The sequence below is a fragment of the Nocardia sp. bgisy134 genome, from assembly GCF_057708325.1.
Genome location: NZ_JBYIRW010000004.1, coordinates 342160 through 396497 on the forward strand (window position 1 = coordinate 342160; position 54338 = coordinate 396497).

Below are 54338 nucleotides of genomic sequence, written 5' to 3' on the forward strand. Positions count from 1 at the left end.
CGACCAAACGCCTGACCCAGTCCGAAATCTCCTTGTCGGAGTCGGACAGCGCCACCCCTGTGGTCAGTAGTAGTTCTCCGCCGCTGAGAAACGCGGCGGGGTCGTCGAGTTCGGATACGTGGGCCCAGCTCAATTCCCGGTCGGCATGTTCGGCCCCCGCCCGAAGCGTGATGCGCAAGGTCGGGTCGGCGACAAGTTGACGGACGGTCAGCGGCACCCATCAAGTGTGCCACTTTGGCCCATCGGAAGTACGAAGTGTCCAATGTGGCCACTGGCAGCAGACTCGACGGCCAGCGACACTTGCCCTAGCTCTGGCCCTGTCCAGATCCGAGCGGGACCGGCCCGCTCGGCACATGACAAGCAAACCCCAATCCACGAGGACGAATCCGTGACCGACTTGACCTACCGGCTGGCGCAGAAACGGCAGCTCGTCACCGAGCTGCCCGGCCCACGCTCACTCGAATGGGCTCGGCGGCGCCGCGCCGCGGTGGCGGCAGGCGTCGGCTCATCGGTCCCCGTGTACGCGGTCGATGCCGACGGCGGCGTGATCGTCGACGTGGACGGAAACTCGTTGATCGATCTGGGCTCCGGCATCGCGGTCACCAGTGTCGGCGCGTCGCATCCCTCCGTCGCCGCGGCTGTCGCCGAGCAAGCAGCGCACTTCACGCACACCTGCTTCATGGTCACACCGTACGAGGGGTACGTCCGAGTCGCAGAAGCGCTCGCCGAACTGACGCCCGGCGACCATGAAAAGCGTTCCGTGCTCTTCAATTCCGGTGCCGAGGCCGTGGAGAACGCCGTCAAGATCGCACGCCTGGCGACGGGACGCTCCGCGATCGTGACCTTCGACCACGCCTATCACGGGCGTACGAACCTGACGATGGCCCTGACCGCGAAGACCATGCCCTACAAGGCGCACTTCGGCCCGTTCGCGCCGGAGGTCTACCGAATGCCCGCGTCCTACCCTTATCGAGACGCGCACGGTCTGACCGGCCCGCAAGCCGCGCAGCAGGTGATCGACCAGATCGAGAAACAGCTCGGCGCCGACGCGGTCGCGGCAATCATCTACGAACCCATTCAAGGCGAGGGCGGGTTCATCGTGCCTGCGGACGGATTTCTGCCGACCCTGGTGTCCTGGGCCAAGAACAACGGGATCGTGTTCATCGCCGACGAGGTGCAGACCGGCTTCGCGCGCACCGGCGAATGGTTTGCCAGCACGCACGAAGACATCGTTCCGGATCTGATCACGATGGCCAAAGGCATCGCAGGTGGCATGCCGCTGGCCGCGGTGACCGGCCGGGCGGACCTGCTCGACTCGGTCCATCCCGGAGGGCTCGGCGGAACCTACGGCGGCAATCCGGTCGCGTGCGCGGCAGCACTGGCCACGATCGAGACGATGTCGCGCCTGGGCCTTCCCGCACGTGCCCGGGAGATCGAAGCCTTGGTCAAGCCGCGTCTGCGCAAGCTCGCGGACGAGATCGACATCATCGGTGAGGTTCGTGGCCGAGGAGCGATGCTCGCGATCGAGCTGGTCCACCCCGGCACCGACACTCCGGACCCCGTGACCACGAAAGCTGTCGCCGCGCAAGCATTGTCGGAGGGTGTCATCGCTCTCACCTGCGGAACGTACGGCAATGTGATCCGGTTGCTCCCCCCGTTGGTGATCAGCGACGACCTCCTCGACGAAGCGCTCGGCGTACTCGAGACCGCTCTCCGCTCAGCCGCCGCGGCGCGCTGAATACATCCAGAGATCAATCACGAGGACATGACCATGATCGAAACCAAAACGCTGCTCGCCCACCTACCGACATCCGTCTGGATCGGCAACAAGGAGACCGCGGCGGCAGCGGGCGGCACATTCGCGGTGTACAACCCGGCCACCGGTGAGGTGCTGCTCGAGGTCGCCGACGCAGGCGCCGACGATGCTGCGGCCGCTTTGACCGCCGCAGCCGCCGCCCAGCAGGAATGGGCCGCGACTCCCGCACGGGAGCGGGCGCAGATTCTGCACCGGGCATGGCAGATCGTGATCGATCGCCGTGACGAGTTCGCCCTCCTCATGACGCTGGAGATGGGCAAACCGCTCGCCGAGAGCCAGGGCGAGGTGAACTATGGCGCCGAGTTCTTGCGATGGTTCTCCGAAGAGGCCGTTCGCATCAACGGGCGCTACAGCGAATCACCGTCGGGCAACGGGCGCATCCTGGTGACCAAGGAGCCGGTCGGACCGACACTCGCCATCACGCCCTGGAACTTCCCGCTGGCGATGGGCACTCGCAAGATCGCGCCCGCGCTCGCGGCAGGCTGCACGATGATCGTCAAACCGGCAGCGGAGACCCCGCTCACCATGCTTCTGCTTGCCGAGGTGTTCCGCGACGCCGGGCTCCCCGACGGCGTGCTGTCGGTGCTGCCGTCGACGCATGCGGCGGAGGTGACCGCTCCCCTGCTCACCGACGCGCGGCTACGGAAGCTGACATTCACCGGGTCGACCGAAGTAGGCAAGATCCTGTTGCGGCAGGCCGCGACTCGAGTGCTGCGGACATCGATGGAACTCGGTGGCAACGCGCCGTTCGTGGTGTTCGACGATGCCGATGTCGACGCCGCGGTCGACGGAGCGATGGCAGCGAAGATGCGCAACATCGGTGAGGCATGCACCGCCGCCAACCGCATCTACGTCGACAACGCCGTGCATGACGAATTCTGCGCAAAGCTCACCGCCAGAATGAAAGCACTGCGGATCGGACCTGGCGATGTCGAAGGCACCCAAGTGGGTCCGCTGATCACCGACAAGCAACGCAAGCGTGTCGCCGCACTCGTGTCCGACGCGGTCGACAAGGGCGCTGTCGTCGCCACCGGCGGAGACAGCTATGGCGACACCGGATACTTCTACCACCCAACGGTTTTGACCGGCGTCTCCCCGGACGCGCGCATCCTCAGGGAGGAGATCTTCGGTCCTGTCGCGGCCATTGTCGGTTTCGACGGCGAAGCGGCCGGAGTGGCCGCCGCCAACGACACCGAATACGGCCTCGCCGCCTACATCTACACCAACGGTCTCGACGGCGCCCTGCGGGTTACGCGTGCCCTGCAGGCCGGGATGGTCGGCGTCAATCGCGGCATCATCTCCGATGTGGCAGCGCCATTCGGCGGAGTCAAGGAGTCGGGACTGGGGCGCGAAAGCGGTAGCGAAGGTATCGATGAATACCTCGAAACCAAGTACATCGCCTTTCCCTGACTGTTCCGGCCACCAAGGCAACGGATTGAGACGCACACCCGCTGGCATGACCGGAGGGCTGGGAACTACGGGGCGATCTGCTGACGAGGACGCAGTCCGCCGAGAACTCGATCTTGCATATACGTATACATCTACGTATAGTCATGGTTGTTGGGTAACAACGGATTCCAAGGAGCAAGCAACCATGTCCATCACCCTCACCGACCAGGACAAGCTCACCCTGCAGACCGCCGCGTACGGTGCCGTGTCGCTGATGTCGGCCGCCGCTGCTGCCGGTGGCTCGCCCCACAAGGCCGCCACCGACGGCAGCATCGCCCTGTCCTCGGCGACCGGCCTGGTCGGGCACGTGCTCGCCAAGCCGAAGGGCATGAAGCTGAATGGCAAGTCCGTCGCCGGACTCGCCGACCAGGTGCTGCCTGCGCTGACCGCCGCGGTGGGCCTGCTCGAGAAGCAGGATCGGGCGGAGGCCGAAAACTTCCGCAGCACTGTCCTCGTCGCCATCGAAGCAACCGGCCAGCGCCACAAGGGCGAGCCCAGTCCCACCATGGCCGACATGGCTCGCAAGATCACCGCGGCCCTCGACGCCGCTTGATCGGGACCGAGAACCGGCATCGGACCGGTGATCTGGGGCGATGCGTGTCGAGAGGCCGGGCAGAGCTCGTATTGGCTCGAACGCCACCTGACCGCCATCGAAGCGGGAGCGAATCCGCAAACCCCCACCCCACGGCATCGGCCCCGACGATCTTGTTGTCGGGGCCGATCAGCACGGGTGTCCGGAGGGGGTCACCATGTTCGATCGGGCCTCAGCGTGGGCACGCGGCGAGCAGCGCGGCACCGAGTGTTTGCTGCATCGTGGCGTTGAGCCGGTCGTTCGGGATGTCGGTGTCTGCGCCGGTCCAGGTCATCGCGGCAACCCGGCTGCCGTCGTAGCTGGCGATCAGATAGGACTTCGAGCCGATACCGTTACCGCGGTTGCCCCATAGCCGCTCGGGGTTGCCGCAGGGGTCGGTCCCCATCATGAAGGCGCCGAGCCCGTAATACCCGGACACCCCTGGGGTTCTCATCTGTGTGAGCAGTTCGGCGGAGATGAGTTCGCCACCGAACAGCGCGTGGCCGAAGCGACCGAGATCTGTTGCGGTGGAAACCATATAACCGGCGGGCCCGAACCATGACGGACTCTGTTCCGCCGCCGCAAGCCGTTCATGTCCAACGCCGGTGCCACCGTCGTCGTCGAGACAGGTGCGGCCACCGGATCTGCCGAGCCGCAGCCGACCAGCACCGCCGAAACCGATGCCAGCAACCCGATTCGTCGTACCACCGCGCTCATCGACGCTCCCCCCTCGCTAGACATCCACACCATAACCGTTCGGCGGCGCGGGTGTTCGAATCCACCTTTCGGATCGGGAGAGAGCGGCCTCGAACGGATGGGACGGCGCGCAACTGGTCTCCGGCGTGTTCGTGCGTGAATGTTGCTGGCCTACAGCGGCATCGGGCGTCGACACTGCTGGTGGACATGACCGGGAGCGTTCGCTGTCGGCGTGCCGATCACGTCGGGAGCAATTCTCGTGCAATGTACGGTGAGGTATGGAAATACGTTCGGACCGCGGGGAGTCCGATCAGCCCGGGGCATCGATAACCAGGTTTCGCCGTCCACTCGCGATCGTGGCCGGCATCGTGGTGGCGATGCTCGTCGCGGGCTTGCTGCCGAGCTGGTGGTGCGGTCGCGACGCCGATAGCTGGTTCCGTGGGGATCCGGCACGGGTGCGTGGGCTCGCCGAGGAGTTGGTGGCTTCGAAGTCGAGGATGATCGACGACGAGCCACGGGCTCGGCAGGGGTGATCGACGGCATGTGGGGGCTGCTCGCGCACCAAATGACCGCGCTGGGACTGGCGCAAGTGTGTCTGGCGCACCCCGAATGGCGGGAACGCTACGCCCCTGTCGTGACCCGCGCGGCAACCAAGAGTCTGTTGCCCGAGATGCGCTCGGTATTCACCGATGCCTGGCACGGGGAGGACGGAGCAATCCATCTCGACAGTGCGAACGGCCACGCCTATCTCTCCTATCCCGCCCTCGCGCTCGGGATGGCGCGCCTCATCGATCCGGCGTTTCCGGCCGACCTCGCGACGCGACATGACGCGCTGATCGCCTCCTACGAGCGGAGATTGCTCGCCTCACCGACCGGGCTGCTGGACACCTTTCCCGGCGAGGCCTACCCCACCGACGTGGCAGCCGTCGCCGCCGCGATCGCGGTCCACGGCCGCGCGACCGGCATCGACCACACAGCGGTCCTCTCGCACTGGGCGCAGCAGGTGCGCGCGGTACAAATCGATCGGGACACCGGGCTGGTCATCCAGCGCATGGGTGTGAACGGGCGTGCGCACGACGCCCCCCGCGCCTCGGGGACCGGACTGGCGGCTTACTTCGTGGGCTTCGCGGACCGCGCGCTCGCCGAGGAGTTGGCGACCGGGTTGTTCGGCCAAGAGCGAAGTTTCCTCGGCTTCAGTGCGATTCACGAGTACGGCGACGGCTATCACGGCGCGGGCGATATGGACAGCGGTCCCCTGATACTCGGGAAGTCGGTCGCGGCCACCGGTTTCGCGCTCGCCCCGGCCCGTTCCTTCGGTCACCACGACGTGTTCACCCGCCTGTATCGCACCGCAAACCTCGTCGGTTTGCCACTGCGGAGCGGGACCCGCTTGCGTTTCGCCACCGGCGGGGTGATCGGCAACTCCCTGCTACTCGCATTCCTCACCTCCGGACCGGAGCTGGCGCGATGAGACTTCCCGGTACCTCGTGGTTGCTCGCGGGCCTGCGGCTGATCCGTATGCCTCTGATCTTGGTCGTGTTGTATCTCGCCCTGCATCCGGTGATGACGGCGTTGTCGCAGCGACAGGGGTTCGGTTCGCCCGACGGCACCGGCCTGGACTACCTGGCCGTCAGCGTCGCGCTCCTGACGCTGCGCATGGCGCTACTGGTCGTCGTACCGGCTGTCCTCACCTACCGCGTTGTGGCGTACGCGGTTACGCACATCCTGCGCCGAACCGATTCGAAACCCCGCCCGACGACGTGGCTGGATCGAACGTCCGCGAGGCAGGCGAGGCGCCTCGCGTCAGGACCTGAGCGCCCAAAGATTCTGCACACGGGTTGTGACTCGACCGAGGGCTCGAGCGACCTGTAGCTTCACGAATGACATTGTGGCGAAACGGTTTTGGGTCGAGATTGATTGTTTTCACCCGCCGCGCCTGTCGGTGCCGGGCATGAAGCAGGTCGTGGAGATGTGCGATGCCGGTCGGACTGGTTACGGCTACGGCTGGGCTGGTCGTGATGGGGTGGTCGCGAAGTGCAGCCAGGTGTCGTACAGCCACTGCTGGTAGGTGGCGGGGTCCCAGCCGAGGGTGCGCGTGAGCAGGATGTAGGTTTCGGCTTGCCCGAGCGGGCCCGCGGTGGCGATGATCCAGTCCAGGTCGGCGTCGGGGTGCAGCATGCCGTCGGCGTGCATACGGCGCCAGATTCCGGCGATGTTGTCCTGGGTGGCGGTTCGTCCGGCCTGTGCGGCCTGTGCGATCAGCGGTTCGCTGGCCTCGGCTTGGACGGCGACCGCGATGAGCGCGGCGACGCGTTCCATGAGCGCGCGTGCGCCCTGTGCGTAGGTGGCGATCCGTTCGTGCAGGGTGGGGGCGGTCGCGGCGCGCAGGTGCCAGTCGCGGTGGGCCAGATCGACGTCTTGGGTGTCGCCGACGATCGCGACGTCGATAGCGCGCTTGAGCAGTTCGGCTTTGGACCCGAAACGCAGATACACCGTGCGTGACCCCACTTTCGCGGCGTTGGCGACCGCCGCGAGAGAAGTCGCGGCGTAGCCGTCGGCGATGAACAGCCGGGTCGCCGCGTCGATGATCTTCTGTTCGGTCTCGGCCTTGCGCGCGTCCCATAGCGGCGATGTCTTCTTGCTCGCCGGACCCTTGACACTCTCGCCCATTTACCGCATCCTTACTGCATTACTACAGTAATGCTGCACCATTACATTACTTCTGCAAAGGATAGCAGCGATGATTCCCACACTCGCTGGGGTGCATCACCTCAAACTTCCCGTCTCCGATCTGACGCGTTCCATCGACTGGTACCGCACCCGGCTGGGCTACGTCGTCGGCATCGAATTCCACGAGCAGGGCATCCTGATGGGCGTGGCGCTACACCATTCGGCAGGCGGTCCGATGCTCGGTCTTCGGCGCGACCCGGAAAAGGCCGCGGCGGCAGCGGGATTCGACTACTTCTCCATCGGCGTGCCGGACAAGACGGCGCTGGAAGCACTCGCGGCGAACCTGACAGGTCTCGGCGAATCCCACGCCGGGGTGCATTTCGCCACGATCGGCTGGATCCTGCCCGAGCTGCGCGACCCCGACGGGCACGAAATCCGCTTCTACACTGTCGAATCCCACACCGAACTCGGTGACCATCCCCTGGTCGTCACCGACGCCCGCGAAACCAATCAATAGCGATCCTGTACCCGCCGTTCACGCTTCATCGGCCGAAACTCGGCCGATGAAGCCATGATCTCGCCAACTCGCAGGACCATCACCGCTCGCATCAGCGCGCCACCTCTCGCTGGGACGCTGGTCGCCCCTGCGCCCGGCCAGGCGCAGGCCGCCGACGACTCGGGAGCCCGACCTCGGGCGAGCGCAATTTTCCGATAAGTACAACGCATCGACAAGGAGTCGATCATGGCATCCAGCACACAATTCGTCACCGCCCGTAGAGGTTTCCGCGCGATTGCAGAATCGCGCGATCGTTCGAAGCGACTCCGATTCCTGATTGCCTGCGCCGCAGTGATACCGGGGCTGCTCGTTGTAGGTCAGGGCACCGCCGAGGCGGCGGGGCCGTGCGCTCTCTGGGCATTCCCCGCCGACGGATCGTTCGCATCACCCAAAGCAACGGCTGGACCGTGACCTTCACGGGCGTCGGCCAACAGGTCACGTCACGAGCGCTGGCCACCTCGTCCCGCGCCACAATGATGGACGGGACGGTCGGCTGGCACTCGAACTGGGCCAACGGCAACACCCCTGCGGTGGTCAGCTTCACGATCAACTGGAGCAGCGGCCCTCAGGGCGACTACACGGGCACCCCGGACAGCAATGGTTTCGCGCATGGAACCACACATGACAGGAAGAATCGCTCGTCCAAGGCTTCGTGGGACTCGACAACGGCCTTTCAGTGCATATCGAGATCAGCTCGATAGTCGGGTGTGGCCTCGAGGTAGACCCGGGTTCAGCCTGAATCAGTAGCTTTTCACTGCGCCATCGACGGCCGATTGCAGTTCCGTACGGACGAAACGAGCGATTTCGATGGGCCGTGAGGGCAGTTCCAGCACGGGTCTACGGAAATAGAACGAGGCACTACGCACCTCCTCCTTGGTGGGTTCTATCGAGGGATCCAGACGTTCCCCGTAGCTGATGCCGATGCAGACCAGAGCGGGCGGCGCGCCCAGCTTGGCCGCCCGGAACGCGATGTGCCCGATGCCGCTGCCCACGGCCTGCACTCGGGCCGGATCGACGGTATTGCAGGTGCCCTCCGGGAAAAGCGCCAGATAGTCACCGCGGGTCAATCGTCGAGCGCAGACATCCATCATTTGCTGGCCTGCCGCGTTCACCGCGCGAATGCCGTGGTCCTTGCCGCGGAACACCGGGATGCCGCCCATCATGTCGATCTTGCGGCGCTGTTCGGGGTCGTCGAACAACTCGTCCTTTGCCAACATTCGTACCCGCCCGATGAGGGGGCGCAACGGCGAACACCAGGCCATGGCCGCGACGGCGTGCGGATCGTTCTGCGACAGGTGGTTGAGCGCGAAGATGGCGGGCTGCTTGCCGCGCAGTAGCTGCTGCAACTGCTCGCGCGCGCCCTCGTCGAATGTTACGCGCGGCCGGAACCGGTAACCCATCACCGCATGAGTCGCCAAGGCCCGCATTCGATTCTGGCGATGTCGCAGATAGTGCTCGTAGACGGCGGTGCTGTTTTCCAGAAGGACGGGCGGTTGGTGCATGGCGCGACACACTACCGAGCCGGTTTCGGCACCGACAGGCGACAAATCGCTGCCGCGCGCGCTCGTGGCGCCCGAGGGTGCGAGCCGGAACGGGCTCGTCGCACCGGCTCGAGACCCTGCCGATCCGGCTGCCCGCCGACCCGGTTCCGGCTCCCCCGGCACGCTCGATACATGATCACCCCTGCTCATACCGGCAAGATCACGCCTGCGGTATTCTGAATATCGTTGTATCCATATTTGGAAATTGTGGGTGCGCGACACCGCACCACCGGTCGCGCGACACAGGCGGACACCCCTTCGGTGAACGGAGAATCGGTGGCGAGAATCACACCGGCAGCGCGCGTCTACGGAGGCCTGTCCGCGAGCGAACGGCGGACCGAGCGCCGGAGCCGGCTCCGCGAAGTCGCGATCGAAACATTCGGCGCGGGGGTCGGATACCGCAACACCCGGCTGGCTGAACTCTGCCGAGCCGCTGGCCTGTCGACCCGGCAGTTCTACCAGGAGTACGACACGCTCGAAGATCTCCTGAGCGAATTGTACCTGCACATCAACGACATGGTCGAACAGCGCGTGCTCGATGAAGTCGGCCGAACGGTGGGACAACCACCGACCGACCGGGCAACGGCAATGGTGCGCGCCTATCTGTTCTCCCTTTGCACCGATCGGCGCTGCGCCCGGATTGCCTTCGTCGAAGTCGTCGGCGTCGGCGAGCGGATGGATACCCAACGCCTGCAGTGCCGGTCGCGGTGGCTGGACTTGCTCTGCGACATGTTCGACAGCTTCGCCGCGCGTGGGGAGATCGCTCCCCACGACTTCCGCCTCACCGCCACCACATTCGCCGGCGCGATCAACGGACTGGTGCACGACTGGGCAGTCGGCTGGATCGATGCCACCACGGACCAGCTCACCGAGAGCGCGTTGCGCATGCTCTTCGGAGTTCTCGGTATCCCGCATCGGACCGAACCACCGGCTCCCCCACTCGAAGCCGAGCACCCACCGGTGCGCCGTCGCCCACGCGATCGCCGGGCAACCATTCTCCGCGTAGCCGCCCGCGCTTTCGCCGAGCGCGGCTATCACCGCACATCGATGGCGGATATCGCCTCGGCGATCGGCATCACGCATGCCGCGCTGTATCGGCACTTCCGCACCAAGCAGGACCTTCTCGGCTCCTGCCTCCGCGAAAGCCTCGACTTGATCATCACCCGCGTCGACGCTGCGCGCGAAAGCTCCGGAAACGACAGCGGAGCGCTGCAGGAGCTGGTGCGGGTGACCCTGGAGATCCGGGGACTCGCCCGGCTGTGGCAGCTCGAATTCCGTAGCCTCACACAGGCCGACCGAGTGGGCGTCCTCTCCCGCGCGGTTCGCCTGACACAGCTCATCCGCGAAGCCATCCAACTCCGCCGACCCACCCTGAACACGACGGATCGCGAAGCACTGAGCTGGATCGCGCTGTCAGTGGTGACCAGCCCGTCCAACCATCACATTCAGCTGCCCACGGAGGTCTTCGCCACGGTGCTCGACTCCGCCATCGATGCGATCACCGGCTCCACCTTTCCCGGTGGCCGCTCCGCGTCCAGGCTCGATGTCACCGAGTTCGACGAGGCGGGAACGCCGCCCGGCTCCGAACCACGACCGGAGCAGATGATCATCGCCGCCGCACGGTTGTTCAACGAACGTGGCTTCGGCGCGGTGAGCATCGAGGACATCGGCGCTTCGGTCGGCGTCAGCGGGCCCGCGCTGTATCACCACTTCGCAGGCAAAACCCATCTCCTCAACGAGATCATCGACCGCAACAACGAATGGGTCGAGATCTATGCCCAGCGCGCACTCACCGAAGGCGGGGAACCATCGGCATCGTTGCGGCTCGTGCTGCGGTACTACATCCAGTTCGCCATCGAACAAACCGACCTGGTCGGCACCGCTGTCAGCGAGGTCGGGCACCTTCCCGACGATGCCGCGGCCAGGTACCGCCGCATCCACCGTGAAGGCAACATCGGCTGGGCACGCCTGCTGCAGTCACTGCGCCCGGAGCTGTCGATGCCCATGGCACGAGTGCTGATTCACACCATCACCACCGTCATCACCGATGCGGTCCGCAACCCTCGGCTCACCCGCCGCAACGACCTGGCCGACCTGCTGTGCGTCGTCGGCGAGCGGATCGCCCTCGCCGAGCTTCCCACTCAGTCTCAGTTCGAACTTTGCCACGAGTGACTTGGGACTGACTTCGCGCAGAAGCCGCAGGTCAGCGCCTCTACATACCGTCGAACAGGCTTATCGTAGTGTTACTTATGTTGCATGGACGCAGGCGCTGCGACATCATGGCTCCGCGGCGCGATGTGCGCTTCGTCAGCACCTGCCCGATCACGGCGGGTCTCGTCGAGAGGTGATGGGCCGGTGGGCCACTACAAGAGCAACGTTCGTGATCTGGAGTTCAACCTGTTCGAGGTCTACGGTCTCGACACCGTTCTCGATTCGGGCACCTTCGGCGACCTCGACGGCGACACCGTGCGCATGATGTTGTCCGAGGCGGCGAGGCTGGCCGAAGGTCCGCTCGCCGACCCGTACGCCGAAACCGACCGCAACCCACCGGTATTCACTCCCGAGACCCACTCCGTCCGGCTGCCTGAACCGTTCAAGAACGCCGTGCGCGCCTGGCAGGAGGCCGGCTGGTGGCGGGTAGCCAAGAGCGAGCCGACCGGGGGCGTGCCCGCACCCTCGATGCTCGGCTGGGCGATCAACGAGCTGGTCCTAGGCGCCCAGCCCGCGGCCTACCTGTACCTCACGGGACCGGTGATGGCGGATATCCTCGGTGAGATCGGGACGGTGCAGCAGCAGCGCTGGGCCGCTCGCATGGTCGAGCGCAATTGGGGCGCAACGATGGTGCTCACCGAACCCGATGCCGGTTCCGATGTCGGCGCGGGCCGCGCGAAGGCGGTCGAGCAGGAGGACGGTTCCTGGCACATCCAGGGCGTGAAGCGATTCATCACCTCCGCCGACTCCGACGATCTGTTCGAGAACATCCTCCACCTGGTGCTGGCCCGCCCCGAAGGAGCCGGACCGGGAACCAAGGGACTGAGCCTGTTCATCGTCCCCAAATTCCACTTCGACCACCACAGTGGGGAACCCGGCGAACGCAACGGCGTCTTCGTCACGAACGTCGAACACAAGATGGGGTTGAAAGCCTCGGCGACCTGCGAGCTGACCTTCGGCGGCCACGGCGTTCCCGCGGTCGGCTATCTCGTCGGAGAGATCCACGATGGCATCGCCCAGATGTTCAAGGTGATCGAGGAAGCCCGGATGATGGTCGGCACCAAAGCCATCGCCACCCTGTCCACCGGCTACCTCAACGCCCTCGACTACGCGAAATCCCGTGTCCAAGGCGCCGACCTGACCCGGGCCTCCGACAAGACCGCGCCGAAGGTCACCATCATCAACCATGCCGACGTCCGCCGCTCGCTCATGATGCAAAAGGCGTACGCGGAGGGCCTGCGCTCGGTCTACCTCTACACCGCAGCCCACCAGGACCCGACGGTCGCCCACCACGTCTCCGGTGCCGACGACGACCTCGCCGCCCGTGTCAACGACCTGCTGCTGCCCATCGTCAAAGGCGTCGGCTCCGAGCGCGCCTATCAATACCTCACCGAATCCCTACAAACGTTCGGTGGTTCGGGCTTCTTGCAGGACTACCCGATCGAGCAGTACATCCGCGACGCCAAGATCGACTCACTCTACGAAGGCACCACAGCGATCCAGGCGCAGGACTTCTTCTTCCGCAAGATCGCCCGCGACCGCGGCGTCGCCCTGGCCCACCTGTTCGACCAGATACACGCCACTGCCCAGTCCGACGCCGACGACGGGCGCCTCAAGAACGAGAAGATCCTGCTCACCCACGCTGTCGAGGACGTGCAGGAGATCGCGGGTGATCTCACCACGCACCTGCTCGCCGCGGGCGAACAGCCGAACGAGCTCTACAAGATCGGCCTCAACGCCGTGCGGTTCCTGCTCGCCGTCGGTGACCTACTCGTGGCATGGCGGCTCATCGTCGCCGCTGAAATCGCCCTCGCGGCACTCGATACCGACGTTTCCGCCGCCGACGCCGCCTTCTACCGAGGCAAGATCACTGTCGCCTCGTTCTTCACCACCACCGTCCTCCCCCACCTGACCGCCGAACGGGCAGTCATCTCCGGCACCGACCTCGCGGTGATGGAACTCGACGAATCCGGATTCTGAACCCGCACGCTTCCGGTCGGACCGCGTGCGGCCCGACCGGACATGGCAGGATCCATCTCCGCCACGGCTGACATCCACATGTAGGACCGAGGAACGTCACGTGATGCACCGATCCACGTTCGCGGACAGCGGTTTCCGCAGACAGCCGTCGCAGGTGGCGAGCAAGTGATGCGGGGCATATCGCGCATAGCCGTTCTTGCTTACTCAACCGAAATGTACTGCACCGCAAGTACTCCACGGATATCGGTGGAGCTGCGGTCACGTGCCGGGGTTGATGAGGATTTTGCGTTCCACCTGGCCTGCGGCGAGCCGGTCCAGGGATGCGCCGAGGTCGGCGAGTCCCACCGGGGTCTCGGCGAATTCGTTGCCGAGCAGCGGATCTGCGGAGATGGTTGCGGTTGGACTACCAAGGCAGTCGATCGCAGCGTTCGGCCGCGCTGGTGGGTTCGAGCTGCAGGGTGGCATGGTTGAGGTTGTAAGAGCCGGACAGGAGTTCCTGTGCCGCGACGAGCACTCCGTCGGGGTCGGTGTCGTCATCGATCGACAGATGCGCTGAGGCCACTTCCATCCCGGAGGTCAGTGTCCACACGTGCAGGTCGTGAACCTGCCGCACGCCGGTGAGGTTTTCCAGGGAAGTGCGGACCTCGTCGACGTCCATCCCAGCGGGGGCATGCTGGAACAGGATTCGCAATGCTTGCCTGCCCAGGTTGTAGGCCCGGGGCAGGACGAACAGGCCGATGCCTATACCGATGAGCGGGTCGGCGTAGCGCCACCCGAATAGCAGGGCCACCAGACCGCTGATCAGGACGCCGATAGAGCCGAGCATGTCGGCCAGGACTTCCAGGTAGGCGCCCCGAACGTTCAGGCCCTCCCCCGCCCCGCGGCGCAGCAGCAACAGGGCGGACACGTTCATCACCAAACCCACCACGGCGACGATGGTCACCGGAAGGCCCGGCACCTCCGGTGGTTCGGCCAATCGGCCGATCGCCTCGTACAGCACCCAACCCGCCACCGCGAACAGCAGCACCGCATTGAACAGTGCGGCAAGCACTTCCGCGCGATACATCCCGTAGGAGCGGTCGTCCCGTCGCGTCGCCCCTCGGGCCACCAGGATCGCCACCAGCGCCATCACGACACCCAACACATCGGTGAACACGTGCGCGGAATCGGACAGCAACGCCAGCGACGAGGTCGACAGCCCGACGACGAGCTGGGTCACGAACGTGACCAGACCCAAGCCGATCGCCAGGATCAGCCGACCCACATATTTTCCGGAGGCGCTACCGGCATCCACCGATGACACCCCGTGATCATGTCCTTGCCCCACCGTCGACCTCCTCGCTCACCAGTGCCGACCCCGACTGTCGACACATCACGTTCACCGCGCCGCGGCGGAAAATCCATCCAGCGATGCAAACACATAGTAACATGCGCATGTAATTATCTATATGCAGGAGGTCATGGTCACCGCCGCGACGGTGGCGTTGCCGGTGACGGTGTTCGTGTTCGCGTGGGTGCGGCGCGACCAGGTGTTGAGCGCACGCCAGCTCGCTGTCGCAGTGGCGATCGGCACCGCCGTCGCGGCGGCCGCGATCGGGGTCCTGTTCATCGGGTAGTCGCCGCAACCGCGTGGCCCGTGACGGCTGTTCGTCCGCTGGTGTGCGCCGGGGGTGACACACGTCACTGGTTGATGCTGTCAGGAATTCGGCGGCTGTCTCGTTCAGGGTGCACGCGAACCAGACAGGAGCGAACAATGAAGCACCGCATCGTCGTCCTCGGGGCCGGATACGCCGGAGCCTTCTCCGCCGGATACCTGGCCCGCCAGCTCCACTCCGACGACTTCGAGATCACCGTCGTCAACGCCGAACCCGATTTCGTCGAGCGGCTGCGCCTGCATCAGCTCGCCGCCGGGCATGATCTCCGCCACCGGCCGCTGGCGGAGGTGTTCGCGGGCACCGGCATCCGGCTACGAGTGGCGCGGGTAACCAACGTCGACGCCGAGCACCGGACGGTCACCGTCGCCGACCGTGAGGGCATCGACCGGCTCGAATACGACACCCTGCTCTACGCGCTCGGCAGCACCGCCGCCGACCACGGCGTTCCTGGCGTCGGCGAGCACGCGTTCCACGTGGCCGCGCGACCGTCCGCGGTGCGCCTGCGCGCACGCCTCGATGAGCTGGGCGACGACGGGACGGTGCTGGTAGTCGGCGGCAATCTGACCGCGATCGAAGCCGTCACCGATATCGCCGAAGCCCGTCCGGGACTTCAGGTCAGTCTCGCCACCCGCGGCGAACTGGGCGGGTGGCTGGGTACAAAGGCCCGCCGTCACCTGCTGCGCGCCTTCGACCGGTTCGGTATCACGGTCCACGAGCACACCACCATCGAGCGCGTCGAGGAGGCGGCGGCGGTCGCGGCTGACGGCACCGCTTTCGCCTCCGACGCGACCGTGTGGGCCGCCGGCTTCGCCGTCCACCCGATTGCCGCCGCCAGCGGCCTCGCGGTGGAAACCAACGGCCAGATCACGGTCGATCGTCAGATGCGGTCGGTCTCGCACCCGAATGTCTACGTTGCCGGTGACAGCGCCTTCGTCATCGGCGAGAACGGTCATCCATTGCCGATGTCCTGCGCTTCCGCGGGATACACCGGTACGCAGGCAACGGCCGCGATCATCGGTGACCTGGCCGGGCGCAAGATCAAGGCGACCGCGCTGACCTATTTCGGCAACCACATCAGCCTCGGACGCAAGGACGGGATCTTCCAGCTGGTCGACGGTGACGCTCGCTCGAAGCCCGGGGCCCTGTGCGGCCGATCGGCGGCGCGAGTCAAGTCGGCGATCGTGGCAACCAGCGGCTGGGCCATCAGCCACCCGACCTTCGGAAAGCCGGGTCACAAGTATCGCTTGGCCACCGTCCGAGAGCACTCGCCCGAATTGGTCGCCGGATAGAGTCGTGCTTATGGACACTGCCACTGTGGCGCGTTTCGAGGCCAGCCGGAATCGACTGGCCTCGCTCGCCTACCGTCTGCTCGGCTCGGCCGCCGACGCCGAGGACACGGTGCAGGACGCGTTCCTGCGGTGGCAGGCCGCCGACCGGGAGTACGTCGAGGTACCCGAGGCGTGGCTGACCAAGATCGTCACCAACCTGGCGCTCGACCGGCTCCGTTCGGCGAAGGTGCGGCACGAACGCGCGGTCGGCGCCTGGATGCCCGAACCGCTCCTCGACGGCGACCCGATGCTGGGCCCGGCCGACACCGTCGAGCAGCGCGAATCGGTGACCCTGGCGGTGCTGACGCTCATGGAGCGTCTGTCGCCGGTCGAACGGGCCGTTTATGTACTGCGCGAGGCCTTTTCGTACAGCCACGCCGAGATAGCCGAGATTCTCGGCATCACCGAGTCCGGGAGTCAGCAACACGCCCACCGAGCCCGGCGTCGAATCGCCGCCGCCGGCAACGGCACTGACATCGACCATGCCTCCGCACGTCGAATCGTCGAGGCATTCGTCGCTGCCGCCTCCTCGGGCCGGACCGAACGGCTGGTGGCGCTGCTGACCGACGACGCGACCGGCATCTCCGACGGCGCCGGACTGGGGTTGGCCGGGAAGCTGATCCGGTACGCGACCCCCGAGCGGATCGCCAGCGCGGTGCGGGCCGGCTTCAAACCGTCTCCAGCCAAGCGGAGACTCGCCGGTGGCTCGCCCTCGATCCATGCCGCCGTGGTCAACGGCTGCCCGGCCATGCTCGCCACACTCGACGACCGGGTCGTGGGCGTCGTGATCCTCGAGATCCGTGACGACAAGATCGCAGCCGTGCGCGGCATCGCCGCCCAGGACCGACTCGGTCGCGTCACCGAGGAATGGCAGCGGCGGGAGCATGATGTCCCGCTGATCGAATCGTGGTAACCGGCTGTCCGACAATCGATCTCACGTTCGTCAGTCGATTCCCGTCGAAACATCCGGCGGGCATCGCGGCTTGACCGTGGTCGACATCACGGGTGGTAGTGAGCAGAGTGGCGTGGTGCTTGCGCGCGAGTTCGCGGAGGTGACCGATCACCTTCCGGTGAGGTCAGGGCAGATCCTAGCGATGGTCGCCGAGTTCGAGGCCGACTCGGCCATCGGCACATTCGCACCGTTCGAGTCTGCGGAACACGTTCCATACCAGACGATTACGGCATATCCACCCGATTTTCGGAGGAACCACCGGGACCCTGATTGCGACCGGCCTGCGGCCACACGTCGGGCGAATAGTTTGGCGATGTGTCTGTTCGGATCCGGTTCTCGGATTCAGGAGAGGCCGGAGCGTCGGTTGGGATGGTCAGTCGCAGCAGTCGCAGTCGTGTCCGGTCACACCAGCGTCGCCGACTGCGGCCGGCGTGGGGCAGCAGGTGTCCCCGCGCCAGGCATTCATGCCTTCCTTGACCGCGATGGCGGCGATGACCAGTGCCGCGATCGGGTCGGCCCATGACCAGCCGAACAGGGTGTTCAGCAGCAACCCGGCCAGCAGGACAGCCGATAGGTAGGTGCAGAGCAGGGTCTGTTTGGAATCGGCGACTGCCGAGGCGGAACCGAGTTCGCGTCCCGCACGGCGCTGTGCCCATGACAGGACCGGCATAATCACCAGACTGGCTGCGGCCAAACCGATTCCGATCGGGGAATGTTCGGCTTCACCGACGCCGAGGAGGCCGCGGATCGAGTCGACGGCGACATACAGCGCGAGAGCGAAGAACGAGAACGCGATGACGCGCAGCGCAACCTTCTCCCGCGCGGCGGGGTCACGTCCGGCGAACTGCCAGGCGACCGCCGCCGCAGAGGACACCTCGATCACCGAGTCCAGCCCGAACCCGATCAACGCGGTCGAGGACACCCGTGTCCCCTCGGTGAGGGCGATGATCGCCTCGATCACGTTGTAGGAGATCGTCGCCGCGACCAACCAGCGAATCCGCCGCGCCAGCACCGCCCGCCGCTGCGGTAGCGGCCCCGATGCGGCGACCACCGATGGCATGCCCAGCGATGCCGACATCAGCAGCACCCTTCGGTCCCGGAGGCCGGGCAGCACGCGGGATCCACCGCCAGCACCAGCCCGAGCAGATCCTCGAGCGCGGCGGCTATGCGCGGATCGGCGAGCTCGTAGCGGCTGCGTCGCCCTTCCGGGACCGCGACGACCAGACCACACCCGCGCAGACAGGCCAGGTGGTTGGACAGGATCTGACGCGACACCCCGATCCGCTCGGCCAGATCCGACGGATACCCCGGCCCAGACCGCAGGCTCAGCAGAATCTGGGTGCGAGTCGGATCGGACAGCGCGTGCCCGAAACGGGCGAGCGCGTCGGAATGCAACACGGTCTCCACGACACCAATAGTACAGATTCAAATGTATTCAGATCAAGATGAACTATCAGGTCGAGGGCGCAGCCCCGAACCACCCGCGCTCGGTCGTGCGCCGACGACGATTGCCGTTCCTACGTCTCCCACTCGGAGCGCCGACATCGGCTACCCGCTCACCCGGAAACTACGTCCGAACACCGAAGCCACTTCGAAAAACTAACCCTGAACACCGAAGGGTTCGCCCAGCGGCTCGGGCCGCGCAGCCCCGTGTGGGCGACTTCGGGAGGTAGCCCCTTGGTGATCAGCCATTGCAACGTCAGGGGTGACCGGGGCGATCCGATGGTCGCCTGCCAGCTCCCGCGCCGAGCACGCGCGTCCGGCCTCGTTCAGCGTGGTGAGTGTGGCGATCTGAGCGGGGGTGAAGTCGTTGCGCTGCCATTGTGAATCCATTGTGCTGCTGGTCATTTCGTCTGTCCCTCGCATCGGTTTGGTCAGGGCTCGAGATAGAGCCGCTCGTTGGGCAACCGGGGGTGCCCACTCACGCTCGTATCGACGCTCACTGCGTCGAGATAATGGCGGTCTCGGTGCTCGGCAACGAACACCAACGCAGCGGTCAGGCAGGCGACGAAATCCATACGCACCCCGTGCAGAAACACCGAAAGGTGCACGTCCGGCTCGCTCGGCAAGGGCGACACCGGCTCGGCTCTCACAAGACCGACTGTCGTTGCGGGCCCAGGACAGCGTGGACCGCATACAGCACCGCCCGCACGGAGGGCCGGAACACCGAGTGCGCCGCGGTGATCCATCCTCGGTACTCCGAGCCCTGATCGGCAGGAGACGGCAACGCCACGAAGTCACCGTTACCCAGCACCGCCACACGGTGGCTGCGGTACAAGGCTGCTTCGGCGGCGATCATGGTTGCGGGAATGTCGGAGCGGACCAGAAAGGTCCATGTCGCCGTGCGGGGCATGGTGATAATCGGTCCGCCGCCATGTCTTTTGGCTTCCAGCTCCACCTTGACCATCTGGCCGACTTCAGCGGGCATCGCAACCGCCCACACCATGCCTGCCGTGAAACCGATTCGCCCCGTATCGGGTTGGAGTACGGCAGGCAGGTGGCATACGGCGCGGTAATACTCAACCCGTGAACGCGGGGTATCCCCCACTGCCACTGCGCTGGGGTCAGTGCGTGTCGGCGCTGACGTCGTGTGTGTAGTCGATATCCCGTCATCACGTTCGGACAATTCCATCGGGCAGCACCCTCCCTGCTTGCTCAAAGACTTGGTGAGCGCCCGCCGCCGGAGACCTCGAGGGGACACCATGTCAGTCCGACGGCGGGGCTAGATCTGAGCTTGACCGCTGGCAAAGGCTCGAAGGGTCAGTAGAGGGACAGGCTGTCGACAGCAAAGGACAGCGGGGAAGGATCGATCTACGCTCAGATGTATGGGTCAGCACGCAGGAGAGCGAATCGCCACGCAGCGCAAGATCGCCGGGCTGAGCCAACGTCAGTTGGCCAGCCGGGCCAAGTACAGCCTCAGCATGGTCAAGGCTGTCGAGCAAGGCCGCGAGGTGCCATCCCCAGGCTTTCTTTCGGCAATGGCTCGAGCACTGCGGATAACGCCGGAGCAGCTCACAGGCGCACCTTACGACGATGGCAAGCCTCTGTCAGACGCCGTCAATGACCTGTCCATATTGCTTGCAGAGGGGCAGTACGCCCGAGCAACCGAGCCCGCCGATCTCGTAGTGCTGGAAGCAGAACTTGGGGCGGCACAACGGCTTTACCGCACCGATCGCACTCGACAAACGATCGAAGTACTTCCGGGCCTTATCCGCCAGTTGCACGGGGCCGTGCGAGAACTGGCCGACGACGAGAAAGCCCGTGCCTACACCCTGTTGACGTCAGCGTACGTATTGGCAGAGTGGTCGGTTCGCAGGACCGGTCATCTCGTGCTCGCCCTTCCAGCACTGGATTTGGCCGACACCTACGCCCCGCTTGCCGACGACGCGAAATACGGCGCGTTCTCGGTCCTGGCTCGAGCTCGAGTACTGACGCACTACGGCGAGGCAGAGGTAGCAGAGCAGCTGATCGCTTCCGCGATCAGTTCGGCGGACAACAGCCAAGCCGGCATGGTGCTGGCTGGCTATTCCCATCTGGCCGGAGCGATCAACGAAGCGCGAAAGCTCAACTACCCGAATGCGACAGCTCACGTCCAAGCGGCACGCGAGCTGGCTCGGCATACCGGCGAAACCGACCTGTACATGACATCGTTCGGCCCGCTGAACGTGGATATCCACGCCCACGCAATCGAACTCGAAGCAGGCGACCCGAACCGAGCGGCGTTGGAAGGGGCTGAACTGACGTATCCGGCCGGCGCAGCTCCCACACGGATCGCCCATCATTGGCACGACAACGCTCGCGCGTGGTTGATGTCCGGTAAGCCCGATCGGGCACTTGCCGCGCTCAACAAGGCGAGAGCGGCAGCGCCCCAGCAGACTCGCCTGCACCCATCGGTGCGTGAAACGCTCTTCGGTATCGCAGCGGCGCAGCGGCGTCAGACCGATGGACTCGTCGGCTTCGCATCCTGGCTCGGTGCAAGCCTCTAGACGCAGCGACAGCTGGTTTTCAGGAGGTCGAGTCAGTACTCGAGCCGAATGATGTCCGCCAGTACACGCATTTCCGGTATGAGAGTGCGGCGTTTGGCGATGATCCGGCCGAGTAGATCCCTGGCCATCCGTTGCTCGACCAACCACGGCCGCGCCTCGCGAGAAAGTTGGGCAAGAACGTCGAAAGCGGCGTCATAGTCGGCCGCCACCGGTACCGGTGCGTCCATCTCTCGGCTGGTTCGTCTGAAGAAGCGAACTCCCATCCACCCCGGGTGTGAGCACGCCTTCTGTCGAGAGGAACCCTGCGATGACCATCTACCTGTCCAACGACCTCCCTGATCACGTCGGGGGTGTGCGATGACCACCCCGGCGGTCGTGGTCGAGGATCTGCACGTCGCCTATGGCAGGACGTGGACCCTCGACGGTGTCGACCTGGAGGCTGCTGCTGGAACGACGATCGGGGTGCTCGGCCACAACGGCGCGGGCAAGACCACCCTGATCCGTGCCCTCACCACCCTGGTGCGGCCCACCGTCGGCCGCGTGGAGATCGGGGGCCTCGACGTGGTCGCCGACGCCACCGAGGTTCGCCGCCGGATCGGGGTGACCGGTCAGTACGCTGGACTCGACGAATTCCTCACTGCGCGTGAGAATTTGGAGCTGATCGGTCGCCTGGCTGGGCTGCGCCGCGGCGCTGCCCGCGCATGTGCCGACGCGTTGATCGACCGGCTCGGGCTGCACGAGTACGCGACCCGGCGGGTGGGGGAACTCTCCGGCGGCTCCCGCCGCCGTGTCGATCTGGCCGCCAGCCTCGTCGGTGATCCGTCGGTGCTGTTCCTCGACGAGCCGACCACCGGTCTGGACCCTCTGGCCCGCGCGGGATTGTGGGACGTCGTCGACGAGCTCACCACCGCGGGCACCACCGTCGTGCTCACTACCCAGTACCTCGAGGAAGCCGACCGGCTCGCCGACCACATCGTGGTCCTGAGTCGCGGGCGGGTCGCCGCGCGTGGCACCCCGGCCGAGCTGAAACGGATTGTCGGCGGCAAGGTCCTGCACGCCACTCTCCCCATCCACCAGATCGCGGATCTGCCGTTCACCCCGGACAGCGACCGGGTCGACGGCACTCGGGTGCGGGTGTCGGTCACCGTCGATGACGCCCGCACCGCGACTGCACTGGTCGCCGACCTGCACCGCGGCGGTATCGACGTCGCCGACCTGGATGTGACCTCGCCGAGCCTCGACGACGTCTTCACTCACCTCGCCCACACCACCGGAGCCCACCGATGACCACCATCACGACCGTGATCGGGCGTTCCCCGATCGGGAACCAGCTCGCCGCCCTGACTGTCCGGAACCTGCGCACCAGCGCCCGCGTCCCGCAGCTGCTGATGTTCTCGCTGACCATGCCGATGGCGATGCTCGTGCTGTTCAGCCAGGTGTTCCGCAGCGTCGCCGCCGGACCCGGCTTCCCGGCCGGGGTCAGCTACATCGACTTCCTCACCCCGGCCATGCTCGCCGTCTCCACGGTGATGGCCGGCACCAACGCCGGAGTCTCGGCCGCGATCGACCACACCAACGGCCTGCACGACCGCTTCGCGGCGCTGCCGATGCGGGCAACGTTGCCCGGAGTGGCTCGCACCATCAACGAGGCGGTCTTCACTCTCGCTCGAGCTGCGCTGCTCGGGATCGCCGCGGTGCTGCTGGGTTTCGACTTCCACGGCACCGCCGTGGATGCCGTCGCCGCAGTCGTGGTTCTGGTGGTGCTGGCGGGGGCGATGAGCGCCCTGTTCGGTCTGATCGGGGACCGGCTACGCCGCCCGGACGTGGTCCAGTTCGCCGGGATGACGGTGATGATGCCGCTGATGTTCGTCTCGAGTGCGTTCGCACCGATCGAGACCATGCCCTGCTGGATGCAGGCCATGGCCACGGTGAATCCGGTCGCACACGCCACCGACGCCCTGCGCGGGCACGTGCTCGGCACTGCCACCGCCGGCGACACCGCCACCGCCCTGGTCGCGGCGATCGGATTGTGGGCCGCAGTCACCGCTGTCCCCGTCCTCACCGGCCTGGTTCGGTCGGCACGCGCTCGTTGACCGGCGACGCACCCGCCCTGCCCTTCCCTGCCAGAGGGAAGGACGGGGCCGGGTTCTTCGCCCGGAACCGGGCACTCCGATGGCCCCTACCCCGCCGGGGATAGAGGCACATCTGGGGTGCTTCTCAGCGGATACGCCCGGTGTGGGCGTCGGCGGCGCTCATGCGGCGGCGTCGAGCAGATGCAGTTCCTCCGCCACGATCAGATCGACCTCTTCCTCGGTCAGATCCGACAACAGATGTGTCGTCAGCATCGCTCTCACCTCCTCACCGCGCTTCCTGATCGGTCGAATCGAAGAACTCGACATCGACACCCATACAGACGTGACACCCCGGATTCGGACGCAGGAAATGCGTCCCGATCGCGGTCCGTACCGGTAATGACCAGCCAAGGCTCGCCACTGCGGTACCAGGCGAGGATGCTGGAGACAGAGAGGAGCCAGGATCATGAGCGAGGAAACGGCCACTACCGCGGCCACACCCCGGCCGGAACATGGTGATCTCGAGCAGCTTTGGCGCCGCTTTTCCAGCGACCTGCGGGCCTTCATCGCCCGCCGGGTCTCGCGCCCGGAGGACGCCGACGACATCCTGTCGATCGTGTTCCTGCGGATGGCCAAGAGCTTGGACAATTTGCGAGATCAGGACCGGCTTCTGGGCTGGATGTATGCCATCACCCGCAACGCGATCACCGACTACTACCGGTCCGCGCCCCATCGCCGCGAACTACCCGTCGACACCGTCCCGGACAACCCATCCACTGGCGAAGCTGAACCCGACACCGAACAGGCCGCCGAGCGAGAACTCGCCTCGTGCTTGGTGCCGATGCTCTCCGGGCTGCCCGCCGAGCAGGCTGCTGCGGTGAAGATGGTCGACCTCGACGCCCGCACGCACGCCGCTGCCGCCAGTGAAGCGGGAATTTCGGTGTCGGGGATGAAGTCCCGCGTCCAACGTGGCCGCGCCGCCCTCCATGCCCGATTGCACGCCTGCTGTCAGATCAGCCAGGACCGCACCGGCCACGTGCACGACTACCAACCCCGCAGCGGAACCTGCGACGGCGGAGGCGGAGGAGCCTGCGCCTGTGGAGCCACACCACCCTCGGACCAGTAGACCGACACCCCGGCTCGGGCAAACAGCCGCCGGTCATCCGCAGGGTCACCACAACCAGACAAAGGTGCGGTGCGAGCCACTCGAGGCTCGCACCGCACCGTGCCGGGTGAGTGCTACTGGCAGCCGCACCCGCCGCCGGACGTCGCCGCCGGACCGCAGCACGCCGCCTTCTCGCTGTCATCGCAGCATGTGGTCTGCCGTTCGGTGCTGCAACACGCGGCCGCCGCAGGCTGCGATGGTGCGTCTGATCGTTGTGCCGCCGGGGACGAGAACTCGTTCGGGTTGGTCATGGTGACTCCTTGATTCGTGGGGATAGGCATCAGGACAGACGGAGGAGAACAGGAAAGGACGCACCTGGGCCGCAGTGGGAGCATTCGATGCAAGACAGTCGCGGCACGGTCGAGATTTGGCAGGGTCCTGCGAGCGCTGAGGCTGTCGTGTCCAGGTTTAGCTGACGGAGTTCGGACGTCGTCACCGATTACGACTCGAAAACGTCGGCGCGCCCGCAGAATCGGCGGCCCTGGTGTCGCTGCTGAGCACGATCGGTGGTGGTGCGCCCGAGTCGGCAGCGGGGTTCGAGCTGGCCGACATGACGCGCGGAGGCTTGTGTTGGTTCAGGTGGGGCGGGGTGCGTACATGATGACAGCGACTCCGATCAGGCACAGGATGGCGCCGATGAGGTCGTAGCGGTCGGGGCGGAATCCGTCCAGGGCCACTCCCCACAGCAGGGATCCGGCGACGAAGACACCGCCGTAGGCGGCGAGGATGCGTCCGAAGTGGGGGTCGGCTTGCAAGGTGGCGACGAATCCGTACAACCCGAGGGCGATGACTCCGGCGCCGATCCACGCCCAGCCACGGTGTTCGCGGATTCCTTGCCAGACGAGCCAGGCGCCGCCGATCTCGGCGACGGCGGCCAAGGCGAACAGCAGGATCGAACGCAGAACGGTCATGACCGGGTGAGCCCAGGGAACCGGGCTCACCGCGTCGCGGCGGTGGTGCAGCCACATCCCGCACTCGCGCATCCGCCGTCGGTGGCGTTGTCGGTGGTCGCGCATCCGGTGCGGCGGGCGCGGGTGCGTGACCAGATCAGCCCGGCCACGCCGATTGCGAGCAGGACGAATCCGAGGGGTTCCAGCCACGACAGGCTCACCAGAATCGTTCCGCTGCCGATGATTCCGGCGGCGAGGAGGATCGGGGCCAGGCAGCAGGCCACGCACAGGGCGGCGCCGAGCCCGATCGGCGCCCACCAGCGGCGGGTCTTGGTCTGTTCAGCAGCCACAACGGCCTCCTTCGATACCGCTGTCGATGCCGGTGGTGATGTCTGTGTCGAACGGCACGGGGCAGCACGGGTGTTCGCTGCATTCGATGAGGTCGTCGCATCCGGCGGCCAGGGCGGCGCGCAGAATGTCGCGCACGGCGGTGAGTTCGGCGAGTTCGGCGTCGACCTCGGCGAGTTTGGCGGCGGCGCGGGCCTGCAACCCGGCCTCGGTGCGGCGGCGCCCGAGCTGGGTGGCTTCGAGCAGGTCGGCTACCTCGTCGAGGGTGAACCCGAGGCGTTGGGCGGCCTTGATCACCCGCAACACCGTGACCGCCTGCTCGGGGTACATGCGGTGCCCGCCAAGGGACCGGTCCGGTTCGGCGAGCAGGCCGCGGCGTTCGTAGTAGCGCAAGGTCTGCGCGTTCACACCGGCCGCGGCGGCCAGCTCCCCGCTGCGCATGCCCGTCATCGACCGGCTCCGGCGACGGCGGTCTGGGCGCGAGCTGCCAGCGCGTCGAGCACCTCGACGTAGGCGGTGGGCGCCTCGATCCGCATGACAGTGCCCGCCAAGGTGGATTGAAAGGTGAAGGTGAAGAACGAGCAGCATGCCGACTCCCTCGCGGCCAGATCCCGCCCGACCGGCTCAGCGTCTGCGTCGGCGGTGAGCGTCAGCTCGAGGCGGGCGGGATCCGGGCGGTGGGTGGCCCGCACGAATTCGGCGAAGAACTGGTCGAACTCGGCCAGCCGCGTCGGACGCTCCACTGTCGGCAGCGTGCATGCCGACAGGTTCATCATCGGATCGGAATGATCGTTGGTGGTCATACGATCACGGTAAGCCTGTACCTAGGTACAAGATGCAACCCCGAAAATGCCGGGCGGTCCGGGCAACTGGTCCGGTCAAGGGTGCGTGCTGATCGGTTGGCTCACGCAGTGGTCGCACTGACCGGCGTGGGAACTTTCGAGCACGGTCATCGCGCTGTCGCGGACTTGTTGCAGGTGAGCGAGTTGGGTGTCGATGCGGTGAAGCACCTGCTCGAGTCGCCAGCGTTGATTGGCACACGTGGTGTCGCCATCGTCGAGGTCGCGGAAGGCGTCGACGACTTCATCGAGAGTGAATCCGAGTGCTTGCAAGGACTTCGTCAGCCTGATGCGGTCGGCAGCGTCTGGTCCGTAGTGGCGGTAGCCGGACGGTTCCCGTTGCGGGGCGGGCAGGACACCGCGGCGTTCGTAGTAGCGCACTGTGTCGACGGTGACGCCGGCATCCTTGGCGACCTGGCCGATCTTCATCGTCACCTCTCCTGCGATCGGTCTTGACTCTGGACTTAGGTCCAGACTTTACGGTTGCCGGTGACAGGAACACCACAACGACAACGAGGAGCAGATCGGTGACCGACACCCACGACATCCCGCCCGATGCACCCATTGTGTGCACGATCCGACCCGGCGACGACGAGCACGCGATAGTCGATGCCTACCGCGGCTTGTTCGCCGAAGCGTTCATCAGCGGGCAGCGCACCGAATGGGGGGTGCGCTGGACCTTTCGCCAGCAAGACGACATCGAGACCCAGGTGCGGCAGCAGGCGGCGTTCGAGCAGGGATGCTGTCCATTCCTGCGCATGGCGATCACCGTCGCCGACGGCACCGTGGTGTGGGATGTGATCGGACCGGCCAACGCGGGCGCGTTCCTCGACGAGTACGTCCAGTTGCCACAGACCGCGTTCGGCAGCGTCGACGCGCTTCGCGATCGCACGATCGCGTCGGGAATGACTCTGAACGACCAACGCTAGTCAGAGATCGTCGAGCCGTTGCCCGCCGTGCAAGCCGACGATGACCGGTGGTGATCGGGCCGGGTTCACTGGTCACGAGCGATGTTCTTTCGGCGCTGGCGTCGGAATGGTGGCGGCGGACAGGACGGCAGCGGCGGCGGCGAGGGCGCCCAGCAGGAGGAAGGCGTTCGAGTAGCCGCCGAGCGCGCTGGCCAGAGCGGTGGCGGCGAAGGGCGCCAACGCCATGGTGATGGTCAGCGGCGCCGACAGCAGTCCGGTGAGCTGGCCGTAGTGGGCTGCGCCCCAGCGGTCGGTGATGGCGGTGGCTTGCAGCAGGGTGAACACTCCGCGGGCCATGCCCGCCGCGATCGCGGCCGCGACCAACGCAGCCGCGGTGGTGAACACCCCGAGCAGTGCGGTGGTGGCGGCGATAGCGCTCACGATGGCGATGGTGCGAGTACGCACGCTCGTGCGGGCCACGAACGCCGAGTAGCCGAGGCGGCTGGCGACTTGCCCGGCGCCGCCGAGTCCGAGCGCGATCGCAGCCAGGCCGGTGTCGAGACCTCGTTCGGTCAGCAGCGGAACCAACGCGACGATCACCGCGAATGAGGCGAATCCGCTGGCGCTCAACGCGATCGCCAGCGCGACGAACGGGCGGCTGCGGGCGATGGGGCCGGGATCGGTCACGTGCGCGTGGCCGGGTTCGGCGGTCGGGCGCGGCGGCCAAGGCAGTCGCAGCCCCAACCAGTGGCCCGGCACCGTCACCGCGGCGAGCACGATCGCCAGCACCAGATACGTTGCCCGCCAATCCATCCGGTCCGACAACACAGCCGTCAGCGGAGCGAACACGGTCGAAGCCAACCCCGCGGCCAAGGTCAAGACCATCAAGGCACGCACCCGGTCGGCACCGTGCCAGCGCGTGAGCGCGGCGAAGGCGGGTGGATAGAGCACCGCACCCATCGCAACCCCGGCCAGCAACCATCCGGTGACGAACCACGCCAGCGATGGGGCGGTCGCGATCACGACCAGTGCGGGCACAGCCAGCAGCGATCCGGCGGTCATCACCCCGCGGGGGCCGTGGCGATCGAGCCAGCGCCCGACCGGGATCCCGGCCACCGCGGCGACGAGTTGACCGGCCGAGAACGCGGCGGTCAGCGCGGTCGCCGACCAGCCGGTGGTCGAGGCGATGTCGCCGAGCAGAACGGGGAAGGCGTAGAACAGGATTCCCCAGCTGGTGATCTCGGTCAGACACAGCACCACCAGCACCCGCCGCAACCCGGAGGCGGTCGCGGCGGGTGCGGGCGGCGCCGAAACGACGTCTACCACGACGGATCAGTGGGCAGCGGGGACGGTCAACGGCAGCTCTTGCAGCGCGACCGGCGCCGACAGTGCCAGCTCCGACTCTGGTGCCGGTGCGCCGCCGCAGCCCGAGCTCTCCGCAGCTTGCTCGGCGGGGGCGTCGAACACCCCGGAGCCGCCACAGACACCGGTATCCGGGAGCACCAGATCGACGCGCTCGGCGGCTTCGTGATCTCCGGCCAGCGAGGCTGCCAGGGAACGGACCTGCTCGTAGCCGGTCATCGCCAAGAACGTCGGCGCCCGGCCGTAGCTCTTCATCCCGGCCAGGAACACGCCCGGCTCGGGATGGGAAAGCTCCTTGACCCCATGCGGATACACCGTCCCACACGAATGGATGTTCGGGTCGATCATCGGCGCCAGCAGGGTGGGCGCCTGCAAAGTGGCATCCATGCCGAGGCGGATCTCCGACAGCCACGACAGGTCCGGACGGAAACCGGTCAGCACGATCACCTCATCGACGTCCGAGACCGGGTTCCCCTCGGCGGGAACCAGGTTCAGGCGTCCCTCGCTGTCGCGCTCGACGGTCTCGGTGCGGAATCCGGTGACCACGCTGATGTGTCCGGCCTCGACCGCGGCCCGTGCTCGCACACCCAGCGCACCGCGGGCGGGGAGCTGGTCGTCCTTACCGCCACCGAAGGTCGAGCCGATCTCACCGCGCCGCAGCAGCCACGACACCTGGGTGCCGGGATGCTGCTCGGCCAGGCTCGCGAGCGCGACCAGCGCGGTCATCGTCGAATGCCCGCTACCGGCGACCGCGATGTGCTTGCCCGCATACCGCTCGACCACCACCGGATCGCTCAGGTCCGGCACCCGGTAAGTGATCCGGTCGCCAGCTGCGGATTCTCCAATGGCGGGCAGCCCGTCCCCGCCGAGCGGATTCGGTGCGCCCCACGTCCCCGAGGCATCGATCACCGCCCGCGCCGCAAGACGCTCCTCACCACCCTCGGCGGTGCGGACGTGCACGGTCAACGGCTCGCTGTCGCGCCCGGCGTCCACCACCCGGTCGCGGCCACGACGCGCTACCCCGACCACCTCCGCGCCGAACCGGACCCGCGGTCCCAGCGCCTGACCGAGCGGACGCAGGTAGGCCTCCACCCACTCGGCTCCGGTCGGGTAAGTGCCCGGGTCGGGTTCGGCCCAACCAGCCTCGGCCAGCAGCGGCCGCGCGGCCGGAGCGATCAGTTCGGCCCAGCGGGAAAACAGCCGCACGTGGTTCCACTGCGCGACCGCGGCACCGCCGTGCTCACCACGTTCGAGAACCACAACCGGCAGGTCACGGGCTACAAGCTCGGCAGCGGCAGACAGTCCGACCGGACCGGCGCCGACGACGACAACAGGCAGGAAGCTCATCAGAAATCCTCTTTCATCGATGCGGATCGATCAATCAACGAAGATCCTATCGACGCCCATCGATGAATGCAACCATCGATACAGATCGATATAATCGGGTGCATGTCCACCGCCTTGCCTCTTGCCCAGGTCCTGCCGCTCGGGCAGGCCAGCACCTACGCCGAATGGTTCGCCTGCCTGGCCGAACCCGTGCGGGTGCAACTGCTCCACGCGGTCGCCACCACCCCGAAGGGGATCACCGTGGGCGCGCTGACCGACATCGTGGGCACCAGCCAATCCACCACCTCCCACCACCTGCGCAAGCTCGCCGACGTCGGATTCGTGCGCCTGCACAGGGAAGGCCGGACCACGATCGTCACCGTCAACGAAGCCTGCTGCGCCGGACTCCCGCACGCCGCCGACGCGGTCATGGGACTCCTCGGACCCCAGCCGAGCCACCCCGCCGAGGTCCCCACCGACATCTCCGTGCGGGCAATGGACGATCAGGACTGGGACGCGGTCTTGCGGATCTACGCCGAGGGCCTGGCTACCGGCAACGCCGGTGCCGACACCGAACTGCCCGGCCGCGACTACCTCGCCGAGCGCTGGCTGCCGGAGCACCGCTGGGTCGCCGAACGTGACGGCGCCGTCGTCGGCTGGGCGGCCGCAGCCCCGGTCTCCGACAGCGACGCCTACGCCGGAGTGGTCGAAACCGACGTCTACGTCGGTGCCGAGCATCGAGGCCGCGGAGCCGGAAAGGCGTTGCTGCGCAAGCAGATTCTCGCCGCCGACGACGCCGGGCTGTGGACGTTGCAGACCTCGATCTTCACCGAGAACCGCGCCGCACTCGCCCTGCACCACGGCGGCGGATATCGCACCGTCGGCGTCCGCGAACGCATCGTCCGACATGACGGGATCTGGCGCGACACCGTGCTCCTGGAACGACGTTCACCGTTCAGCTGACCCATGCGGCCCACCGCCGGGTCAGCCCCACGATGCGTTCACTCGCGGATCGTGAGCTGGAGTTCGTGGAAATCGAAGTGCCGCACTGGATATCGGTACGCATCTTCGACAGTCATCACTGCGGAGAAAAACGGGTCCCACCGCGCCGGGAACGCCATGGCCAGGGTGAAGTTGGCCTCCGGTTCATTGGCTAGCTTGTATTGCAGCTTGGCGATGACGCGATCACATCGCCTGGCCACCCGATGCCTGTTGAACACCAGCGCCGCGGCACAGGAGCCGTAGTAGTTGATCACGTCGAACACAGGCGTTCCGGCGTTGAGCAGTCGGGCATAGGTTCGACCGACTCCGCCGGGCAGCCTGCCGAACAACCGAACCAGCGGCAGCAGCCGCGCCACGACCATGAACCCGAAGACCATATGGAACAGCAGCTGCTCATTGGTCCAGCGCGTGCCGCGGGAGGGACGATCGAAGTCGTCGTCGGTGCAGGAGTCGACCAGCTCGTGCAAGCGCCGCCGAGCTCCTTCGAGTTCGGCGGCAAGCGCCCGTCGATCCACTGCACGCCTCGTCATCACCACGACTCACCGTCGTCTTCGATTGTCGCCCCTCGCCAGTGGACTAAGCGTTCACCGAGAGTTTGCTTGCCGATCGGATTCGATATCTGTCAATATAGCCGCATGTCTAAGTCGCAATTGTCGATCACGCCGCTGGAGCAGTGCGCGGCCGCGCCGCTGGTGCGCGAACCGTTGACCGCGGACGCGGCTGCGGAGTTGGCGGCGGTGTTCAAGGCGTTGTCGGACCCGGTGCGGCTTCGACTGTTGAGCGTGGTCGCCAGCCGCGAGAACGGTGAGGCGTGCGTGTGCGACATCTCGGAGGGGATCGAGCTGACCCAGCCGACCATCTCCCACCATCTGAAAGTGCTGCGCGGGGCTGGTCTGCTCACCAGCGAACGCCGTGCGTCGTGGGTGTACTACCGGGTCGTTCCCGAAGCGATGCAGCGGCTTTCGGATGTATTGCTGGTCGAGAGCGGCGCAGCTGGGGTGATGGCGTGAGCGTGGAGACACAAACCCCGCACACCGGAGTCGTTGCGAAACTGTCCATGCTGGACCGGTTCCTGCCGGTGTGGATCGGCGTGGCGATGGCCGCCGGGTTGCTGCTGGGCAGAATGATTCCAGGCCTCGGCGACGCGCTCGGCGCGGTCGAGATCGACGGGATCTCGCTGCCGATCGCGATCGGTTTGCTGATCATGATGTACCCGGTGCTGGCGAAGGTGCGCTACGACCGCCTCGACACCGTCACCGGCGACCGCAAGCTGCTAGTCGGTTCGCTGGTGTTGAACTGGGTCCTCGGCCCGGCCCTGATGTTCGCCCTCGCGTGGTTGCTGTTGCCGGATCTGCCCGAGTATCGGACCGGGTTGATCATCGTCGGGCTGGCCCGCTGTATCGCGATGGTCATCATCTGGAACGACCTCGCCTGCGGCGACCGCGAAGCCGCCGCGGTGCTGGTGGCGTTGAACTCGATCTTCCAGGTGATCATGTTCGCGGCGCTGGGCTGGTTCTATCTGTCCGTGCTGCCCGGCTGGCTCGGCCTGGAGCAGACGACGATCGACACCTCGCCGTCGCAGATCGCGAAATCGGTGCTGATCTTCCTGGGTATCCCCCTGCTCGCGGGTTACCTCACCCGCCGCTTCGGCGAACGCGCGAAGGGCCGCGACTGGTACGAGTCGACACTGCTGCCGACGATCGGCCCGTGGGCGCTGTACGGGCTGCTGTTCACGATCGTGATCCTGTTCGCCTTGCAGGGCAAGCAGATCACCTCCCAGCCCCTCGACGTCGTGCGCATCGCCATCCCGCTGCTGGCCTACTTCGCAATCATGTGGGGCGGCGGTTACCTCCTCGGCGCTGCGATGGGCCTGGGCTACGAACGGACCACGACGCTGGCTTTCACCGCCGCGGGCAACAACTTCGAACTCGCCATCGCCGTCGCGATCGCCACCTACGGCGCGGCTTCGGGGCAGGCGCTCGCCGGGGTCGTCGGTCCGCTGATCGAAGTTCCGGTGCTTGTGGGCTTGGTGTATGTGTCGCTGGCACTTCGGAAGCGATTCACACCGGTTCCCGCCGCCGCTGCCGAGCACGGAGCTCAGCAGTGACCGCGACACCAGCCGTGTTGTTCGTCTGCGTGAAGAACGGCGGCAAGTCCCAGATGGCCGCCGGCCTGATGTGCCACGCCGCACAAGGCCGAGTCGAGGCCTACTCCGCAGGTACCGATCCCGGTGGAGCACTCAACGACTTGTCGGTGCAGTCGCTGCTCGAGGTGGGCGTCGACATCCGCGATGGGCGCCCCAAACCCATCGACTCGCGGCTGCTGCGCGCGGTCGATCTGGTCGTCACCCTTGGCCGTGAGGCTCGAGTCGACCCTGTTGGTGATGTGCGAGTCATCAACTGGGACACCGACGAACCTTCCGAACGCGGAATCGAGGGCATCGAACGCATGCGCCTGGTCCGCGACGACATCGCCGCCCGCGTGCATCAGCTGCTGACCGAACTCTGTCCACCCAACTGATACCGTCATTCCTCGGAGCATCGGAACACGTTATGAGCGACAGTCTCCTCGCCCACGCCGACCACGTTCGTGACGATCTGACCATCGACCAGCAGCTAGCGCTCGAGACCGCGGCCACGCGGTTGCAGCGCGAGTTCGACGGCACCTTCGGTGTCGAGACGATCGAGCGGTTCCTGCACTCCTCCTACGACCAGTTCGCCGGACGCGCCACCGTCCTGAACTTCCTCCCCTCGCTGGCCGAACGCTTTGCCCGCCAACGCCTCAACGCCCTGGCCCGAGTCGAGGGCAAGGCCCACACCGGCAAGCCGACAGTGCTGTTCCTGTGCACTCACAACGCAGGACGGTCCCAGATGGCGCTCGGATTCTTCACCCACCTCGGAGACAACGCCGTCGCCTGGTCCGGCGGTAGCGAACCCGGCGATGCGATCAATCCCGCTGCCATCGAAGCGATGGCCGAGGTCGGCATCGACATCACCACCGAGTTCCCCAAGCCATGGACCGAGGAGATCCTTCGCGCCGCCGACGTGATCGTCACCATGGGCTGCGGCGACGCTTGCCCGATCTATCCGGGCCGCCGATATGAGGAATGGAGCCTCGACGATCCCGCCGGGCTCGATGTCGAAGCGATCCGGCCGATCCGCGAGGAGATCGAGACCCGAGTCCGGCACCTGCTCGCCGAGCTCGACATCCCGGCTTCCTGACCCAGCAGCACTCCGTTGTTCGAAAGGCTCTCCCGCTCATGGCTTCCAAGCCCAGTGTCCTGTTCGTCTGCGTCCACAACGCCGGGCGTTCCCAGATGGCGGCCGGGTTCTTGACCCACCTGGCCGGTGAGGACATCGAGGTCCGCTCCGCAGGAAGCGCGCCCGCCGACTCGATCAACCCCGCAGCGGTCGAGGCGATGGCCGAACTCGGCATCGACATCTCCGATCAGAAGCCGAAGATCCTCACCTTCGACGCCGTCGAGACCTCCACCGTGGTCATCACCATGGGCTGCGGCGACACCTGCCCGATGTTCCCCGGCGTCAGCTACCGCGACTGGGTCCTGGAAGACCCCGCAGGCAAGGGTGTCGAGTCAGTGCGCCCCATTCGCGACGAAATCAAAAAGCGAGTCGAGGAACTGGTCGCCGAGCTGCTGCCTGCCCGCGCCTGACCTGCCGAGCCTAGGTGCGCTCATCCGCGGGGATTGTGGTGGAGTTGGCGCGAGCTGACCACGAAATTGCGGATCCTGTCGCTCGACGTGGCTACCGTGGTTCAACGAATCTCCGCGGCGACATCGTTGGCCGGATTCGCGACTTCGTAGTGGCTACACTGTCGGCAGTCCAGCGGATGTTACAGGGGGTGTATGCCCGGTCGGTTCGGTGTCGGTCGCTTTCACATGACCAGGGCCCAATACCTATGGGCGATTGCGGGGCTCGCTGTTGTCGTCGCGGTGCTCGTGATCGCCAACGCCGAGCTCCACAATATCTACCAGGCCGAACCCGACTTCGTGCTCGGCGCCTCGCTGTCGCTGAGTGCCTTCTTCTTCACAAAAGCGTTCTCCCGCAAGGGTGTTCCAGCTGCGGTGCAGCTGATCCTGGAACAGCGTGACGAAAGCATCACGGCGGCGACGGATCGGGTATTCGAGGAGCGGCTGCACCGCATGGGCGTGCAAGAAAATATCGTGCTGCTGACTCGCAGCCTCGCGGTGACGAGTAAGCGCATCAACGAGTTCTACGACATGCAGGCCATGGAGCCCCGCTTCTCCATCACGGCGCCGCTACTGCGTGTCGCGATGAGCGATATCGACGATGCGCTCGCCGCGGTGGGCCGCCTAGCCGAAGCGGTCGGCACGACGGAGCAGATGCAGGTCTACGACCTCCCTGACAATCTCAAGTCGCAGCTCCATGACGCGCTCCGCGATGTGCGGGAGGCATCGGCCCGGCGCAATGAGACCTTCGAAGCGCTGCGGTCGCAGTTCGCGGCCCAGCCCGTGGACGAATTGTGGGGCGCGTTAGCGGTACTCACGTCGGATACGCTCAAGGCGCAGCGTGACCTGGAGTCACTGCTCAGCAAGACCATTCTTTCGGCGCCCGGGGACCTGATCGTCGTGCTCATCGGGTACGTCCAGGCCTCCCTCATGCGCGCCCGCACCCAGGTTGCCGCCGACCAAGCCGGTGTTCGGGAGCAGACGCTGAGCGTGATCGTGAGGAGAAGGCCGGTCGTACGCTCAGCAGCCACAACCGCCTCCGGTGACGCTGTCGTCGCTGTCGGTGAAGGGCACTGGGCAGCAAGGGCTTTCACTTGCAGGCGATCAGGTCATCGCATCCGGCCGCCAGTGCGGCGCGCAGGGTGTCGCGCACCGCGGTCAGCTCGGCGAGCTCGGCGTCGACCTCCGCCAGCTTCGCGACCGCCCGGGCCTGCGATCCGGAATCTGCGCGGCGACGCCCGAATTGGGTGCCAGCCGCCTCCTGCGGCTGGCGAGATCACACCACTGTGACGGCTCCGCGCACACGCTGCCGGTAGCGCATCGGCGACTCGCCCACTACTCGCTTGAAAGCGGTGCTGAACGCGCTCTCCGAGCCGTAGCCGAGTTGGGCGGCCAGCTCGCCCACGCGGACGTCGCCTGCGCGAAGGGCGCGCTGCGCCAGGAGCATTCGCCAGGTATTGAGGTAACTCAACGGCGGCACGCCTGCCACTTCGCGGAACCGCACCGCGAACGATGTCCGCGACATGGCCGCGGCGCGGGCGAGCTCCTCCAAGCCCCAGGCACGGCCCGGCTCGGCGTGCATCAGCGCGAGCGCGGGGCGCAGCCGCTGGTCGGTGAGCAGCCGCAGTAGTCCGGGCGGTGCGTCGGCCTGGCCGGCGTAGGCCCGCAGGACCTCGAGCAACAGCAGCCGCGCGTACTGCCGGATCGCGAATACCGAGCCGATCCGGTCGCCGGTCACCTCGTCGAACAGCCGCATCAGTGTGGCGTGCAGCCGGCCCGATTCGGCGGCGGCCGCTCGCACGTGCGCCACCGGCGGCAGTGCCCCCAGCAGCAGTGCCCGCCCAGCCGGGGTGAGGTCGACGCAGCCGCCGACGAGGACGTCGTCGGCGACGCGGTCGGCGATCGCGAAGCGCTCGGCGGAAAAGTCGGACTCGGGCAGCGCCTCGAGTCGCGGCGTATCGCCCGCCTCGAACGCCACCCAGGACCGCCCGATGAGGATCGCGACATCGCCCGGCTCGAGCTCGATCGGCGCGTCGAGGCCATCGGTGGTCAGCCGGGCCCGTCCGGACACCATGGCGAAGAACTTCACGGGGTCGTCGAGCAGCGTGCGCGACCACCAGCCGCCGCGCGCGGTGACGCCACCGGTCAGCGTGGTGGTCACCTCGACGAGGTCGAACACTTCGGACAGTCGATCGTCGGGCATGTTCGTACTATCGCGCAGAAAATCCGGACGAACAAGTATTCAGAGTTCGACTGGTCGGGAGAAAGCTGGAGATCGCACCCAGCAAGGCACGCAGACAGGAGACAGCGATGCGGTACCGCACCCTCGGCCGGACAGGTATCAAGGTCAGCCCCTATGCCCTCGGGGCGATGATGTTCGGCGCCATCGGCAACCCCGACCACGACGAGTCCCTCCGCATCATCCACCGCGCGTTCGACGCGGGGATCAACCTCATCGACACCGCCGACATGTACTCGCACGGCGAATCCGAGGAAATCGTCGGCAAGGCCCTGCGTGGCCGCCGGGACGACGTCGTGGTCGCGACCAAAGCGCGGATGCCGATGAGCGACAACCCGAATCATCAAGGCGCGTCCCGGCGCTGGCTGGTCCGCGCCCTGGACGACTCGCTGCGACGCCTGGGCACCGACCATATCGACGTGTTCCAGATCCACCGCCCGGACCCCGACACCGATATCGAGGAGACCCTTTCGGCACTCACCGACCTACAGCGGGCAGGCAAGATCCGCGCCTTCGGCACATCCGCCTTGCCTGCCTCGGAAATCGTCCGGGCGCACTGGGTATCCGAGAAGCGCGGACTGGCCCGACTGCGCACCGAGCAGCCCGTCTATTCGATCCTCAACCGCGGCATCGAGCGCGAGGTACTCCCGATCACGCAGGAGTTCGGCATGGGCACACTCGTGTGGTCGCCGCTCGGCGGGGGTCTGTTGACCGGTCGCTATCGCAAAGGCCAGGACGTCGCAACACATCGCTCGCAGTTCGGCTTCCAGCATCTGAAGGACGATCGGCGATTGGACGTCGTCGAGCAGCTGATCCCGCTCGCCGACGAAGCGGGCATGCCTCTGACGCATCTGGCGATAGCCTTCGTACTCGCCCACCCTGGCGTCACCTCGGCGCTCATCGGCCCGCGCACGATGGCACATCTCGACGATCTGCTCGCGGGGGCAGAGGTCGTGCTCGACGACGACCTCCTGGACCGGATCGACAAGATCGCGCCGCCCGGTACGGATGTCGGCACACTCGACATGGCCTATCAGCCCCCGGCGATCCTGCGCACCGAGCTGCGCCGTCGGTCGCCCGGCGATCGCCCCGCGAATTGAGGACCGCACCAGGACGTTTCGGCCAGAAACATCGCGAAGCGGCCAGTGGTTCGGCACATAGGCCAGCTTCAGTACGACTCGTCAGCCTGGCCGATCACCCACGGCCCCGACGTAGGGGCGGCAGTGGGCGTTCTCTCCAGCGAAGCGCCGGGATATCGCCCGCGGGCGGCTACCCACCGGTGAGATCGCCGGCACATTGGGAAGCGTGACGGCGTCGAGGACGGGCGAGGTCGGCGTGGCGAGGTCGGCGTTTCGCGAGGACACTGAGGGCGTAGCGCCAACTCGTCCCTAGGAGCACATGCGATGCCAACCAACGGGCCTTTCGGCATCGATCCGGAAGATTTCGAACGCGCACTGCGTGAGGCAGGGACCGAGCTCCGCGATCTGCTCGGGAAAGCCGGCGTATACCTGGACCGCGTAGATCACGCGAGCGTCGGTTCACTGGCGTCGCTGCTCGGTCAGTTCGTCCAACCGGAACGGCCACGCCCACCGAAACCCGAAGGCGAGACCACCGGTGAGACCGGCAGCGGGGTGTGGGCGATCTACAGCATCGACGACATCGGCGAGGCCAGGGTCGACCAGGTCTTTCCGAGCGAGCTCGAGGCCTTACGCGCGCATCGCGACAACACCGATGCTCGCCGTCGCGTGCGGTTTCTGCCCTATGGGGTTCCGGTAAGTGTGTTGGATGCGCCCTGACGGCGTTGACTCGCTCCACGAGTCACAGGCGGAGACAGACCGGCCAGCGCACCACCGGTCGCCGGGGTTTGTGGGGTCAACTCGTCCGGATGGATATTTCAGCCGCAGTTCCAGGGTTGTCGCGGCGGGTGGCGCGTCTGGAGCCGGCCAGTAGCAGGCCGGCGGCGATCAGGAGGACCAGCAAAGGCGAGGGGCCGCCAACCGCGACAGTGACCAAAGTCCAACCGGCCACCATCCACGCGAGGAACGGCGGCGGTGTGATGCCGCGGCGGTCCAGCCACAGCACCATGAGGCCGATCAGGAGGAACGGCACGCCGAAGCTGAACACGGTGTACCACAACGTGGCCTCGGCGTAGTTCATGGCAGTGGCATCCGCCGCCCACCCCTCTCCGCTGAACCACGCCTTGGCGTAGCGCGGGGCCGTTTCTATGAGAGCGCCCAGCGTGTGCCCGACTCCTGGAAACAAGACAATGAGCCAGCCGGCCCACTTGATCATGTGAACTCCCCATTTCTCGTGCGCGGGGCCGGGTGGCCCCATTCGGGTTGTCTCCGCGACCGCGGGCGTTCACGTCGCCGCGCAGACCGTCACCCTCGAGTTCTTATATACGGTTGCGTATACCACCGAGCCTAGCCGTTATATACGGTTCCGTATAGATGGGAAAGCGTGAAAGGAGTCACGCTGTGGGCGTGGCCCGCACACCGCGCACCTCGATGCGGACCGCATCGACACCGCTGATCAGCGCGCAGTCGACCCGAGGTCACTACTTCTTGTCCCCAGGCCACGCAGAGGAGCGCGCGTCTGCGCGGCCCCGGACTCTGAACCCACGCTGTTACCGCACGGCGTGCTCGCGTTCCGCAGTACGGGCGTGCCGGGACAGCGGGATGTCGAAATGCACCGTCTGGAACCCCTCGCCGGGGGTGCGCGCGTCGTGGACCAGGCGGGCGCAGCTGCGCCAGAACTCCAGCGCGCCCGGTGTGCGCGCGTCGGTGTGCAGGTACAGGTCGTCGAATTCCGTTGTGGTGTCGACGTATTCGACCGCCATTGCCACGAGTCGGCGGGCCAGTCCGCGGCGCTGGTGTTCGGGCCGGACGTAGACCCGGAACAGCTGGGCGGTGCGCGGATCGGGATAGCGCTCGGTCAGCCACCGCGGGTGCGGTGGGTGGCGCGGCCCCTGGGCGCGCACCGCGGTGGTGGCCACGATGCGCCCGGCATGTTCGGCGACCCAGAGCCGGTTGAGCGGGTGACGCAGGTAGGCCGACTCCGGGTCTATGACGTCGTGGTGGTGTTCGGGCAGGTAGCCGATGCCGAAGACGTGGTAGAAGGTGTCGAGCATGACGCTGCGCGCGCCGGCGACGTCGGCCGGGCGGGCCACGCGCAGCCGGTAGCCTTCCGCGCTCACCGCAGACCGCCGAGAGCTCGATCGAGGGCCTCGAGACCCTCTACCGCGACCGGACCAGGTCCGGTGTAGCCGAAGGGCACCGCGATGATGCGGTTGTCCCGTACCGCGCGCAACCCGGCGAACTCCGGGCGTGCCTTCAGCGCGGCGGTCGCCGACTCGGGGGTTTGGGTGCCCTGGGTGAGCAGGATGATCACCTCGGGGTCGCGCTGGATCAGCGTCTCGGTGTTGGCGTCGAAGTTGCGCTTGGTCACGTCACCGAAGATGTTGTCCAGGCCGAGCATCCGCATCTGGGTCGCGACCGTGCTGGTGCTGCCGTAGGCGCTGACCTTGGCCCCGTCACGGGAAATGATCAGCGCGGCGGCGGGTTTCGCCATCGCGCCCGCCGGGTGCCGCACCGCGACCGCGGCCACGCGGCCGCGCAATTCGGCCGTGGAAGCGGTGGCGGCGGCGCGGGAGCCGAACAGAGTGCCGTAGAGCTCGATGTCGGCGAACACGTCGTCGAAGGTGCCCGCGGCGTCACGGCAGTAGCCGCGGGTCACCAGCAACGGGATGTTCACCTTCGCCAGGTCGTCGGGCGTCACTGCCGCACCCTCGAAACTCACCACCAGGTCCGGGGCCCGGTTGATGATCTCCTCGCGTGCGAGTTCGCCGGTAGGCGCGACGATCTCGATATTCTTCAGCGATTCGGCGTACTGGCCGGGAAACGGCGCGGTCTCGAAGGTGCGGGTGACGATGCGGTCCGCGGCGCCGGCAGCGGCGATGAGCGGTGCGGCTACCGAGCCGACGGTGACGACTCGCCGCGGCGGCGCGGTGAAGGTGACGTCGCGGCCGCAGCTCGAGATCGTCAGCGGGAAGCCGTCGGCGGCAGGTGTGGTGGCGGGGGCCGGTCCGCCGCAGCCGGTGACTATGGCGGCTGCCAGCAGGGTGGCCGGGAGCGCGGCGCGGCGGCGCAGGAGACGGGTGAACACGGGTATTCCTTTCGAACGGGTGAAATCAGGTGGAGGACTGGCGGAATCGCCGGATCAGCACCAGCAGCAACGGGGCGCCGACCACGGCGGTGACGATGCCCAGCGGCAGCTCACGCGGCGCGAACGCGGTGCGGGCCACGACGTCGGCGGTCACCAGGAACAGCGCGCCCAGCAGCGCCGAGACCGGCAGCAGCTGCCTGTGTGTGGCGCCGACGCACAGCCGGGCCACATGCGGCACGATCAGCCCGACGAATCCGATCGCCCCGGCGACCGCCACCACCGCGCCGACTGCGAGCGCGACGACACCGAGCGCGAGCATGCGCAACCGGACCGGGGACATGCCCAGCGCCCGCGCGGTGTCGTCACCGGCGGCGAGCACGTCGAGGCGGGGTGCGAGCAGCATCAACGTGGCGAGGGCGGCCAGGGTGACCGTGGTCGTCGTGGCCACGCTCGACCAGGCGGCCGAGCCGAGTGAGCCGAGCAGCCAGAACAGCACCGTGCGAGCGCCTTCCTGGTTGTCGGAGGCGAAGATCAGGAAGCTGGTGGCCGCGGAGAACAGGTAGCCGATGGTGACGCCGCCGAGCAGCAGCCGCAGCGAGGTCATCGCGCCGTTGATGCGCGCGACCGCGAACAGCAGCGCCGTGGCGGCCAACGCACCGGCGAAGGCGCTGGCGGCCAGCGCGCCCGCCGCGACCGACACGCCGAACAGCAGGGATACGGCGGCGCCCGTGGAGGCGCCGGAGGTGACACCGAGGATGTGCGGATCGGCCAGCACATTGCGCACGAGCGTCTGCAGGGCCGCACCGCTGAGCGCCAGCGCGGCGCCGACGAGCGCGCCGAGCAGAACCCGGGGCACGCGCACGAGCCAGACGATGGAGTCCTGCGCGGGCGTCCACTCCCCCGCGGCGGGCAACCCGACGGTGTGATGGCCCACGATTCGCGCGACCGTCGCCGGCGGCACCGACACCGGGCCCAGGCCGGTCGCCAGGATCAACACGAGCAGCAGCAGAGCGGTGAGGCCGCCGACCCACAGCAGGATGTGCCTGCGGTGGCGGTCGTGGCCGAGATCATCGACGCTCATCGCGCCGCCACCTTCTCCTCGGTGCCTGCACGCGGACCGAACAGCAGTTGCGGCGCGCCGAACGCGTCGGCCCGCTGCACTGCGACGCCATAGACGGGTTCGAGGACCTCGGGGAGGAGTACCTCGTCCACCGTGCCCGCCGCGCGGACCCGTCCGTGGTGCAGCAGGATCAGGCGGTCGCAGTAGCGAGCGGCCAGGTTCAGATCGTGCAGCACCACAATCGTCGTGGTGCCTGGCAGATCCCGGACCAGGCCGAGAAGTTCGTGCTGGTAGCCGATGTCGAGGTGGTTGGTGGGTTCGTCGAGCAGCAGGTGATCGGCCTGCTGGGCCAGGGCGCGGGCGATCAGCACCCGCTGGCGTTCACCGCCGGACAGCTGCGCGAACGGCCGCGCGGCCAGGTGCCGGGCGCCGACGCGTTCCAGCGCGGCCGCCGCGGTGATCCGGTCGGCCCGCGAAATGCCCTGCACCGCACTGGCCCACGGCGCCCGACCGAGCAGGACCGATTCGGTGACGGTCATGGGCGTATCCGACGGGGACTCCTGGGTGACCACCGCGAGGCGTTCGGCCAGCGCCCGGCCGCGCAGTGCGGTGACGGAGGTGTCGTCGATGGTGATCACCCCGGCGGTCGGCCGCAACGCGCGGTAGATCAACCGCAGCAACGTGGACTTGCCCGACCCGTTGGGGCCGATGAGCCCGACGGTGTCACCGGACTCGGCAAGGAGCCCGACGCCGTCGAGTACGACCGTCCCGCCGTAGGAGAAACCGATGTCGTGCAGGGTGATCACCGCGCCACCGCCGCGGACAGCGCCGGATCCGCGCCGTCGGGCGGGCCCGGCCGCCATGAGCGATGGACATCGACCGACACCGCAAACTGTGCACAAATCTGTTGTGCCGCAGTTATTTTCGCCGATAATTGCGGGTCGTGTTCGTCGAGCAGAATGCCGGTGGTTGTTCCGCTGTGGGCGACGACCACGCCGAGGGCGCCGATGCGTTCGGCGGCGGTGATGGTGGCTTCCAGGTGTGGGCGCTCACGCAGGGGTGTACTGAGGCGGGCGCTACGGGTGGCGACCGCGCCGATGGTGGCGGCGTCGCCGCGGCTGATGGCGTCGCTGAGTGTAGCCAGCAGGGAGCTGTATTCGCGTGCGACGGCTGTTGAAACGGTCGGCCGGTGCCGGTCGAAGACGACGGTGTCGATACAGCCGCCCTCGTCACCGGTGACGACGGTCAGCGGCGGCAGCGCGCCGAGTGCGGCCAGCAGGCGGACCTCGCGATGGTAGTAGGCCACCGCCCCCGGATACATGATGCCGTCGGAGGGTTCGATGCCGCGCAAGACGGCCTCGATCTCGGTAGCGGCCAGGGTCCTGTTCTCCGCGTCGGCGACGGCGCGTGCGGTCGCGACCAAGTCGGCGGTGGAGCTGGCCAGGCCCTTACCCTCGGGCAGGTCGCCGAGCACGGTGAGCACGCCGCCGCGCAGCGCCGCGGATCCGGCGAGCACGGCGGCCGCGACAGCACGCGACTTGGTCTTGTGGGCGGGCACGACGGTCACGTCGTCGCGGCTGGGGTCGGGTTCGAACACGGCCACCGAGCCGCGGGTGATCGGCAGGGTGACCAGGAAATCGCGCCCGTTCTCGGCGGTGACGCCCTGGAGGAGTTCACCACAGCTGCCGAAGGCGGCGCCGACGCCGACGCGGATCGGGACGCTCATCGCGCCTCCTCGCCGCGGGCCCGGCGAGCGACCACGTGCAATCGGTCGCCGTCGAGACGGTCGCCGAGTGTTCCGTCACCGGGCCACGCCGGTGTGGTCAGCGGTCCCGGCTGGTCGAACAGGGCCAGCACCTCGAATCCGGCACTGCCGAGCAGGTGACGCAGTTCCTGCGGGAAGAGCAGCCGCCAGGCGGTGTGCTGCGCGACAGGCTCCGCGCAGCCCGGCCAGGTCCACACTCGTTCTCGGCGCAGCAGCTGGGCGGGCAGGTCGACGGTGAGGCGGGTGCGCGAGGTGTATGTCAGACCCTCCCATTCGATGTGCCGCTGCGGCTGGTCGTCGAGAAGTTCGCGACGGCCTCGGTCGGTCAGCAGGAAGGCGCCGTTGCGCATCTCGAGGACGAGCAGGCCGCCAGGCCGCAGGCAGGCGGCGAAACGGTGCAGGGCGGTGAGCACGTCGGCGGTGTCGTGCAGGTGCAGCAGGGTGCTGCCCAGGCAGGTGAGCACGTCCACCGGGGCCGGGGTGTCGAGGGCGCGCAGGTCGCCGACCACGAATTCGACGGCGGGGCAACGGGTCCGGGCGTAGCGGACCATCTGTTCGGACAGGTCGACGCCGCGCACCCGATAGCCGAGTTCGGCCAGGCGGGCGGCGTCGCGGCCGGTGCCCGAGCCCGCGTCGAGCAGGCTGAGCCGCGGGCCGGTGCCGAAGCGGTCCACCAGGTCGGCGACGAATCGCGCGTTGTCCGCACCGGTGCCGGGGAAGGTGCGCTCGTAGATGGCGGGGTTGTCGGTGAGCAGGTTCTCGCTGAAGAGAACCGGGCCTGCGGGGGTCATCGGTTGCCTTTCGCGGGGCGCAGCGGCTGCGCCGGGGAAGTCGATACTTCGGGGCCGGGCAGGAGCCGCGCGCGGTGCAGGGCCAGCACCGCGGCGGCCGAGCCGAATCCGAGCGCGGCGCACACCAGAGCGGGCGGCCACCCCAGCGGCCCGCCGCCGTGGTCGACGACCGCGCCGACCAGAGCACCCACGACCAACGTGAGCAGACCCGAAGCCAAATAGAAAGCGCCGTAATAGGTTCCGGTGAGCGCGGGACCGGAGAAGCGTGGGATGGCCTCGTTCACGAACGGCTGCGCCACCGTCACCCCCAGTGCCAGCACCACAGCGCCGAGCAGGACGGGAGCGATGCGCACGGCGACATCGGTGACGCCGGTCCCGGTGGGAAGATCTCCTGCCGCCGCCAGAGGCACGGGCAGGAACGCCGCGCCGAGCAAGGCCATTCCGGCCGCGATCATCGGGCCGCGCTCGCCGCGGCGGCCCAGCACTCTGGTCACCGGAACCTGCAAGACCACCACCGCGACGGTCTCCACGACGAAGAGAGCGGCGACGGCGGCCGGACCCGCGGCGGCTCCGGCCAGGTCGCGTGCCTGCAGGGTGAACAGCAGGTACAGCTGGCTCTGCAGCGCGAACAATCCGGCCAGCGCCAGCGAGAACGCCCAGAACCGGCGGTCGGTGAACACGGTGGTGAAGTCCGCGCGCAAGGTTGTGCCGCTCGGCGGTACGGGCCGGTTCGGCAGGAGCAGTAGCTGCGCCACGGTCAATCCGGCGAACACCGCTGCCGCCGTCAGCGCGGTGATCCGGAAACCCACTCCCACCAGCACGGTCCCGATCACCGGACCGAGCGCGCATCCGGCATTGCCGAACACGTTGAACCACGCGAAGGCCTGCGCCGCGCGGTCTTCGCTGTCGCGGGCGATGTAGGCACGCACGGCCGGGTTGAACAGGGCGCCTGCGAATCCGGTGAGCACCGACCCGGCCAGTACCACCGGCAGGGACCCACCGATCGCGAACAGCACGAAACCGATCGCGCGGATGCCAGCGCCCACGATGATCACCCCGCGCGCGCCGAGCCGGTCCGCGGCCGACCCACCGACCAGGAACAAGCCTTGCTGGCTGAGATTGCGTACGCCGAGGACGATGCCGACGACCGTCACCGACAGCGCCAAATCCGTGCGCAGGTAGTCGGCCAGAAACGGCACGAGCATGAAGAACCCGATATTGCCAAGGCACTGATTGGCCAGCAGCAACCGCACCGACCGCGGGAGACTCCGCAGCTCCATCAAGGCGCTCACCGCGCGGCCACCGCGGTGGTGACGCCAAGACCAGGCCCGGCCGGTGTGCTCAGGACGCCGTCGGCGGCTCCGAGACCGGTCCATGGGTCCTCGGCCAGCAGCAGGTGCCCGTCGAGGTCGACCCAGCGTGCGGCGCCGAGCAGATGCACCGCCGGGGCGATGCCGAGCGAGCTGGCGGCCTGACAGCCGAGCATCACGTCCAGGCCGCGGTCGCGGGCGTGGCCGATCATGGCGAGCGCGGCATCGAGCCCTCCGCATTCGGCGAGTTTGATGTTGATGCCGCCGATCCCGTCCGGTAGCCGGTCCAGGTCGGCGACGGTGCCTGCGTCCTCGTCGGCGATCACCGGCATCGGCGCACGGGCGGCGACCTCGGCCAGCCACGCGGGCCGAGCGGCGGGCACCGGCTGCTCGACGGCGGCGATATCGAGCTCGGCCAATGTCCGCAGCACGGTCACTGCGGTAGTGGCGTCCCAGGCGCCGTTGGGGTCGAGCAGCAAGGTCGCCGACGGGGCGACGGCACGCACCGTGCGGACGCGGGCGATGTCGTCGGCAGGGTCGGGCGCGCCGAGTTTCATCTTCACGACGGAGAACCCGGCGGCGGTCAGTTCGGCGGCGCGGTCACCGGCCTCGGCGACGCTCGTCAGGCTGATCGTGCAGGCGGTCGGTACCCGAACACGATGAGGCAGGCCGAGATACGTCGCGACGGAGACGCTTGCGCGGCGGGCCAGCAGGTCGTGCACCGCGCTGTCGACGGCGCAGACCACCGGCAGCGGGAAGGCGGCGCGCAGGCCGGGCAGGTTCGCGCGAAGTTGTTCGGGCGCACCGCAGGCCTCGATCCGGGCGGCCAGTTCGGTGAGCGCGATGGTGATGCGCGCGGTGTCGAGTCCCAGCCGGGGGCTGGTGACCACTTCACCCCAGCCGTAGTCTTCCCCGTCGCTCAGGCGCACCCACACTGCGTCGCGTCCGGACATGCTCGCGCGGGAGATGCGAAGGGGGCGAGCAAGTTCCAAGCGGGTGCTCTGCCAGGTGATCCTCATGCGCCCACCTGCTCGCGACGGGGATCACGCACCACCGCGCACCGGGCCCAGCCGTGGACCTCGACGGCATCCGGGGCGGCGAGCTCGTCTGGTTCGGTGGCCGGTATCGCGGTGAGGCCGTGCCGGTGGCACCAGTCGTCGTCGTAGATCGAGCGCAGGTAGCGGTGCGGTCCGTCCGGAAACACCGTGAGGACGCGGGAATCGGGTTCGCGCCGTGCCAGCCAGTCCGCGACCAGGGCGGCCGCCCCGGTGCTCCAGCCACCGGCGACGCCGATCCGCGCGGCGAGCTCGCGGCAGGAGGCCACCGCTTCGGCCGCACCAACCCAGTGCACCTCGTCGAAGTCGTCGTAGGCCACATTGCGCGGCAGGATGCTGCTGCCGAGGCCGCGCATCAGGCGCGGCCGGTCGGGTTGGCCGAAGATCCGCGACCCGGCCGCGTCCACGCCGACGACCCGCAGATCCGGCCAGCGGGTGCGCAGCACCTTCGTCAGGCCCGCGCAGTGCCCACCCGACCCGATCGCGGCGACCAGGACATCGACTCGGTCGACCTGGTCCAGTATTTCCTGGCCCATGGCGGTGTATCCGGCCGCGTTGTCGGGGTTGTCGTACTGGTCGGGCCAGTAGGCGCCCGGTGTCGCGGCTACGAGGGCGGCGAGCCGGTCGAGGCGGGCCTGCTGCCAACCGCCGTCGGGGTGTGGTTCGGTGACGATGTCGAGTCCGACGCCGAAGACGGTGAACAGGGAGCGCATCTCCGGTTCGAGACCGGCGTCGACCACGAGGGTCACCGGATGGCCGAGCGCTTTGCCCGCTAGGGCGAGGCCCAGTCCCAGCGTGCCGCTTGTGGATTCGATCACCGGCGCACCGGCCTCGAGCTCGCCGCGGGCGCGGGCGGCGGTCAGCATGGAGACCGCGGCGCGCGCTTTCATTCCCGCGATACTCGCCGCCTCCAGTTTGGCCAGATAGTGGGTGGCACCGGCAGGGACCGGGATCACGGGAGTACCGCCGACCAATGCCAGCAGATCCGGTTGGGGTTTCACGCGTCCACCCCGCTGCGGTAGTGGAACAGCGTGCTCGGTCCGCCGTCGAGAGAGAAGAACGGATACGGTTCGGCCGACACGGCGTACACACCGGCGTCGAGGAACCACGGCAGCACCGCACTGCCGCTCTGGGCGTAGGCGACGAGCGGGAGCGAGCGGTCTCGAGCCTCGGCCACCAAATCGTCGAAGGAACCGTTGCCCAGGGTCATCCCGGTCACCAGCATGGCGTCGTAGTCACGGGCGACTCCATCGAGGTCGCGGCGCACTGGTTCACCCCACTCGGTGGTGCCGCCAGCGAAATCGCAAGGGATATACGCTATTCCGCGTTCACGCAGCGCGGCGAGCAGCGATCCGACCACGCCGACGACCAGCACGCGGCGGGTGTGCTCGGGCAGCAGCGCCACCACCGCCCGCGCCCGCTGCCGCGATTTCGCCAGGCTGTCGCCGGGCTCGATCGTCACCGCACGAGCCATCGTGCCGACTGCCGCCGGATGCGGGCGCAGGTGCATCAGATAGGCGTCCAAGGCGGCGATGCGCACCGGGAGCAGCGAGTGCCGCAGGAGATCGGCCACACGGACGCCGACACAGTCGTCGAGCAGTTCGTCGTTGTCCGCAGTGGGCTCGATACTGCACGAGCCGACCGAGGCTCCGGTGCGCAGGCCGAGCACGGCATTGCGGTAGCCGCTGCGGCTGCCCCGGTGGCGGGTGTCGTATCGGGTGAGGAAGGCGTTGGAGATCGTTAGGGTCGCCGGGTCGGGGCCGAGGCGTCCGTCCGTGGCCCGGGCCAGGAGTTCGGCGACCGAATACGGGGCGGTGGTCTGCACGGGACTCATCGAGCGACCTCGACCGACAGTTTTTCGATCAGCGATCGAGCGAGATCTCCTGCGGCGTCAGAGGATTCGACGCCAACCATGACGTGGCCGAGATAGGTGTTGTTGTTCGTCGCGGCCTGCACGGTCGTGCCGGGTTCGGCGAGGGTGTGCTCGACGATCCGCGGGTCGAGCGGCCAGTCCTGCGCACCCGTCAGCGCGGTCAAGGTGCCTACCTCCTGTGGCACCACGAAAGCGATGGCGGCACTGCCGATTCCGGTGGGCCGCACCGTCAGATCGGGCGTCTGCCCCGCGGCGACCTGCGCGTGGACAGCGGCCAGATCGATGCCGGTGACCCGGCGGACGAGTTCGGTGATGCGGTTGCCCGCCGGGCGCGGGTTCACCTCGATCAAACGCGGACCTTCCGCGGTGAGCATGATCTCGATGTGGGCGACGGTGTCGTCGAGACCGAGCGCGGAGATCGCGGCGCGGGCCGTGCCGGTGAGGGTGTCGCGTTCGGCCGGGGAGAGCGCGGCGGGGAACATGTGGCCCGCCTCGATGAACGCCGGGGCGCCGGTGAGACGCTTGTCGGTGACGCCGACCACCGTGGTGATGCCGCGGGCGGTCACGGTCTCGACGCTGAATTCCGGTCCGTGCAGGAGCTTTTCGACGAGTACCTGAGGTGAGCGCTCCTGGCCGCGGGCATTGCGCGGGAATCCGCCGAGCCTGTCGAGCGCCTCGCGCAGTTGCGCGTCGTCGTCGGCGCGGGTGACGAACATGCCGCCGCACAAGTCGACCGGTTTGACCACCACCGGGTATCCGATGCCCCGCGCCGCCTCGACGGCCTCCTCGGCACCCGTCACCACCGCGAACGCCGGACCCGAAACGCCTGCGGCACCGCACAGTTCCCTAGTGCGGTGCTTCTGGCAGGCCGCGGCGACCGCGTCGCGGCCGGGGCCGGGCAGACCCAAGTCGGCGGCGATCGCCGCCACGGTGGGCAGGTAGTAGTCGCATGACGACAGCACCCCGTCGAAGCCGAGCACCTCGTGCAGGCGCCGCACGTACGGCAGCAGCGTGTCCTCGTCGTTGGTCTCGGCGGTGAGCACATTGGCCGCGCCGAGCAGCGGATGCGTACCCGGCTTCCCGCGCAGGTAGTGCCCCAGATCGCGAGTCAGGAAGCTGAACGTGTGCCCGCTGTCCCCAATTCCGGCAGGCAGCAGTGTGCTCATCGATCCGACCCAGCTCTCCACCATCAACAGGTGTCCCAACAGAAGCCTCCAAACGTCGCGCAGACGCTAATGATAACCATTATCTTTAATCGCACGACAAGTCGGCGGTGCGACGACCTTGCGGCACAGCGTGTTTCGTTGGCCGATTTGCGCTAACGATAATCATTATCAATAGTAAGACAGCCGACGCACCGCTCGGCACTGTTCGACAACGAGGAAAATCTCCATGCTGATGAGGACCCTGGCTCTGCCCGCGCTGGCTCTGGCCGCGCTGACCACCGCTACCGCTACCGCGCACGCCACACCGGAATCGCCGGTGTCCTTCACCGCGCAGGCCACCGACACCGCCTCGATCGTCGAGATCGATTCCGGTGCGCTGACGGTCGAGGACGGAGCGCTGAAGGTGAAGTCGCCGAGCGGGACCGTGATCGCCGCGACGCCGCTGACCTTCAACATCGACGACTTCCAGTTCCCGATCCGCGCCGACATCAACGGCCGCACCGCCACCCTCACCCCGGAACTGTCCATGGACAAGGCCGTTTACAAGCCGGTCGCACTGCCCTTCGAGGACAAGGCGCCGTGGAAGACCGAATACGAACGGGAGCAGGCAGCCTGGTCCCGGATGACCAGCACCATCAGCATGGGCGCCACCATCGGCACCCTGGTCGGCGGACTCGGCGGCGGCGCCGTCGGCTGCGTGCTCGGCGGCATCGTCGGGGCTACGGTTGCCTCGGCCACCATCGTCGGCCTCTTCGGGCCCTTCATCCCCGCCGCCGCCGTCGGCTGCATCGGCGGCATTCTCGCAGTCGGCGCCCTCGGCACGCTCGCCGGCCAGATCCTGGTCACCGCCCCGGTCGCCGCAGGCGCGGCCATCCAGTACTTCACCACGATCAACTCGCCGTTCCCGGCGAAGTGAGTGTTTCCGGTTGGTCCGTCATACGACGGGCCAACCGGTCGGATGACCTTGTCAGTAAACGACATTCAGTCCGTCGCCAGACGGGGGCGACGAGGCCGAGCCGTTTCACCCTCACCGAAACCACTGCCACGTGCTCCAGTGAGATGTTTGCGGCGATGGGTCCGGCTTGCCCGAGGAAACGGGATGTGAGTCAGCGGAGCACAGGCAGGCCCTGGATGAGCGCTGTGCGTAGCCGGAACATGTCGAGTTCGCCACTCTCGCCGAAGTATTCGGGGCGTACGGTGGCGGACCGGCTTTCGATCGGGTGGTCGGCACCGAGGTAGGAATTGCCGGAAGCGCCGATCCGTCTGGGCACCTGGATGTCATCGAAGTAGATCGCGCCTCGGTCACAGTCGTCCAGCCACGCCTGAGCGAAGACCGTCTTCTTGACGACCAGATGGCCGGCGTCGGTCAACGCTGTCGCGAGTAGCTGGTCTATGTGCAGAGAGCCGCCGATGAACAGGCAACTGTCCCACAGGCAGATCAGATCACGCGCCTTCAGCGAACCGGTGACATAGAGCGAGGTGTAGATGTCCATGTTGAGGAAGCTGACCGGGCCGTTGACAGTCAGGTCGCCGTCGACGACGTAGACGGTGTCCTCATCTTCGCCGGGGCCGTTACCCAGCACGAGCGGGCCATCGGCCTCGATGTCGCCGGTATGTACGTAGAAGTGCTGGGGTTCGTCGCCGAACAGGTCCTCCAGGTACACACTGTCGTCGCTCGCCTCGGCGATGTCGAAGCGTTGTGTCGCCTGCGCCAACGGCATCGGCTTCCAGTCGCCGGGCATCCCATCGAAAAACATTCTCAGGCCAATCCAGATCGGGCAGTCAGTAAAACCTTTGGCGCGCAATCTACTCCAGAGGCACGACTTGCCCTCCAACGCACTCGTCGCACCGTGTCAGGCGCCTCGTCGTCTGCAAGGCAGTCGCCATCTCAATACCCTCGGATCACCGCCTGCCCGGTAGGCGGCGTCCTGATCGGAACCAATCCGGTCGGCATGCAAGCCGACAGACCGCGATCGCCTCGATCGGATTGCGCGCCTGGAACAAGAGGTTCTGCGACCGAGAGACTTATCCCCGCGATCCTCACCCGGTTCGACATCTGGCAGTTCCGTCAGATGCACCGAATGCACCCTTGTGCCGCGAGCCGCGTGGTTCGAAACGGCCACGCGGCTCGGTGGAAGATCAACGCGCCGAGATCATCTGAGGCAGCTGACACTCGACCGAACATCCTGGAGTGCCGACTATCACTCGCAAGGGTTGGTGCTGTTCCCACTGACCGGCGTCGCTGCGGCTACCACCCCGCGAGATGTTCACCGCAGCGGGCGGCGTTCATGAGGACCGGGACGATGACAGGGTCATGGCTCGGTCGTACCCGCTGGACATCTCGGCCGTCTCAGCGGAAAGGGTCGAGCGCTGCCGAACAACCTGCCCAAGGACCCCAGCCCTCAGCGGCAAGTACCTGCTCGGCGACGGCGATCTGCTGCTCACGGGTGGCTTTGTCGGCAGTCCGCCCATACGCGGCACCGCCATATGCAGCCCATGTGCCCGGCGAGAACTGCAGGCCGCCGTGAAACCCGTTGCCGGTGTTGCTACTCCAATTACCACCCGACTCACACGCGGCGAGGCTGTCCCATTCCTGATCGGTAACGGCGGAAGCTTGGCCGACGTTTACCATGCCGGCGCCGCCGATGATCGCGCTGATGGCGACGATCTTCTTGAGTGGGGTGCCCAGAGCGCTCATGTCACAGTTCCTTTCGAGTCAGCAACCTGAACAGGTGTCCAAACATGAAAGGTGATCACTTGATCTTTGAGCCCGTTCGAGTGTGTGCTGGGCGCGGTGACCTCGAGCAATGGTCCTCGATATCGTGTCCACATCGAAATACAGACCCATATCGTGCGTGAACCGCGCTCGCGCGCGGCGATGCGCCGTTGAATAACGTCGTCGCGAGCCCCCTCATCCCGGTCGGCCGGGGGGCGGCACAAACGGTGTCTGCGCGCGCCGAACCGGTCCTTGGACGGGCGGCCGGTCGAGTGGCAATTCCGCGCATCGTGGCGGCCTCGGGCGTGCCGCTCAGGCAGGACGGGGCGGCCGCGGTTCGCATTCTGGCCGGTCGCGGTTCGTTTCCGGTACTAGACACCACCGCGGGCCTGCGGTCTGATGGACGAACCCCCGCACCCTCGTCACACAAATGCGCGCGGGTGTCCGCCCTCGATCGCTGAGGTGACACCTCATGAACGACCAGCACGATATTTCGCCGAGCACCGATATCGCGGACGACTTCGTCACCCCGGGCTCGTATCTCTCAGTGGTGACGCGCCGATCCGGTGACCGGTGCGAAGTCGTCTGCCGCGGCGAAATCGACTATGGCACCGGTGGACAGTTCTACGACGCCGTCGGCACGGCGGTCACCGATCCCGCCGTCGACCACATCGAGATCGACCTGGCCGACGTGAGTTTCTTCAGCGCGGCGACGATCGATACGCTCTGGCTCCTCCGCACCGCGGCACGAGAACGAGGCACGACTCTCACCCTGCGCAAGCCCTCCCCACCCGTCCACCGGCTGCTTACCCTCACCGGCCTGAATCACCTGTGCGGCGAGAATTCCACCCATCCGCCCCGACCTGGGCGCCTCAACCGGCCCGACGAGACAATCGCCGCCACCGACTGAGCAGGGCCCGCCGTGCGGCCCGAATAGAAGCGGTACCACTTCGGTCTCTCTCGATCCGAAGGCCACGTGCCCACTTCAGCGGTCCTTGCCCGGGACCGGGGCTCTCCATGTTCGGTCGTGCTGGTGGCCGTGCGCCGCGTAGCTGTCGGCATGTGCGCGTGATGTTTGCCGTCGGCCGCGGATGCTATTCGGTAACTGCGATTTGCCGAGCATTACCGGAGCGGTCCGTCGCGCTGATCGATCGCGGGCCGCAACCTACC

The 54338-nt window shown here is 67.1% G+C and carries 63 protein-coding genes (1 of these 63 running past the window's edge); 30 read left to right on the top strand and 33 right to left on the bottom strand.

Annotated elements, in window-relative coordinates; genetic code table 11:
• Window positions 1-217, bottom strand: the 5' end (the start) of a protein-coding gene (locus AC3ERS_RS10520; protein WP_431966016.1) for a PucR family transcriptional regulator. It extends 1283 nt beyond the left edge of the window; 217 of the gene's 1500 nt are visible here — the first part of the coding sequence; its start codon is at window positions 215-217; the stop codon falls past the left edge of the window.
• A 171-nt stretch (window positions 218-388) separates the two neighbouring features.
• On the opposite strand from AC3ERS_RS10520, the gene gabT reads away from it, so the two are divergent.
• The 3 genes from gabT to AC3ERS_RS10535 all read left to right on the top strand — a co-directional run bounded on the left by gabT (window position 389) and on the right by AC3ERS_RS10535 (window position 3818).
• Window positions 389-1738: a 4-aminobutyrate--2-oxoglutarate transaminase gene (gabT, locus tag AC3ERS_RS10525; protein ID WP_431966018.1), complete on the top strand. Its 1350-nt coding sequence runs from the start codon at window positions 389-391 to the stop codon at window positions 1736-1738.
• 33 nt (window positions 1739-1771) lie between these two features.
• Window positions 1772-3226 carry an NAD-dependent succinate-semialdehyde dehydrogenase gene (locus AC3ERS_RS10530; protein ID WP_431966020.1) on the top strand — a complete coding sequence of 485 codons (1455 nt, stop codon included), beginning with the start codon at window positions 1772-1774 and terminating at the stop codon, window positions 3224-3226.
• Window positions 3227-3410: 184 nt separating this feature from the next.
• Complete coding sequence (locus tag AC3ERS_RS10535; RefSeq protein WP_431966022.1) at window positions 3411-3818, top strand: hypothetical protein; 408 nt, start codon at window positions 3411-3413, stop codon at window positions 3816-3818.
• 211 nt (window positions 3819-4029) lie between these two features.
• Here AC3ERS_RS10535 and AC3ERS_RS10540 read toward each other — a convergent pair whose 3' ends face one another.
• Window positions 4030-4518 (bottom strand): serine hydrolase, encoded by a 489-nt coding sequence (locus tag AC3ERS_RS10540; protein WP_431966179.1) that lies wholly within the window; start codon window positions 4516-4518, stop codon window positions 4030-4032.
• A gap of 370 nt (window positions 4519-4888) precedes the next feature.
• Between AC3ERS_RS10540 and AC3ERS_RS10545 the strand changes: the two genes are divergently transcribed.
• The 3 genes from AC3ERS_RS10545 to AC3ERS_RS10555 are packed head-to-tail and all read left to right on the top strand — an operon-like array spanning window position 4889 to window position 6404.
• Window positions 4889-5065, top strand: a complete 177-nt coding sequence (locus AC3ERS_RS10545; protein WP_431966024.1) for a hypothetical protein — start codon at window positions 4889-4891, stop codon at window positions 5063-5065.
• The gene (locus AC3ERS_RS10550) at window positions 5062-6003 is read left to right on the top strand and encodes a hypothetical protein (RefSeq protein ID WP_431966026.1); all 942 of its coding nucleotides are present in this window, start codon (window positions 5062-5064) and stop codon (window positions 6001-6003) included. The genes AC3ERS_RS10545 and AC3ERS_RS10550 overlap by 4 nt, the downstream gene beginning before the upstream one ends.
• A complete protein-coding gene (locus tag AC3ERS_RS10555; protein WP_431966028.1) occupies window positions 6000-6404 on the top strand; it encodes a hypothetical protein in 405 nt (134 codons plus the stop codon). The genes AC3ERS_RS10550 and AC3ERS_RS10555 overlap by 4 nt, the downstream gene beginning before the upstream one ends.
• A 126-nt stretch (window positions 6405-6530) precedes the next feature.
• On the opposite strand, the gene AC3ERS_RS10560 is transcribed toward AC3ERS_RS10555, so the two are convergent.
• Window positions 6531-7202: a TetR/AcrR family transcriptional regulator gene (locus AC3ERS_RS10560; protein ID WP_431966030.1), complete on the bottom strand. Its 672-nt coding sequence runs from the start codon at window positions 7200-7202 to the stop codon at window positions 6531-6533.
• Window positions 7203-7272: 70 nt separating this feature from the next.
• Between AC3ERS_RS10560 and AC3ERS_RS10565 the strand changes: the two genes are divergently transcribed.
• Window positions 7273-7719, top strand: coding sequence for a VOC family protein (locus AC3ERS_RS10565; protein ID WP_431966032.1), 447 nt, complete (start codon window positions 7273-7275; stop codon window positions 7717-7719).
• Window positions 7720-8498: 779 nt separating this feature from the next.
• Here AC3ERS_RS10565 and AC3ERS_RS10570 read toward each other — a convergent pair.
• A complete protein-coding gene (locus AC3ERS_RS10570; protein WP_431966034.1) occupies window positions 8499-9260 on the bottom strand; it encodes a lysophospholipid acyltransferase family protein in 762 nt (253 codons plus the stop codon).
• 315 nt (window positions 9261-9575) lie between these two features.
• Here AC3ERS_RS10570 and AC3ERS_RS10575 point away from each other — a divergent pair, with 315 nt between their 5' ends.
• The gene (locus AC3ERS_RS10575) at window positions 9576-11471 is read left to right on the top strand and encodes a TetR/AcrR family transcriptional regulator (protein WP_431966036.1); all 1896 of its coding nucleotides are present in this window, start codon (window positions 9576-9578) and stop codon (window positions 11469-11471) included.
• 183 nt (window positions 11472-11654) lie between these two features.
• Window positions 11655-13490 carry an acyl-CoA dehydrogenase gene (locus AC3ERS_RS10580; RefSeq protein WP_431966038.1) on the top strand — a complete coding sequence of 612 codons (1836 nt, stop codon included), beginning with the start codon at window positions 11655-11657 and terminating at the stop codon, window positions 13488-13490.
• A gap of 403 nt (window positions 13491-13893) precedes the next feature.
• Here AC3ERS_RS10580 and AC3ERS_RS10585 read toward each other — a convergent pair whose 3' ends face one another.
• On the bottom strand, window positions 13894-14817 hold the full coding sequence (locus tag AC3ERS_RS10585) for a cation diffusion facilitator family transporter (protein ID WP_431966040.1): 924 nt from the start codon (window positions 14815-14817) through the stop codon (window positions 13894-13896).
• Window positions 14818-14938: 121 nt separating this feature from the next.
• On the opposite strand from AC3ERS_RS10585, the gene AC3ERS_RS10590 reads away from it, so the two are divergent.
• From AC3ERS_RS10590 to AC3ERS_RS10600, 3 genes are all read left to right on the top strand, one after another.
• Window positions 14939-15106: a hypothetical protein gene (locus AC3ERS_RS10590; protein WP_431966042.1), complete on the top strand. Its 168-nt coding sequence runs from the start codon at window positions 14939-14941 to the stop codon at window positions 15104-15106.
• Between the two features lie 137 nt (window positions 15107-15243).
• Window positions 15244-16434 (top strand): NAD(P)/FAD-dependent oxidoreductase, encoded by a 1191-nt coding sequence (locus AC3ERS_RS10595; protein WP_431966044.1) that lies wholly within the window; start codon window positions 15244-15246, stop codon window positions 16432-16434.
• A 10-nt stretch (window positions 16435-16444) separates the two neighbouring features.
• Entirely contained in the window at window positions 16445-17386 is a 942-nt protein-coding gene (locus tag AC3ERS_RS10600) for a sigma-70 family RNA polymerase sigma factor (protein WP_431966046.1), read from the top strand.
• A gap of 412 nt (window positions 17387-17798) precedes the next feature.
• On the opposite strand, the gene AC3ERS_RS10605 is transcribed toward AC3ERS_RS10600, so the two are convergent.
• The 4 genes from AC3ERS_RS10605 to AC3ERS_RS10620 form a co-directional block, all read right to left on the bottom strand.
• A complete protein-coding gene (locus AC3ERS_RS10605) occupies window positions 17799-18503 on the bottom strand; it encodes a cation efflux transmembrane domain-containing protein (RefSeq protein WP_431966048.1) in 705 nt (234 codons plus the stop codon).
• Complete coding sequence (locus AC3ERS_RS10610; protein ID WP_431966050.1) at window positions 18503-18832, bottom strand: ArsR/SmtB family transcription factor; 330 nt, start codon at window positions 18830-18832, stop codon at window positions 18503-18505. The genes AC3ERS_RS10605 and AC3ERS_RS10610 overlap by 1 nt, the downstream gene beginning before the upstream one ends.
• Window positions 18833-19299: 467 nt before the next feature.
• Window positions 19300-19518 (bottom strand): hypothetical protein, encoded by a 219-nt coding sequence (locus tag AC3ERS_RS10615; protein WP_431966052.1) that lies wholly within the window; start codon window positions 19516-19518, stop codon window positions 19300-19302.
• Window positions 19515-19832 carry a hypothetical protein gene (locus tag AC3ERS_RS10620; protein WP_488186841.1) on the bottom strand — a complete coding sequence of 106 codons (318 nt, stop codon included), beginning with the start codon at window positions 19830-19832 and terminating at the stop codon, window positions 19515-19517. The genes AC3ERS_RS10615 and AC3ERS_RS10620 overlap by 4 nt, the downstream gene beginning before the upstream one ends.
• Before the next feature lie 418 nt (window positions 19833-20250).
• Here AC3ERS_RS10620 and AC3ERS_RS10625 point away from each other — a divergent pair, with 418 nt between their 5' ends.
• Entirely contained in the window at window positions 20251-21411 is a 1161-nt protein-coding gene (locus tag AC3ERS_RS10625) for a helix-turn-helix domain-containing protein (RefSeq protein ID WP_431966056.1), read from the top strand.
• Window positions 21412-21443: 32 nt separating this feature from the next.
• Here AC3ERS_RS10625 and AC3ERS_RS10630 read toward each other — a convergent pair whose 3' ends face one another.
• Complete coding sequence (locus AC3ERS_RS10630; RefSeq protein WP_431966058.1) at window positions 21444-21638, bottom strand: hypothetical protein; 195 nt, start codon at window positions 21636-21638, stop codon at window positions 21444-21446.
• Between the two features lie 130 nt (window positions 21639-21768).
• Between AC3ERS_RS10630 and AC3ERS_RS10635 the strand changes: the two genes are divergently transcribed.
• The 4 genes from AC3ERS_RS10635 (at window position 21769) to AC3ERS_RS10650 (ending at window position 24912) form a co-directional block, all read left to right on the top strand.
• Window positions 21769-22698, top strand: a complete 930-nt coding sequence (locus tag AC3ERS_RS10635) for an ATP-binding cassette domain-containing protein (RefSeq protein WP_431966060.1) — start codon at window positions 21769-21771, stop codon at window positions 22696-22698.
• Entirely contained in the window at window positions 22695-23504 is an 810-nt protein-coding gene (locus AC3ERS_RS10640) for an ABC transporter permease (RefSeq protein ID WP_431966062.1), read from the top strand. The genes AC3ERS_RS10635 and AC3ERS_RS10640 overlap by 4 nt, the downstream gene beginning before the upstream one ends.
• Window positions 23505-23949: 445 nt before the next feature.
• Window positions 23950-24609, top strand: a complete 660-nt coding sequence (locus AC3ERS_RS10645) for a sigma-70 family RNA polymerase sigma factor (RefSeq protein ID WP_431966064.1) — start codon at window positions 23950-23952, stop codon at window positions 24607-24609.
• Window positions 24610-24678: 69 nt separating this feature from the next.
• Window positions 24679-24912: a hypothetical protein gene (locus AC3ERS_RS10650; protein ID WP_431966066.1), complete on the top strand. Its 234-nt coding sequence runs from the start codon at window positions 24679-24681 to the stop codon at window positions 24910-24912.
• A gap of 311 nt (window positions 24913-25223) precedes the next feature.
• On the opposite strand, the gene AC3ERS_RS10655 is transcribed toward AC3ERS_RS10650, so the two are convergent.
• The 5 genes from AC3ERS_RS10655 to AC3ERS_RS10675 all read right to left on the bottom strand — a co-directional run bounded on the left by AC3ERS_RS10655 (window position 25224) and on the right by AC3ERS_RS10675 (window position 27154).
• The gene (locus AC3ERS_RS10655; protein ID WP_431966068.1) at window positions 25224-25559 is read right to left on the bottom strand and encodes a YnfA family protein; all 336 of its coding nucleotides are present in this window, start codon (window positions 25557-25559) and stop codon (window positions 25224-25226) included.
• A 26-nt stretch (window positions 25560-25585) separates the two neighbouring features.
• The gene (locus AC3ERS_RS10660; protein ID WP_431966070.1) at window positions 25586-25888 is read right to left on the bottom strand and encodes a hypothetical protein; all 303 of its coding nucleotides are present in this window, start codon (window positions 25886-25888) and stop codon (window positions 25586-25588) included.
• Window positions 25878-26336, bottom strand: coding sequence for a MerR family transcriptional regulator (locus AC3ERS_RS10665; protein ID WP_431966072.1), 459 nt, complete (start codon window positions 26334-26336; stop codon window positions 25878-25880). Before AC3ERS_RS10665 ends, AC3ERS_RS10660 begins: the two co-directional genes overlap by 11 nt.
• The gene (locus AC3ERS_RS10670) at window positions 26333-26689 is read right to left on the bottom strand and encodes a hypothetical protein (protein ID WP_431966074.1); all 357 of its coding nucleotides are present in this window, start codon (window positions 26687-26689) and stop codon (window positions 26333-26335) included. The genes AC3ERS_RS10665 and AC3ERS_RS10670 overlap by 4 nt, the downstream gene beginning before the upstream one ends.
• 75 nt (window positions 26690-26764) lie before the next feature.
• Window positions 26765-27154 (bottom strand): MerR family transcriptional regulator, encoded by a 390-nt coding sequence (locus AC3ERS_RS10675; protein WP_431966076.1) that lies wholly within the window; start codon window positions 27152-27154, stop codon window positions 26765-26767.
• A 98-nt stretch (window positions 27155-27252) separates the two neighbouring features.
• Here AC3ERS_RS10675 and AC3ERS_RS10680 point away from each other — a divergent pair, with 98 nt between their 5' ends.
• Window positions 27253-27654 carry a hypothetical protein gene (locus AC3ERS_RS10680; RefSeq protein WP_431966078.1) on the top strand — a complete coding sequence of 134 codons (402 nt, stop codon included), beginning with the start codon at window positions 27253-27255 and terminating at the stop codon, window positions 27652-27654.
• A 72-nt stretch (window positions 27655-27726) separates the two neighbouring features.
• On the opposite strand, the gene AC3ERS_RS10685 is transcribed toward AC3ERS_RS10680, so the two are convergent.
• Together AC3ERS_RS10685 and AC3ERS_RS10690 are read right to left on the bottom strand one after the other, a co-directional pair.
• Window positions 27727-28959: an MFS transporter gene (locus AC3ERS_RS10685; RefSeq protein ID WP_431966080.1), complete on the bottom strand. Its 1233-nt coding sequence runs from the start codon at window positions 28957-28959 to the stop codon at window positions 27727-27729.
• Window positions 28960-28965: 6 nt separating this feature from the next.
• Entirely contained in the window at window positions 28966-30297 is a 1332-nt protein-coding gene (locus AC3ERS_RS10690; RefSeq protein WP_431966181.1) for an NAD(P)/FAD-dependent oxidoreductase, read from the bottom strand.
• On the opposite strand from AC3ERS_RS10690, the gene AC3ERS_RS10695 reads away from it, so the two are divergent.
• Together AC3ERS_RS10695 and AC3ERS_RS10700 are read left to right on the top strand one after the other, a co-directional pair.
• Window positions 30202-30408, top strand: coding sequence for a hypothetical protein (locus AC3ERS_RS10695; protein WP_431966191.1), 207 nt, complete (start codon window positions 30202-30204; stop codon window positions 30406-30408). The two genes, AC3ERS_RS10690 and AC3ERS_RS10695, sit on opposite strands and share 96 nt — an antisense overlap.
• A gap of 36 nt (window positions 30409-30444) precedes the next feature.
• Entirely contained in the window at window positions 30445-31284 is an 840-nt protein-coding gene (locus tag AC3ERS_RS10700) for a helix-turn-helix domain-containing GNAT family N-acetyltransferase (protein ID WP_431966082.1), read from the top strand.
• A gap of 38 nt (window positions 31285-31322) precedes the next feature.
• On the opposite strand, the gene AC3ERS_RS10705 is transcribed toward AC3ERS_RS10700, so the two are convergent.
• Complete coding sequence (locus AC3ERS_RS10705) at window positions 31323-31853, bottom strand: DinB family protein (protein WP_431966084.1); 531 nt, start codon at window positions 31851-31853, stop codon at window positions 31323-31325.
• A 105-nt stretch (window positions 31854-31958) separates the two neighbouring features.
• On the opposite strand from AC3ERS_RS10705, the gene AC3ERS_RS10710 reads away from it, so the two are divergent.
• From AC3ERS_RS10710 to AC3ERS_RS10735, 6 genes are all read left to right on the top strand, one after another.
• Entirely contained in the window at window positions 31959-32333 is a 375-nt protein-coding gene (locus AC3ERS_RS10710; protein WP_431966086.1) for an ArsR/SmtB family transcription factor, read from the top strand.
• A gap of 47 nt (window positions 32334-32380) precedes the next feature.
• On the top strand, window positions 32381-33430 hold the full coding sequence (arsB, locus tag AC3ERS_RS10715) for an ACR3 family arsenite efflux transporter (RefSeq protein WP_431966183.1): 1050 nt from the start codon (window positions 32381-32383) through the stop codon (window positions 33428-33430).
• A 53-nt stretch (window positions 33431-33483) separates the two neighbouring features.
• Window positions 33484-33843 (top strand): arsenate-mycothiol transferase ArsC, encoded by a 360-nt coding sequence (locus AC3ERS_RS10720; protein WP_431966185.1) that lies wholly within the window; start codon window positions 33484-33486, stop codon window positions 33841-33843.
• A 32-nt stretch (window positions 33844-33875) separates the two neighbouring features.
• The gene (locus AC3ERS_RS10725) at window positions 33876-34544 is read left to right on the top strand and encodes an arsenate reductase ArsC (protein ID WP_431966088.1); all 669 of its coding nucleotides are present in this window, start codon (window positions 33876-33878) and stop codon (window positions 34542-34544) included.
• A gap of 38 nt (window positions 34545-34582) precedes the next feature.
• Window positions 34583-34993 (top strand): arsenate reductase ArsC, encoded by a 411-nt coding sequence (locus AC3ERS_RS10730; protein ID WP_431966090.1) that lies wholly within the window; start codon window positions 34583-34585, stop codon window positions 34991-34993.
• A gap of 225 nt (window positions 34994-35218) precedes the next feature.
• Window positions 35219-36319 carry a hypothetical protein gene (locus tag AC3ERS_RS10735; protein WP_431966093.1) on the top strand — a complete coding sequence of 367 codons (1101 nt, stop codon included), beginning with the start codon at window positions 35219-35221 and terminating at the stop codon, window positions 36317-36319.
• Here AC3ERS_RS10735 and AC3ERS_RS10740 read toward each other — a convergent pair.
• Window positions 36306-37232, bottom strand: coding sequence for a helix-turn-helix transcriptional regulator (locus AC3ERS_RS10740; protein WP_431966095.1), 927 nt, complete (start codon window positions 37230-37232; stop codon window positions 36306-36308). The genes AC3ERS_RS10735 and AC3ERS_RS10740 overlap by 14 nt on opposite strands.
• 107 nt (window positions 37233-37339) lie before the next feature.
• Between AC3ERS_RS10740 and AC3ERS_RS10745 the strand changes: the two genes are divergently transcribed.
• Together AC3ERS_RS10745 and AC3ERS_RS10750 are read left to right on the top strand one after the other, a co-directional pair.
• Window positions 37340-38368: an aldo/keto reductase gene (locus tag AC3ERS_RS10745; protein ID WP_431966097.1), complete on the top strand. Its 1029-nt coding sequence runs from the start codon at window positions 37340-37342 to the stop codon at window positions 38366-38368.
• A 303-nt stretch (window positions 38369-38671) separates the two neighbouring features.
• A complete protein-coding gene (locus tag AC3ERS_RS10750; protein ID WP_431966099.1) occupies window positions 38672-39064 on the top strand; it encodes a hypothetical protein in 393 nt (130 codons plus the stop codon).
• 76 nt (window positions 39065-39140) lie between these two features.
• On the opposite strand, the gene AC3ERS_RS10755 is transcribed toward AC3ERS_RS10750, so the two are convergent.
• The 12 genes from AC3ERS_RS10755 to AC3ERS_RS10810 all read right to left on the bottom strand — a co-directional run bounded on the left by AC3ERS_RS10755 (window position 39141) and on the right by AC3ERS_RS10810 (window position 50491).
• The gene (locus AC3ERS_RS10755; RefSeq protein ID WP_431966101.1) at window positions 39141-39560 is read right to left on the bottom strand and encodes a DUF6463 family protein; all 420 of its coding nucleotides are present in this window, start codon (window positions 39558-39560) and stop codon (window positions 39141-39143) included.
• 334 nt (window positions 39561-39894) lie between these two features.
• Window positions 39895-40464, bottom strand: coding sequence for a GNAT family N-acetyltransferase (locus tag AC3ERS_RS10760; RefSeq protein WP_431966103.1), 570 nt, complete (start codon window positions 40462-40464; stop codon window positions 39895-39897).
• Window positions 40461-41432 carry an ABC transporter substrate-binding protein gene (locus tag AC3ERS_RS10765; protein WP_431966105.1) on the bottom strand — a complete coding sequence of 324 codons (972 nt, stop codon included), beginning with the start codon at window positions 41430-41432 and terminating at the stop codon, window positions 40461-40463. The genes AC3ERS_RS10760 and AC3ERS_RS10765 overlap by 4 nt, the downstream gene beginning before the upstream one ends.
• A 25-nt stretch (window positions 41433-41457) precedes the next feature.
• Window positions 41458-42513 (bottom strand): FecCD family ABC transporter permease, encoded by a 1056-nt coding sequence (locus AC3ERS_RS10770; RefSeq protein WP_431966107.1) that lies wholly within the window; start codon window positions 42511-42513, stop codon window positions 41458-41460.
• Window positions 42510-43298, bottom strand: a complete 789-nt coding sequence (locus tag AC3ERS_RS10775) for an ABC transporter ATP-binding protein (RefSeq protein ID WP_431966109.1) — start codon at window positions 43296-43298, stop codon at window positions 42510-42512. Before AC3ERS_RS10775 ends, AC3ERS_RS10770 begins: the two co-directional genes overlap by 4 nt.
• Window positions 43295-44218 (bottom strand): GHMP family kinase ATP-binding protein, encoded by a 924-nt coding sequence (locus tag AC3ERS_RS10780; protein ID WP_431966111.1) that lies wholly within the window; start codon window positions 44216-44218, stop codon window positions 43295-43297. The genes AC3ERS_RS10775 and AC3ERS_RS10780 overlap by 4 nt, the downstream gene beginning before the upstream one ends.
• Window positions 44215-45048, bottom strand: a complete 834-nt coding sequence (locus AC3ERS_RS10785) for a class I SAM-dependent methyltransferase (RefSeq protein ID WP_431966113.1) — start codon at window positions 45046-45048, stop codon at window positions 44215-44217. Before AC3ERS_RS10785 ends, AC3ERS_RS10780 begins: the two co-directional genes overlap by 4 nt.
• Window positions 45045-46340 (bottom strand): MFS transporter, encoded by a 1296-nt coding sequence (locus tag AC3ERS_RS10790; RefSeq protein WP_431966115.1) that lies wholly within the window; start codon window positions 46338-46340, stop codon window positions 45045-45047. Before AC3ERS_RS10790 ends, AC3ERS_RS10785 begins: the two co-directional genes overlap by 4 nt.
• A complete protein-coding gene (locus AC3ERS_RS10795; protein ID WP_431966117.1) occupies window positions 46337-47377 on the bottom strand; it encodes a mandelate racemase/muconate lactonizing enzyme family protein in 1041 nt (346 codons plus the stop codon). Before AC3ERS_RS10795 ends, AC3ERS_RS10790 begins: the two co-directional genes overlap by 4 nt.
• On the bottom strand, window positions 47374-48414 hold the full coding sequence (locus tag AC3ERS_RS10800; RefSeq protein WP_431966119.1) for a PLP-dependent cysteine synthase family protein: 1041 nt from the start codon (window positions 48412-48414) through the stop codon (window positions 47374-47376). Before AC3ERS_RS10800 ends, AC3ERS_RS10795 begins: the two co-directional genes overlap by 4 nt.
• Entirely contained in the window at window positions 48411-49247 is an 837-nt protein-coding gene (locus tag AC3ERS_RS10805) for a hypothetical protein (RefSeq protein ID WP_431966121.1), read from the bottom strand. The genes AC3ERS_RS10800 and AC3ERS_RS10805 overlap by 4 nt, the downstream gene beginning before the upstream one ends.
• On the bottom strand, window positions 49244-50491 hold the full coding sequence (locus AC3ERS_RS10810) for an ATP-grasp domain-containing protein (protein WP_431966123.1): 1248 nt from the start codon (window positions 50489-50491) through the stop codon (window positions 49244-49246). Before AC3ERS_RS10810 ends, AC3ERS_RS10805 begins: the two co-directional genes overlap by 4 nt.
• Window positions 50492-50678: 187 nt before the next feature.
• On the opposite strand from AC3ERS_RS10810, the gene AC3ERS_RS10815 reads away from it, so the two are divergent.
• On the top strand, window positions 50679-51368 hold the full coding sequence (locus AC3ERS_RS10815; protein ID WP_431966125.1) for a DUF8020 domain-containing protein: 690 nt from the start codon (window positions 50679-50681) through the stop codon (window positions 51366-51368).
• Window positions 51369-51558: 190 nt separating this feature from the next.
• Here AC3ERS_RS10815 and AC3ERS_RS10820 read toward each other — a convergent pair whose 3' ends face one another.
• The gene (locus tag AC3ERS_RS10820; protein WP_431966127.1) at window positions 51559-52257 is read right to left on the bottom strand and encodes a hypothetical protein; all 699 of its coding nucleotides are present in this window, start codon (window positions 52255-52257) and stop codon (window positions 51559-51561) included.
• Between the two features lie 545 nt (window positions 52258-52802).
• Window positions 52803-53150 carry a transglycosylase family protein gene (locus AC3ERS_RS10825; RefSeq protein WP_431966129.1) on the bottom strand — a complete coding sequence of 116 codons (348 nt, stop codon included), beginning with the start codon at window positions 53148-53150 and terminating at the stop codon, window positions 52803-52805.
• Window positions 53151-53640: 490 nt separating this feature from the next.
• Between AC3ERS_RS10825 and AC3ERS_RS10830 the strand changes: the two genes are divergently transcribed.
• The gene (locus tag AC3ERS_RS10830) at window positions 53641-54078 is read left to right on the top strand and encodes an STAS domain-containing protein (protein WP_431966131.1); all 438 of its coding nucleotides are present in this window, start codon (window positions 53641-53643) and stop codon (window positions 54076-54078) included.
• Window positions 54079-54338 lie beyond the last annotated feature (260 nt).

Excerpts from the sequence above, each read along its gene's own strand:
- AC3ERS_RS10530 (WP_431966020.1), top strand. The coding sequence starts at position 1,772 with ATGATCGAAACCAAAACGCTGCTCGCCCACCTACCGACATCCGTCTGG.
- AC3ERS_RS10535 (WP_431966022.1), top strand. The coding sequence starts at position 3,411 with ATGTCCATCACCCTCACCGACCAGGACAAGCTCACCCTGCAGACCGCC.
- AC3ERS_RS10555 (WP_431966028.1), top strand. The coding sequence starts at position 6,000 with ATGAGACTTCCCGGTACCTCGTGGTTGCTCGCGGGCCTGCGGCTGATC.
- AC3ERS_RS10560 (WP_431966030.1), bottom strand. The coding sequence starts at position 7,202 with ATGGGCGAGAGTGTCAAGGGTCCGGCGAGCAAGAAGACATCGCCGCTA.
- AC3ERS_RS10565 (WP_431966032.1), top strand. The coding sequence starts at position 7,273 with ATGATTCCCACACTCGCTGGGGTGCATCACCTCAAACTTCCCGTCTCC.
- AC3ERS_RS10570 (WP_431966034.1), bottom strand. The coding sequence starts at position 9,260 with ATGCACCAACCGCCCGTCCTTCTGGAAAACAGCACCGCCGTCTACGAG.
- AC3ERS_RS10590 (WP_431966042.1), top strand. The coding sequence starts at position 14,939 with ATGCAGGAGGTCATGGTCACCGCCGCGACGGTGGCGTTGCCGGTGACG.
- AC3ERS_RS10595 (WP_431966044.1), top strand. The coding sequence starts at position 15,244 with ATGAAGCACCGCATCGTCGTCCTCGGGGCCGGATACGCCGGAGCCTTC.
- AC3ERS_RS10600 (WP_431966046.1), top strand. The coding sequence starts at position 16,445 with ATGGACACTGCCACTGTGGCGCGTTTCGAGGCCAGCCGGAATCGACTG.
- AC3ERS_RS10605 (WP_431966048.1), bottom strand. The coding sequence starts at position 18,503 with ATGTCGGCATCGCTGGGCATGCCATCGGTGGTCGCCGCATCGGGGCCG.
- AC3ERS_RS10620 (WP_488186841.1), bottom strand. The coding sequence starts at position 19,832 with ATGGTCAAGGTGGAGCTGGAAGCCAAAAGACATGGCGGCGGACCGATT.
- AC3ERS_RS10625 (WP_431966056.1), top strand. The coding sequence starts at position 20,251 with ATGGGTCAGCACGCAGGAGAGCGAATCGCCACGCAGCGCAAGATCGCC.
- AC3ERS_RS10630 (WP_431966058.1), bottom strand. The coding sequence starts at position 21,638 with ATGGACGCACCGGTACCGGTGGCGGCCGACTATGACGCCGCTTTCGAC.
- AC3ERS_RS10635 (WP_431966060.1), top strand. The coding sequence starts at position 21,769 with ATGACCACCCCGGCGGTCGTGGTCGAGGATCTGCACGTCGCCTATGGC.
- AC3ERS_RS10640 (WP_431966062.1), top strand. The coding sequence starts at position 22,695 with ATGACCACCATCACGACCGTGATCGGGCGTTCCCCGATCGGGAACCAG.
- AC3ERS_RS10645 (WP_431966064.1), top strand. The coding sequence starts at position 23,950 with ATGAGCGAGGAAACGGCCACTACCGCGGCCACACCCCGGCCGGAACAT.
- AC3ERS_RS10655 (WP_431966068.1), bottom strand. The coding sequence starts at position 25,559 with ATGACCGTTCTGCGTTCGATCCTGCTGTTCGCCTTGGCCGCCGTCGCC.
- AC3ERS_RS10665 (WP_431966072.1), bottom strand. The coding sequence starts at position 26,336 with ATGACGGGCATGCGCAGCGGGGAGCTGGCCGCCGCGGCCGGTGTGAAC.
- AC3ERS_RS10670 (WP_431966074.1), bottom strand. The coding sequence starts at position 26,689 with ATGACCACCAACGATCATTCCGATCCGATGATGAACCTGTCGGCATGC.
- AC3ERS_RS10675 (WP_431966076.1), bottom strand. The coding sequence starts at position 27,154 with ATGAAGATCGGCCAGGTCGCCAAGGATGCCGGCGTCACCGTCGACACA.
- AC3ERS_RS10700 (WP_431966082.1), top strand. The coding sequence starts at position 30,445 with ATGTCCACCGCCTTGCCTCTTGCCCAGGTCCTGCCGCTCGGGCAGGCC.
- AC3ERS_RS10705 (WP_431966084.1), bottom strand. The coding sequence starts at position 31,853 with ATGACGAGGCGTGCAGTGGATCGACGGGCGCTTGCCGCCGAACTCGAA.
- AC3ERS_RS10710 (WP_431966086.1), top strand. The coding sequence starts at position 31,959 with ATGTCTAAGTCGCAATTGTCGATCACGCCGCTGGAGCAGTGCGCGGCC.
- arsB (WP_431966183.1), top strand. The coding sequence starts at position 32,381 with ATGCTGGACCGGTTCCTGCCGGTGTGGATCGGCGTGGCGATGGCCGCC.
- AC3ERS_RS10720 (WP_431966185.1), top strand. The coding sequence starts at position 33,484 with ATGGCCGCCGGCCTGATGTGCCACGCCGCACAAGGCCGAGTCGAGGCC.
- AC3ERS_RS10725 (WP_431966088.1), top strand. The coding sequence starts at position 33,876 with ATGAGCGACAGTCTCCTCGCCCACGCCGACCACGTTCGTGACGATCTG.
- AC3ERS_RS10730 (WP_431966090.1), top strand. The coding sequence starts at position 34,583 with ATGGCTTCCAAGCCCAGTGTCCTGTTCGTCTGCGTCCACAACGCCGGG.
- AC3ERS_RS10735 (WP_431966093.1), top strand. The coding sequence starts at position 35,219 with ATGACCAGGGCCCAATACCTATGGGCGATTGCGGGGCTCGCTGTTGTC.
- AC3ERS_RS10740 (WP_431966095.1), bottom strand. The coding sequence starts at position 37,232 with ATGCCCGACGATCGACTGTCCGAAGTGTTCGACCTCGTCGAGGTGACC.
- AC3ERS_RS10745 (WP_431966097.1), top strand. The coding sequence starts at position 37,340 with ATGCGGTACCGCACCCTCGGCCGGACAGGTATCAAGGTCAGCCCCTAT.
- AC3ERS_RS10750 (WP_431966099.1), top strand. The coding sequence starts at position 38,672 with ATGCCAACCAACGGGCCTTTCGGCATCGATCCGGAAGATTTCGAACGC.
- AC3ERS_RS10755 (WP_431966101.1), bottom strand. The coding sequence starts at position 39,560 with ATGATCAAGTGGGCCGGCTGGCTCATTGTCTTGTTTCCAGGAGTCGGG.
- AC3ERS_RS10770 (WP_431966107.1), bottom strand. The coding sequence starts at position 42,513 with ATGAGCGTCGATGATCTCGGCCACGACCGCCACCGCAGGCACATCCTG.
- AC3ERS_RS10780 (WP_431966111.1), bottom strand. The coding sequence starts at position 44,218 with ATGAGCGTCCCGATCCGCGTCGGCGTCGGCGCCGCCTTCGGCAGCTGT.
- AC3ERS_RS10785 (WP_431966113.1), bottom strand. The coding sequence starts at position 45,048 with ATGACCCCCGCAGGCCCGGTTCTCTTCAGCGAGAACCTGCTCACCGAC.
- AC3ERS_RS10795 (WP_431966117.1), bottom strand. The coding sequence starts at position 47,377 with ATGAGGATCACCTGGCAGAGCACCCGCTTGGAACTTGCTCGCCCCCTT.
- AC3ERS_RS10805 (WP_431966121.1), bottom strand. The coding sequence starts at position 49,247 with ATGAGTCCCGTGCAGACCACCGCCCCGTATTCGGTCGCCGAACTCCTG.
- AC3ERS_RS10815 (WP_431966125.1), top strand. The coding sequence starts at position 50,679 with ATGCTGATGAGGACCCTGGCTCTGCCCGCGCTGGCTCTGGCCGCGCTG.
- AC3ERS_RS10825 (WP_431966129.1), bottom strand. The coding sequence starts at position 53,150 with ATGAGCGCTCTGGGCACCCCACTCAAGAAGATCGTCGCCATCAGCGCG.
- AC3ERS_RS10830 (WP_431966131.1), top strand. The coding sequence starts at position 53,641 with ATGAACGACCAGCACGATATTTCGCCGAGCACCGATATCGCGGACGAC.